This window comes from Chromobacterium phragmitis, assembly GCF_003325475.1.
Taxonomy (GTDB): domain Bacteria; phylum Pseudomonadota; class Gammaproteobacteria; order Burkholderiales; family Chromobacteriaceae; genus Chromobacterium; species Chromobacterium phragmitis.
The window spans coordinates 1010536-1066469 of sequence record NZ_CP029495.1; the positions used below are offsets into that span (position 1 = coordinate 1010536).

Here is a 55934-nt window from a genome sequence, read left to right on the forward strand (position 1 = left end):
AACACCGTCAGCGCGGTGAGGTTGATCTCCTTGATCGCGCCCTTGCCGTCTATCACCACCACGCCCACCGGCGCGCCGGCGATGATGGACTGGGACAGCTTCTCGCTCTGCCGCAGCGCCTCGGTGCGGCGCACGATCTCGGCCTCCAACCCGGCCTGGTAGCGCGACAGCGCCGCATTGCTGGCCACCACCTCGGCCAGCAGCTCCTCGCGGCTTTTTTCGTCCAGGATGGCGCGTATCGTCTCGGGATCGGTCTCGCCCATGCCGGGCGCGTCTATCGCCACGCAGCAACGCCGGTCGCGCCGCTCCAGCCGCCAGCGCGGATCGTCCAGTTCGATGTCCACGCCCTGCGGCTCGTCCAGGCACAGGTACAGCGTGTCCCACTCCACCTCCAGCACGCAGCCGGAGTAGCCCTTTTCCTGCAAGCGCCGCAGCAGGCTGTACAGCGTCACCGCGTGGCGCTCCAGCGCGCCACCGCCCAGCCAGGAACGCTCCATCAGCTTCAGCATCTTGCTCCTGGCCCGGTAGAGGCTTTCCTCGCCCAGCAAGGACAGGTTCAGCTTCTCGCTCATGTGCCCCATCTCGCGACGATGCAAGCGGCGTCGTCGTGCCGCTTGGCGTGGTTGCTCATCAACAGACTCCCCAGCTTGCGCGCCGGCAGCCCGGCGTTGTCCTCCAGCCAGCCGGCCGGCAGATGCTCGCGCACGCCGTCGGTGGTCAGCAGCAACAGCGCGCCGGCCCGCAGCGCCAGCCGCCGCTCCCGCACCCGGGGCATGATCTGCCCCACCGTGCCGGGCTGGCCCGGCAGCTGGCTCTGCTCCGGCTGCAGCACCCGCAGCAATACATTGCCCACGCTGGCGCATGCCAGCGCGCCGTCTGCCTCCAGCCGCACCAGGCACACCGCGGCGCCCAAACTGCCCAGAAAGCGGCGATGCAGCGCCTCCAGCCGCGAGGCCGGCGCTTGCGCCGGCGCCTGCGCGAGCCAGGCTTCCATCTCGCGCGCCAGCCGGTGCGCCTCCGCGCCGTGGCCCAGCGCGTCCAGCATGGCCAGCGACACCGAGCCGTCCTCCTCCGCCCGCACCAGCATGCCGTCGCCGCAGACCCGCTCGCCGAAAAACGGCCGCGAAGCCTGGGCCAGCTCGCTCAGTCCAGGCGGCAACTGGAAATCGACCGGCGCCATTTGCGCACGCACACCCGCGTGCCCTTGCCCGGCTCGCTGTCTATCCAGAATTCGTCCATCAGCCGGCGCGTGCCCGGCAGGCCCAGCCCCAGCGTTCCCCGGCTGCTGAAATGCTCGCGCATCGCCAGCTCCAGATCGGCGATGCCAGGCCCCCGGTCCCGCGCCAGGATTTCCATGCCCACCTCGGCTCCCGTCGCCACCGGATACCAGCGCATGCTGCCGCCGCCGGCGTACTTGAGCATGTTCATCGCCAGCTCGGACGCCGCCGTCGCCAATTGCGTGCCGTCCACTACGGAAAAACCCATCCGCTCCGCCTGCGCCCGCACCCGGCACACCAGCCGCTGGACATCGCCGGCGCCGCGGATGTCCAGGCCGTCCCCGCCGCCCTCCCGCCGCGCCGGACGCAGCCGCTCGCTCGCCTGGCTCACGGCTTCAGCTCCAACGCCTGCTCCAGCGAGATCGCGCCGCGGAAGGCGCCCAGATCGGCCCCCACCTGCGACAAGCCCTGGATCACGCCGGGCCGCAGCCCCACCAGCACCGTGGACGCGCCCATCAGCGAGACGGTGCGCTTCAGATCCACCAGCGCCTGATAGGATTCCAGATCCAAAAACCGCACCTCGGACACATCCAGCATCACCCGCCGCACCGCCTTGCCGCTGATGCGCTCCAGCAGCCGATGCTGCATCTGCCGCACCAACGGCGGCCTCAGCTCGCCCTGCACGCAGGCCAGCAGCGCGTCGCCTATCTGGGACAGCGTGATTCTGGCTTCGGAAACGTCGTCGCTCATGCCTATCGCCTCATCCCAGCTGGCGTATCGCCAGTCCGCAGCTGCGGAACGCCTCTTCCAGCGCGTCGCGCAAGGTGGAGAAAGTGGAAATCTGCTCGGTGTCTATGCCCAGGTGGACGACCGTCTGCGCGATGGCCGGCGACAGCCCGGACACCAGGCTTTCGCAGCCCATCAGCCGAGTGGCCTTGGTGATCTTGATCAGGTGGTTGGCCACCGCCGAATCCACCACCGCCACGCCGGAGATGTCCATGATGAACACCCGCGCCCGCGTCGTCGCGATCTTGTTGAGCACGCCTTCCATGATGCTTTGCGAACGCTGGGAGTCGATGATGCCGACGATGGGCAGCAGCAGGATGTCCTGCCAGATCATGGAAACCGGCGTCGACATCTCCATCAATGCGCGGCTTTGCTCCATTTCGCGCTCGTTCAGCAGGTGGCCGTAGGTTTCCACCACCAGCGCGGTGTCCATGTGCAGCAGCTTGCCGCAGGACAGGATCATCTGCGACACCGCTTCGCGGCTGCCGGTTTTCAAGTAGCCGCAGAACACGTGGAAGATGTAGCTGACGCCGGCGAAGTAGGTGGACAGCGGCAGCCCGATGCGGGCATGGGTGGCGCCGGCGGCGGCGCGCTCGGCCAGATAGCCGGCATCCACGACGCCGGAGAAGAAGTTCTTCCAATAAACGGTTTGCGCTTCCCGCGCATGGACCAGCGCCGCCGAGCGGGCGAATAGCCCCGCGTAGTCGGGCTGGGCCAGCAGCCAGTCGTAGAAGCGGTCCATCGCCTCGTCCAGATGGGGCAGCACTGTTTCGCCCATCTCCCTGACGCGGCGGAAATCCTCGTCGGTCACCGCGAATGTCTTCAGGAACGCTCCCGCATCGGCCAAACTGGTCGGATCCATCCGCGCATGCCCCCATCGCCTTGTTATCAATTACATCGTGCCTATTGCTATCTATAGGACATCGCCGGCATCGCTACCGGTTGGCGCAAGGCGAAGCGGCCCGCGCCGGGAAGGCGCGGGCCGCGGGGGAAAGGCGGTCTGGCTCAGTCGGCCAGCGTCAGCACCACCGGGGTGTGGTCGGACGGGCGCTCCCACTTGCGCGGCGCCTTGTCGATCTCGCAGGCCTGGGCGCGGGGCTTGAGCGCGTCGCTGACCAGGATGTGGTCGATGCGCACGCCCTTGTTGCGGCGGAACATCATCTGACGGTAATCCCACCAGCTGTACTGCTTCTCCTCCTGGTTGAACAGGCGGAAGCTGTCGGACAGGCCCAGCGCGATCAGGCGGCGGAAGGCGTCCCGCTCCGGCGTGCTGCACAGCACCTGCTCGCGCCAGCCTTCCGGATCGTAGACATCGCGGTCTTCCGGCGCGATGTTGTAGTCGCCCAGGAGCAGCAGGTTCGGATGCTTGGCCAGCTCGGCGGCGACATAGCCTTCCAGCTTGGACAGCCATTCCAGCTTGTACGGGTACTTGGGCGAATCCACCGCCTCGCCGTTGACGAAGTAGCCGCAGATCACCCGCACGCCGTCCACGGTGGCGGCGATCACCCGGCGCTGCTCGTCGCCGTAGCCGGGAATGCCGGCGACCACATCGGTCATCTCCAGCGGCGCGCGAACCAGGATGGCGACGCCGTTGTAGGTCTTCTGGCCGAACCAGGCCGCGCGGTAGCCGGCCGCCTCGATCTCCGCCAGCGGGAAGACGTCCTGGTCCATCTTCAGTTCCTGCAGGCACAGCACTTCGACGCCGGTGTCGGCCAGCCACTGCAGCACCTGCGGCAGGCGGACTTTCAGGGAATTGACGTTCCAGGTGGCAAAACGCATCGGCGAGAACTCCAGAATGGGAAAGGATGAAGGCCGACACCATAGCAGCAGCCGGCCCTGCTGTTGAGGGATTTTCGCGCCTCGCCGCCGGCAAGGCAAAAAAAAGCGCCTCCGCAGTCGGCGGAGGCGTCAATAGACACTATATCACTACCCCTGATACGCGTCTGGCTCGCTTGCTGCTCCGGAAGACAACCCTGAGCAAAAGATTAGAGCCGGACGATTCCAGGCGAGTTCCTAAAGTTTCAATTTTTTTTACGCCGCCTCCGGCGCCATGCCGGAATGGCGCAGCAACGCGTCGATTTCGGGGTCGCGGCCGCGGAAGGCGCGGAACGATTCCAGCGCCGGGCGGCTGCCGCCGACGGCCAGGATCTCGTCCCAGAACTGGCGGCCCACCTGCGGATTGGCGCCGCCGGCCTCCTCGAACGCGGCGTAGGCGTCAGCCGACAGCACTTCCGCCCACTTGTAGCTGTAATAGCCGGCCGCGTAGCCGCCGCCGAAAATGTGGCTGAAGCTGTTGGGGAAACGGTTGTACGCCGGCGGACGGTTGACCGCCACCTCGTCGCGCACCTGCTCCAGCAGCGCCAGCCAGTCCACACTGTCGGGATTGTCGGCGGTATACAGCTGCATGTCGAACAAGGAAAACTCCAGCTGGCGCACCATCTGCATGCCGGACTGGAAGTTCTTGGCGGCGATCATCTTGTCGTACAGCTCGCGCGGCAGCGGCTGGCCGGTTTCGCTGTGCGCGGTCATGCCCTGCAGCACGTCCCACTCCCAGCAGAAGTTTTCCATGAACTGGCTGGGCAACTCGACCGCGTCCCACTCCACGCCGCTGATGCCGGCCACGCCGGCCACCTCGATGCGGGTCAGCAGATGGTGCAGGCCGTGGCCGCACTCGTGGAACAGGGTAATCACCTCGTCGTGGGTGAAGTAGGCGGGCTTGTCGCCGACCGGGCGGCTGAAGTTGCACACTAGGTAGGCCACCGGGGTCTGCACCTCTCCGCCCTTGCGGCGGCGGCCGCGCACATCGTCCATCCACGCGCCGGGGCGCTTGCCGTCACGGGCGTACAGGTCTAGGTAGAAACCGCCCAGCAGGGTATCGCCCTGGAAGATCTCGAAGTAGCGCACGTCCGGATGCCAGGCGGCGACCCGGCGCTCGGCGAAGCGCACGCCGTACAGGGTGCCGACCACGCCGAACAGGCCCTGCAGCACCTTGGGCTCGGGGAAGTACTGCTTCACTTCGTGCTCGGAGAAGGCGTAACGGGCGACGCGCAGCTTTTCGCTGGCGTAGCTGATATCCCAGGCCTGCAGCGCGTCCAGGCCCAGCTCGTCGCGGGCGAAGGCCTCCAGCTCGGCGCGGTCCTGCTCGGCGTAGGGTTTGGCGCGGCGGGCCAGATCGCGCAGGAAGTCGATCACCTGCTTCGGGCTTTCCGCCATCTTGGTGTACAGCGACAGTTCGGCGTAGTCGGCGAAGCCCAGCAGCTGCGCCTCTTCGGCGGCCAGCTTCAGCTTTTCGCGGATCAGCGGGCCGTTGTCCTGCTCGGCCGGGCCGAATTCCGACGCGCGCTTGGCGTTGGCCTCGTACAGTTTTTCGCGCAAGGCGCGGTTGTCCGCGTATTGCAACACCGGAAACAGCAGCGGGAACTGCAGCCCCAACTTGTATTTGCCCGGCTGGCCGTCAGCTTCGGCCATCGCGGCGTACATGGCCAGCGTGTCCTCGGGAATGCCGGCCAGCTCGGCTACGTCTTCGATGTAGAGGCTGAAGCCGTCGGTGGCGTCCATCACGTGCTGCGAGAACTGGTTGGACAGCTCGGCCAGGCGGCTGGACAGCTCGGCGAAGCGCGCCTTCTGCGCGTCCGGCAGCTCGGCGCCGGCCAGGCGGAAGTCGCGCAGGTCGTTTTCGATCACTTTCTTCTGCGCGGCGCTGGCTGCGGCGAAGGCGGGATTGGCCGCCACCGCCTTGAAGCGGGCGAACAGGTCCAGGTTCTGCCCCAGCTCGGTGAAGAAGGCGGAGATGCGCGGGATTTCGGCGTTGTACGCCTCGCGCAGGCCCTCGGTGTTGCCCACCACGCCGTTCAGATGGCCGACCACGCCCCAGGCGCGGCCCAGTTTCTCGGTGGCGTCGGTCAGCGGCTCCACCACCGCGTCCCAGTTGTCGCCGCCGGCGGCGACCACCGCGTCTATCGCAGCGCGGGCGTCGGCCAGCAATACGTCTAGGGCCGGGGTGATGTGCTCCGGCTGGATGGCGTCGAAGCGCGGCAGGTCGGAGAAATCAAGTAAGGGGTTCTGGCTCATGGCTTCAACATCCTGTCGGGGCGGGTCGATTATGATAAGGGAATTTGCGCGCCGGCGCGCGTGGCCGGCACAATGCACTACCGCTGAGATAAGGACGAAACGATGAAAAGCAATATCCGCCAGTACGACGGCCATCACCCGGAGATCGCCGACGGCTGTTACATCGACCCGGCGGCCGTCGTCATCGGCGAGGTGAAGCTGGACGCCGGCGCCTCGGTCTGGCCTTGCGCGGTGGTGCGCGGCGACGTCAACCGCATCCACATCGGCGAAAACAGCAATGTGCAGGACCACGCCATGCTGCACGTCAGCCACAGAAGCGCCGCCGATCCGGAAGGAGCGCCGCTGATCATCGGCCGCCACGTCACCATCGGCCATCACGTGACGCTGCACGGCTGCACCATAGGCGACGAGGTGCTGATCGGCATCGGCAGCATCGTGCTGGACCGCGTGGTGATCGAGGACCGGGTGCTGGTCGGCGCCGGCAGCCTGGTGCCGCCGGGCAAGCGGCTGGAGTCCGGCTACCTGTACCTGGGCAACCCGGTGAAGCAGGCGCGGCCGCTGACCGACAAGGAGCTGGCCTACTTCAAGTATTCGGCCGAGCATTACCTGCGCGTGGCCGACAAGCACAAGGTCAATCTGGAGGATTGAATGATGGCGGATTCGCCGCAAATCCATGAAGAAGCGCTGGAGTACGTCGGCTTCTGGGCCAGGGTGCTGGCCAGCCTGGCCGACACCGTGCTGATTCTGATCGCCTCGGCTCCGCTGTGGTGGTGGCTGGACAAGCCGTCCGCCGCAACGGCAGACTTGAGCCTGGCCGGCATATTGGGCGCCGGCACCTTCGCCGAACTGCTGGTCAACTACCTGCTGCCGGCTGTCGTCGTGATCCTGTTCTGGGTCCACAAGAGCTCGACGCCGGGCAAAATGATGCTGGGCGCCCGGGTGGTGGACGCGGAAAGCGGCCTTCCGCCCACGCCGGGCCAGGCCACGCTGCGTTATCTGGGCTATTTCGCCGCCATGCTGCCGGCCTTCGTCGGCATCCTGTGGGTGGGGCTGGACGCCCGCAAGCAGGGCTGGCACGACAAGCTGGCCGGCACCGTGGTGGTCAGGCGCAAGGCGCCGCCGGTCTCCTTCCCGCGCCAGCCATGATCCCGTTCAGGCCGGCGCCAGCCTCGGCCGGCCCTGCCCTGTCTGCGCGCGCGGCGGCGCGTTTTCGAACACGCCGTCCAGCCGGAACCAGGCCAGAGACTGATTGAGGCCGCCGGCCGACTCCGCCAGCTGTTCCATCAAGGGCTCCGCTTCCCGCATCTGCTCCTCGATATGCAACGCCAGACTGGCCAGCTCGTGGCCATGCTGGCGTATGCTTGCGCCGGCTTCGGTTTGCCGCTGCCGGGCGGCGCCGATGTCGGCCATCAATGCGCCCAATCCCGCCAGCGCGCCATCCACCGCCGCCAGCGCGCCGTCCAATGCCCGCTGGGCGTCCACGCCTTCCCGGCCGGCTTCGCCCGCGGCGTCGATGGCCTCGCCCAAGCTGCCCTTGGCCTGCTCCATCTGCCGCAGGCTGTCGAAAATGCCGCTGGTGGCCAAGGCGGTGCGCTCGGACAGCTTCCTCACCTCGTCGGCCACCACCGAGAAACCGCGGCCGGCCTCGCCGGCCCGCGCCGCCTCGATCGCCGCGTTCAGGGCCAACAGATTGGTCTGCTCGGCCACATCGCGGATCAGCGCGCTGATCTGCCCGATCGCCGACAACGCCTGGCCCAGCGTCCGCATTTCCTGATTGGCGGCGGCGATGCGCCCGGCCAGCAGGCCCATCGTCGCGGCGTTGTGCTCGCCCTGGCGGCGCGCCTGGCCGGTGGCTGACGCCGCGCCGCGGGCGCAGTCCAGCGCCGCTTCGATGTGCATCCCCACTTGCTCGGCATGGCCGGCGATCTCGGCCGCCGCCTCGTTGCTGAGCTGGCTCTTTCTCGCCTGCTGCCGGCTGGCGTCGGCGCTCTGCCGGGTCAGCAGCTGCAGTCGATGGCTATCGTCCCGGTTGGCGCCGGCATGGCGGCGCACCTCGTCCAGCAGGCCGGCCAGATGATCCAGGAAGCGGTTGATCCGCGACGCCGCGTGCGCCAGCTCGTCGCCGCCGCGGTCGGGCAGCCGCGCGGCCAGATTGCCTTCGCCCAGCGCGTCGGCGGCCTGGGCCATCGCCGCCAGCTGGCGGCGCAGCCGGCGCGCCAGCGTCAGCTGGATCAGCACCACCAGCGCGCTGGCCAAGGCCAGCGGCCCAAGGATCAGCGGCGCCAGCCGCGACAGCGCCGCGGCCAGGCCGGCTTTTTCCCAGGCCAGCTCGCCGTCGCGCTTCTTCAATTGGGCGTCGATCTGCGAAACCAATGGCGCCAGATCGTTCTGGTAGGCCTGCTCCGGAATCGACAGCGCGTCCTGCGGCGCGGTCTCGGCGATGCGGATGGCGCTGCCCAGGTTGGCGGCGTAAGCCTGCCAATGGCCGCGCAGCGCGCCGTCGAACGCGCCGGCGTCGGCCGCTGGCAAGGCGTCATGGATGTCGCGCCGGAGGCCGGCCACCTGCCGCTCGGCCTGTTTCAGGCGTTCGGCGGTTTCCGGCAGCAAGGGGTCGGCGCGGGAAAACGACAGCGACACGGCCTTCAGCTGTTGCAGATTGGCCGCCAGCTGCTGCAGGCGGTTGTAGTTGTCGACGTGGCGGGTGAAGGCATACAGCTGCTGGCCGGTCAGCGCCATCGCCAGCGCCAGGCTGGCGAGGGTGAAGGCGATGGTCAGCCACAGGCGTTTGATCAGGGACATGGCGGGCGCTGCGCGAAGCTAGGGGCCATCATGCTATCCGACCGACATGACAATAAGATTTCAAGACATATAAGTAAGTAGCAAAAGTTGTTCACATTACGTTACAATCCCGCCCACCCTAAAAAAGGGAGGCGAGTGTCGGACAGGATTTCGCCTCGCGGCGGCCACTTCTTCCCGATCAGGCACATCCTGAAATACGAATGAACGGCCCCGCCGCGCCGGAAAAGAGCATGGACAGACTCTTGGCGCACTCCCCAGGCTCCATTGCGTTCGCGCGCAGGAGTCCCGCCTGCCCCGCAGGCGCGATTTACATAAGACCGGGCCCACCCGGCTATGTGGGCAACCTCCCCCGGACCCGTCCGGCGCGCGCCGCTCCGGGAGCGATGTTGCCCGTCATCGTTCAAATGACAGGAGATTCGCCCTTGCAACAACAACATTCCCGCCACATCGGTCCGATCTCACTGATGCTGACCGGCCTTGGCTCCATCATCGGTTCCGGCTGGCTGTTCGGCGCCGCCCACGCCGCGCAGATCGCCGGCCCGGCCGCCATCGTCGCCTGGATCGTCGGCATGGTGATCATTCTTTCCATCGCGCTGAGCTACGCCGAACTGGGCGCCATGTTCCCGGAATCCGGCGGCATGGTGCGCTACGCCCGCTATTCGCACGGCTCGCTGCTCGGCTTCATCGCCGCCTGGGCCAACTGGATCGCCATCGTGTCGGTGATTCCGATCGAGGCCGAAGCCTCGGTGCAATACATGAGCACCTGGCCCTATCCGTGGGCGCAGAACCTGTACCATAACGGCGAATTGAGCACCGTCGGCCTGTCCTTCGCCGCCGTGCTGGTGGTCGCCTACTTCCTGCTCAACTACTGGGGCGTGAAGCTGTTCGCCAAGGCCAACAGCGCCATCACCATCTTCAAGGTGATCGTGCCGGCGGTGACGGTGGGCGCGCTGGTCTATAGCGGCTTCCACTCGGAAAACCTGAACAACCCGGCGCTGGGCGGCTTCGCGCCGTTCGGCTGGGCCAGCGTGATGACGGCGGTGGCCACCAGCGGCATCGTGTTCAGCTTCAACGGCTTCCAGAGCCCGATCAACCTGGCCGGCGAGGCCCGCAATCCGGGCAAGAGCGTGCCCTTCGGCGTGGTCGGCTCCATCCTGCTGGCCGCGGTGATCTACGTCGCGCTGCAGGTGGCCTTCCTCGGCGCGCTGTCGCCGTCCGAACTGGCCCACGGCTGGAAGGGCCTGGACTTCAGCTCGCCGTTCGCCCAGCTGGCGATGGCGCTGGGCCTGAACTGGCTGATGATGACCCTGTATTTCGACGCCTTCGTCAGCCCCAGCGGCACCGGCGCCACCTATATGGCGTCCACCTCGCGGATGATCTACGGCATGCAGCGCAACGGCACCATGCCGGCCATCTTCGGCCGCATCCACCCGCTGTACCGCATTCCGCGTCCGGCGATGTGGTTCAACCTGGCGGTGTCCTTCGTGTTCCTGTTCTTCTTCCGCGGCTGGGGCACGCTGGCGGCGGTGATCTCGGTGGCGACCGTGATCTCCTACCTGACCGGCCCGATCAGCGCCGCCGCGCTGCGCCGCTGCGCGCCGGACCTGCCGCGCCCGCTGCGCCTGGCCGGCCTGAACATCGTCGCGCCGTTCGCCTTCGTCTGCGCCTCGCTGGTGCTGTATTGGGCGCGCTGGCCGCTGACCGGCCAGATCCTGTTCCTGATCGTGGCCGCGCTGCCGGTCTACATCTGGTACCAGGCCAAGGCCGGCTGGCCCGACTTCAAGCGCGAATTCAAAGGCGCGCTGTGGATGGTGCTCTACCTGCCGACGATGGCGCTGCTGTCCTGGATCGGCAGCACCGACTTCGGCGGCCTCGGCATCCTGCCCTACGGCATCGACATGGCGGTGGTGGCCGCGGCTTCGCTGGGCTTCTACTTCTGGGGCGTCAACAGCGGCTGGTACACCCGCTACCTGCGCGACGAGCACGACCCGAAGCTGGTGGAAGCCATGCAGCAGGACGGCGAGCCCGCCGGCAAGCTGGCCGGCCAGCGCGGCTGATTCCCCGGCCCGAGCAAGACAAAGCCGACTGCCCAGGCAGTCGGCTTTTTTACGTCCTGGCTATCCGACAACGCTCAGTAGCGCCATTCCACGGTGGCCGAATAGGCGCGGCCGCGGCCGGTGGCGTTGGGCGACCAGTCGGCGGACTGCAGCGGCATCGCGTTCATCACGTTCAGCGGCGCCGAGTAGCTGCGGTTGGTCAGATTGCTGACGCCGGCGCGCAAAGTCAGCTGCTTGTTCAGCTTGTAGTTGGCGTACAGGTCGATCAGCGTCGGCGTCGCGTTCTGCTGCTCCTTCTCCACGTCGCCGGTGATGTCGTCCGCGTTGCGGTCGGCGTTGATGCGGTAGCTCTCGCCGTCCTTGCGGAAGATCGCCCCCAGCTCCAGCTTGCGCTCCAGCAGCCGCGCGCCGACGTCCAGCGAGTAATAGCTGGACGGCAGCTCGGTGATGTCGCCGAAGTTGAAGTTGGCGGCGGCGATGGACGGCGGCTGGCTGGTGCGCTCGCGGCTGTACGACAGGCGTGCGTAGACGAAGCCGGCGTCGTAGTTGGCCTCCAGCTCCCAGCCGCGGGTGCGCACCGGCGATACCGAGTTGGTGTAGACGTACATGGTGTCGCTGACGTCCGCCTCCTCCGCCTTGCCGGTGTTGACGTCGGCATAGCTGCAGCGCGCGCCGCCCTTGCAGATGCGGAACATCGTGCTGCTGATGTAGTTGTCGATCCTGGAGCGGTAGCCCAGCAGCTTCAGCCGCAGCGTGTCGTCGCGGCTCAGCAAGCCATGGAACATCGAATTGAAGCCCAGCTGCACGGTATCGGCGCGCTCGCCCTTGAGGAAGGGGTTCATCGAGTCGGCGCCGGAGTTGGCGAAGAACACCTCTTGCGGATTCGGCCCGCGCGAGGTGCGCGCCGCGCTGGCGAAGGGCTGGAACCACGGCGCCACCTCGGCCGAAATCAGCAGCGACGGATCGAAATAGCTTTCCTTCAGGCTGATGTCGGCCGCGCCCTGCGGGAAGCAGCGCAGATCGTCGCGGCAGGCGGGCTTGTGGCCGCCCAGCTCGAAGCGGGTGTAATTGAAGCCGCCGACCACGTTGAAAATGCCGTAGCGGTAGTCCAGGCTGGCGAACAGCGAGCGCATCTCCTGCTTGCCGGCCGGCGCGAACGGGTTGTTCTCTATCGCCTGCTGCGCGGTTTCCGGGTCGTCGATGTCGCTGAACACATTGCGCACGAAGCGGTTGCGCTGCCATTTGGCGCCGGTCCGCAGCGTGGCGTCGCCGCCCCACAGGTCGAAGCGGCTGGCGTTGTCCACGCTCAGGCTGTCGTTGACGTTCTCGGTGCTGGTATTGGTGAAATTGATCAGCGCGCCCGGCATATAGATCTGCTTGCCCTTGCCGTGGCTGGCCAGCGCCGTCAGATCCACCCATTCCGACAGCGGCGTGTAGCGGTACTTCAGCGCGTAGTCGTCGCTCTGGATGTCGCGCTTGGTGAAGTGGTTGCGATAACGCCGCGCCGACAGCTCGGCGAAGTGGCGGGCGTTGGGACGCCATTCGGCCTTGAACAGCTGTGATTGCGGATTCTGGCTGAAGCTCTGGTCGCCGCCGAAGCCGAACTCGGTGCTGTCGACGCCGGAGCCGTTGCGGTAGGTGCCGCTGCTGGCGCTGCTGCTGATCGCGCCGACCAGGCCGAATTCGCCCCAGTCGCCCAGTTGCTGGCGCGTCGCGCCGGCCACCATGCCGCTGCGGCCCAGGCCGTTGTTGCCGCTCATGTACTTGGCGCGCGCGCCGTAGCGCTTGCCTTCGCGCAGCACGTCGTCCACGCCCAGGGTGCGGAAGTTGGCGCTGCCGGCCAGCGCGTTGATGCCGTTGCCGCCGGCCGAGCCGCCGCGCTCCACATCCACGCCGACGATGAAGTTGGGATCGATCAGCGCGCCGAAGGCGCTGGTCGGCACCGCGCCGTGGGCCAGTTCCGACGGCGCGCTGCCGAAGTAGTTCTGGCTGACGCCGTCTATCATGGTGTTGACCCGGCCCAGGCCGCTCATGCCGCGGATATTGACGCTGACCGCGCCCTGGTTAGGGTCGATCTGGGTGTACACGCCGGGCATGCCGCGCAGCACGGCGTCCAAAGACTCGGAACGGGTGTTCTCGCCGCGGCTGCTGAACGCGCCCGGCTTCTCCAGCGCGCGCTTCTCGGCGCGGTCGCCGTCAGCTTCCGCGCCGCCCGCCGCGCTGCCGCTGACCACCAGCGGCCGGAACTCCACCTTGCCGTCGGCCTGCGCCGCGTCGGCCGCCAGCGCCGATTGCCCGCATACCGCCATCGCGGCGCCCGCCCAATGCGCCATCATTTTCTTGTTCACTGTCTGACTCTCCAAAGTGATCGCCGTCCGAACCGCCCTGCCAGGGGCGCGCGCGTTCGGACAGCAAGAAACAGGAGAGCGACGTGGAGATCAGGGCCGCGCGGGGCTGATCGCCCCGCCGGCGGCGGGATAAGGCCAGGCTCACGGTTCGCGCCAGCCGGACAGGGTCAGCAAAAAGGCGTATTCGCGGGCATTGGCCGCCAGCCGGGACACGCGGCCGGACTGGCCGCGGTGGCCGGCCTCCATCTCGGTGATCAGCGCCAGCAGCTGGCCCGGCCATTGCCGCTCGCGCAGCCGCGCCACCCACTTGGCCGGCTCCCAGTACGGCACCTGGCGATCGTTGAGGCCGGCGGTCACCAACAAATGCGGATACGGCCCGGCGCCGACGTTGTCGACCGGGCTGTAGCCGCGCAAGCGGCGGTAGGCGTCGGCGTCGGCCGGATTGCCCCATTCGCCGTACTCGCCCACAGTCAGCGGCAGGGACGGGTCCTGCATGCTGGACAAGGCGTCGACGAAGGGCACCTGGGCCACCGCGCCGCGGAACAGGCCCGGCGCCTGGTTCAAGGCCGCGCCGATCAGCAGACCGCCGGCGCTGCCGCCCATCGCATACAGCTGGTCCGGCCGGGCGTAGCCCCGCCGCGCCAGTTCGCGGGCGGCGTCGACGAAGTCATTGAAGCTGTTCTGCTTGTTGGCCAAGCGGCCGGCCTCGTGCCAGCGCCGGCCCAGCTCGCCGCCGCCGCGCACGTGGGCGATGGCGAATACGAAGCCGCGGTCCAGCAGGCTGACGCGCGGCGCGCTGAATGCGGCGTCCATGCTCATGCCGTAAGCGCCGTAGCCGTACAGCAGCAGCGGATTGCCGCCCTTGGCCAGCTTGTCGCGGCGGTAAACCAGCGACACCGGCACCCGCTCGCCGTCGCGGGCGCGTATCCACAGCCGCTCGCTGCGGTAGTCGGCGGCGCGGTAGCCGGCCAGCTTGGGCTGCCACAACGCTCGGGTCTCGCCGTTGGACAGATTCCATTCCCAGGTCGAGGTCGGCGTGGTCAGCGACGAGTAGCGGTAGCGCAGCCGCCCGCTGTCCGGGTCCGGATTGCGGTCGAACCAGACGCGGTAGCTCGGGTCCGGCAGCGCCAGCGTCCGGCTCGCGCCGCCGCGCCAGGCGATGGCGCGCACCCGGCTCAGGCCGTCGCCACGTTCCTTGACGATCAGATGCCGCTTCAGCAGCAAGAAACTCTCCACCTCGCGGTTCGCCGTAGGCGCGATCAGCGTTCGCCACTCGCCGCCGGACGCGGCGCTGCGGTAAAGGCCGAAACCCGCCGGATCCGGATTGGCGCGCAGGTAGAACGCGCCGCGGTAATGGTCCAGATAGTATTCGCGGCCCGGCCGGCGCGCGGCGAAGCGCTTGGCCGGCGCGGCCGGATCTTGCGCGTCCAGCAGCCAGGCCTCGCTGCTGTCGCTGCCGGCGACGGCGATCAGCGCGTAGCGGCGCGAGGCGCTGGCGGACAGGCTGACGGTGTAGCCCTCGTCCTTTTCCTCAAACACCAACGCATCCTTCTTGCCGTCCAGCGCATGGCGGTAGACGCGGCTGGGGCGATAGGTGTCCGTGTCCGGGTCCGCGGCCACGTACCACAGCGCGCGGCCGTCGGCGGACCAGACCATATCGGTTCCCGTCCCGCCTTCGGCGACCGGCAGCCATTGGCCGCTGGCCAGATCGCGCAGCGCCAGCCGCTGCGCGCCATCGCCTCTCACATCCTCGGCCACCGCCAGATAGCGGCCGTCCGGCGACAGCTGCCAGCCGCCCAGCCGGTAATAGCGCTTGCCCTTGGCCCGCTCGGCGGCGTCCAGCACCATCCGCCATTCGCCGCCGGCAGCCGGCCGGCGCTCGTACACCGGCTGCTGCGCGCCCTCAGGATAGCGTTCACGGTATTCCCAGCCATTTTCTGTATAAGGAAGCGAGGCCTCGCCGCCGGCGCCGCGCGCCCGCATCTCCGCCAGCAGCGTGTCGCGCAGCGGCTGCTGGCCGGCCAGCAGCGTGTCGGCGTAGCGGTTCTCCGCCTGCAGATGGGCCAGCACCTCCGGCCGGCTGCGGCTGTCGTCGCGCAGCCAGGCGTAGGGATCGACGCGCGCGTCGCCGTGGGCGCTCAAGGTCTGCGGCCGGGTTTCGGCCCCGGGCGGCGCGTCGGCGCGCGCCAGCGCGGCGCACAGGCAGAAGCCCGCCAATGCGGCAAAGGAAAGAATAGGGTTCATCGTCGCTCGCGGCGGCCGGTCAGCCGGCCTGGTTCAGGTCAAAATGGATGGGCAATACGATGCGGATCTGGCCGGCGACCAAGCGCTCCGGCGGCGGCGCGGGCAACGGTTGCGCGCGGCGCAGCACCGCCAGCGCCTCGCGGTCCAGCGACAGGGTGCCGCTGCCGGCCGCCAGGCTGGCGCTCTTCACCCATCCCCCCGCGTCCAGCGTCACGTCGACTTTGGCGACGCCGCCGCGGCGGCGGCTGATCGCGTCTTCCGGATAGCGTTTGTGGGCAGCCAGGTGGCCTAGCACCCGCCCCTCCCAATCGACGTTGCGGGCGTTGCCGTCGCTGTTCTGTGCGGCGGCGGTGTCGTCGGCGCGTTGCGGCGCCTTGGCCGACGACGCCGATTCGGCGCTCCTGGCCGGCCGGCTGGCGCTGTCGGCATCGGCCTCGCTCGGCGCGCCGTCGCGCCGAGCCTGCAAAGCCACGCTCTGCCTGGCCTCGTCATTTCGCGCCAGCTTCACCGGCGCGCGTTCGCCGGCGCGGGCGCGGGACGCGGCGCTGGCCATCTGACGTTGCTGCGCCACCGGCTGGTCCGCCTCCGGCGTCGGCGCGCGCGCCTGCAGAGCCACCAACTGCACCACCGCGGGCTGGGCGCTCGGCGGCTCGGCCTCGCTCGCGGCGGGCAAGCAGATCCACACCCACAGCAACGGCGCGAGAGCCAGCAGCAAGGCGCCGCCGCCCCAGCCGACGACGGGCCTCGGCTTGCGCTCGGCGGCGGCCATCAGCCCGCCTCCCGGCCCACCAGGCCCACTTGCAGGTAGCCGGCGGCGCGCAGGGCGTCCATCACCGCCATCACGTCTTCGTAAGCGGCGGCGCGGTCGGCCTGGAAAAACAACGGGGTGTCGCGGCGGCCGCCGGTGGCGGCGTCGAGGACTTCGCCCAAACTCGCCAGCGGCGCCGGCTTGTCGCCCAGCAGCAGGCTGCGGTCCGGCTGCAAGGTGATGATCAGCGGCTTGTCCGGCCGCGGCGCCGGCTTGGCGCGAGAGGCCGGCAGCTCGATGCGCTGATCGACGCTGGACAAGGGCGCGGCCACCATGAAGATGATCAGCAGCACCAGCATCACGTCGATGAAGGGCGTGACGTTGATTTCGGACAGCTCGGCCAGCTCGTCGCCGCCGCCGGAAGGAAAGCCGCCCATCGCTCAGCGCCTCGCCGCGCGCGCGTCCAGCTCGCGGCTGAGCAACAGCAGCAACTGGCCAGCCACCTGCTGCTGCTGGCTCTTGTGGCCTTGCAGCCAGCGGCTGAACAGGTTGTAGATCACCACCGCCGGAATCGCGGCCACCAGGCCGACCGCGGTGGCCAGCAACGCCTCGGCGATGCCGGGCGCGACGCTGGCCAGGCTGGTGTTGCCGCTGGCGGCGATGCCGGCGAAGCTGCGCATGATGCCCCATACGGTGCCGAACAGGCCGACGAAGGGCGCCACCGCGCCGATGGTGGCCAGCAAGCCGACGCCGCGCGCCAGCGACCGGGCGCGCGCGCTCTGCGACTGCTCCAGCCGGAACGCGGCGCGCGCCTGCAAGGCGTCGCGCGGCGCGTCGGCGGCCGACAGGGCGATCTCGGCATCCACCTCGCGCAGCAGGCTGCGCGCCAGGCCGTGGGCCGGCAGCGGCCGCACCCGCTCGCCGGCATCGGCCAGCGTCACGGCTTCGGCCAGCGCCGCATGGCCGCGGCGGCCTTCGCCGGCGGCCAGCCACAGCGCCGCGCCCTTCACCAGCAACACCAGCCAGCAGGCGAAGGCGGCAGCCAGCAAGGCCAGCATCACGCCCTTCACCACCGGATCGGCGGCGACGAACATCGCCAGCGGCGACAAACCGGCGTCGGCGGCCGGCTGGGCCGCCAATGCCTGGACGGAATAAAGCGAAAGGCCGCTGCCTGCGATGCCGGGCAACGGCCTGATGGGAGTGCTGGGCTTCATCAATGATTATGAGTTTGGGTGGAGACGCCCCACTCTATCATTAATGATTATCATTATCAATTAATGAAATGGAAACCATTCCGCCCAACTCATTCACCGGCTTTGGCGGTGTGCCAGACGTAGTCCGCCTGCTCTCGGCCCAGCTCCACGCCCTCCTCCGCCAGCACCAGCACCGTCGCCGGCCGCCCCGGCGCCAGATCCGCCAGATGCAGCGGAACGCCGACATCGCGCAGCACATGGTAGGCGCCGGCGATCAGCATCGCCGGCTTGGGCGCGGCCAGCAGCCGTTCCGCCATCCGCCGGTCGCGCTGCTGCTGCGCGGCCAGCATGGAGGCCATCATGCCCTCATCCATCTTGCCCCCGTGCTCGCCGCGGATCACCTCCTCCAGCCGGCTCGACGCCCGCGGATCGCGCGACGCCCGCCCCTGCGGCCGCTCGCGGCTGGCGTAGTAGGCGCGCATCTGCTCGCGGTCCAGATTGGCCGCCAGCAGCGGGTACGGCGCGCGCAGCAGCGTCATCGCCAGTTCGCCGTAAAGCGCCCACGGCCAGCCGCTCTGCCAGGCCACCAGTTCCCGCACCCGCGACGGCCGCACGCTGGGATCGCCCTGCAGCCAGGCTTTCACCTCGTCCACCTTGGGCTGCTGGCTGGGCATCAGCATCTCCAGCAAAACGCTGCCCTGCGGACGAGCCGCAGCCAGCCTGCGCGCAAGCCAGACTTCTATTTGATGATGCTGGCGGTTGTCGTGCTTTTCGCCCACCAGCAGCATTTCCGCCGACCCCAGCCTGGCCAGCAGCGCATCCGGACTCAGCTCGCGGCCGCTGGCCGTATCCACGATCCGTCCCGGCGGCGGGCCGGCCGGCTTCTCCGCCGGAGCCGCCGCGCATGCGGCCAGCCCTGCCGCCAGCAGCGCCGCGGCCATCCCTCTTTTCACGCGCATTGCGTCCTCCGCTCTATCTTATCGAGCCGGATATTAATTGATAATAATTATCAATATCAACCATGCGACGCCAAGGGCGGAAAACGGACGCAAAAAAGCCGGCAGCGAGCGCGGCCGGCCTGGCTTGCCTAAAACGGACGCTTACAGCGTGGCCAGCGCGGCCTCGTAGTCCGGCTCGTCGGCGATCTCGGCCACCAGCTGGCTATGCAGCACCTTGTCGTCGGCATCCACCACCACCACGGCGCGGGCGGTCAGGCCGGCCAGCGGGCCGGAGGCCAGCTTGACGCCGTAAGCCTCGGCGAAGGCCGGATTGCGGAAGGTGGACAGGGTCACCACGTTCTCGATGCCCTCGGCGCCGCAGAAGCGCTTCTGCGCGAACGGCAGGTCGGCGGACACGCACAGCACCACGGTGTCGGCCAGCGCGGCGGCCTTCTCGTTGAACTTGCGCACCGACATCGCGCAGGTCGGGGTATCCACGCTGGGGAAGATGTTGAGGATCTTGCGCTTGCCGGCGAAGCTTGCCAGCGTCGCCTCTGCCAGGTCGCCGCCGGTCAGTTGCAGCGCCGGAGCCTGTTCGCCCTTGGCCGGCAGCTTGCCCGCCACTTCCACCGGATTGCCGCGCAGGGTTACGATTGCCATGTCTTGATTCCTCGTCTGGGTTGGGGATGGCGCTAGTGTGGCGCAAAGCCCGCGGAATGCAACCCTGCCGGGCGCATGGTTGTCGTCGCTACCAACTGCCGCTCTACCGTCCCCATGCGCACCAAATTCCATACTGTTCTAAATGACGGCGATTTTTATTTTTATTCGTTATATAAAGTGCGGGTGACGCCGCCACCGTGGCGTCGCAAGCGGCAATTCGGGACGCGCTTACCGGCGTCGTCAACTGTCATCCGATTTCGTAGGAGTCACTCATGGCCAACCAAGCAGATCGCGATCAGAAGTCCGGACTGTTCATCGTCAATTACAACGTATTCAAATCGAACCAGGTCGGCGGCTATAACCTGCAGCTGCGCCTGTCGGTTTACCCGCCGGCCCGCCGCGTCACCGGCGAAGCCATCATCACCCACGCCACCGCCCAGCCGCTGGTTTTCGAAAACCAGGTGCAAGGCCACTACGAGGAAAACGGCGGCAACGTCGAACTGATCCTGCAAGGCGTGCGCCAGCATCACGCCCAAGACCAGCAAGGCCAACAGCAGCAGGCTCACGCCCACCTGCGCGAAGATTTCTTCTTCGACGGCCTGCTGAAGGGAGGATGGCGCGCGGAGCACGGCTCCCACGGCCGCTACGCCTTCCGCCTGAACGGCCGCTGGATCGAGGAGATCGGCCAGGAAATCCAGCAGAGCGAGGAACAGCACAACGCCCATAAGGCGCTGCGCCTGCTCTAAGCGCTGACCGCCCCGCAAGCCGCCAGCGCCCCGGCCTGGCGGCTTGCGCGTTTTCGCCTGTCCCTAAAGACGGCTCCTCCGGCCCGCGACGCTGATCCGTGCTTGGATGCTGGATTCGTCCCACCATGCGGCTCACGCCGCTTTCTGGAGGCTGTCATGTCCCATCCGCAACCCGAATCCGGCCGCCGCGATTTCCTGCTCGCCGCCGCCGGCGCGCTGGCCGCCCTGGCGCTGCCCGCTCTGCCCGCCGTCGCCCGCGCCTCGTCGGCCCACGCGCTGCCGCCGCTGCCCTATCCGGAAAACGCGCTGGAGCCGGTGATCTCCGCCCGCACCATGGGCTTCCACTACGGCAAGCACCACAAGGCCTATCTGGACAACCTGGCCAAACTCACCGCCGGCCGCGACTACGCCGATCTGTCGCTGGAAGACATCATCGCCCGCTCCGCCAAGCAGGCCGGCGACGCCGCCATCTTCAACAACGCCGCCCAGCTGTGGAACCACTCGTTTTATTGGAGCAGCCTGCGTCCCAAAGGCGGCGGCATGCCGCCGCAGAAGCTGCGCGAGATGATGGACGCGTCCTTCGGCGGCGTGGACGCCTGTAAGCAGCAGCTGGCCGGCGCCGCCATTTCCCAGTTCGGCAGCGGCTGGGCCTGGCTGGTTCAGGACGGCGACAAACTGAGGGTGGTGAAAACCGGCAACGCCGACAATCCGATCACCGCCGGCCTGACGCCGCTGTTGAACGTGGACGTGTGGGAACACGCCTACTATCTGGACTACCAGAACCGCCGCGCCGACTACGTCAACGCGGCGCTGGACAAGCTGATCAACTGGGAATTCGCCCAGCAGAACCTCAAAGCCTGAGCAGCGGGACTCACAATCGGTCGTAGACGCCGCCCAAGGCCCGCAATACGGCGGCGGCGTCGTCCAGGGCCGCGTCATCCATCTCCCGCAGCGCGCTATCCAGCACTTCCGCCAGCAGGCGTTCGCGCTCGCGATGGCGCGCCAGGCCCAGTTCAGTCAGTTGCACCAGCACCGAACGCTTGTCGGCCAGCGACTTCGCCTTCTCCACATAACCCTGCTCGCTCAAGCCATTCACGAGTTGGGTGACCCCTGCGCCGGTAGTCTCGGTCAGTTCAGCCAGCCGCGCTACAGGCAGCGCGCCCTCCTCGGCCAGTATCCGCAGCACCCTGGCGTGCGATAGGGAAAGCGCGCCGGCCTGGCGCGTGGCGCGGCCGCGCAGCCGCGCGTCGGCGGCGCTCAGGCTGTAGGCGGCGCGGCTCAGCCTCGCCAGCGCCTGCCGGCGCGGGCTTTCTTCCATTTCTGCGGGCGAGGCGTCTTCTCGCGGCATTGTTGACATGCGTTCCAGCTCCACAATAATATAACTAAGTACTTAGTTATTTTTCGGCACGATCAATTTACGAGGTGAAAATTATGTCACGTTCAGAAGCGCAAAGCTGGTCGCTGGACATCGCGCTGGCGCAGGGCGGTTTCGACGCCCTGCATCCGGAAGGCAAGAACACCCTGCTGCAGCTGGGGCACGATCCGGCCGATTTCGACGCCGTGTTCGAACAGGTGAAAAGCGGCGCGATGCTGCCCAAGGCCTGGGCCGAGGTGGCGGCCCGCGCCGAGCGCCGCGCCGCCCACTACGAGCGCGACGGCTATCGCCGCACCGCCGCCGATCTCTACCTGCGCGCCGCGGTGATGTGGGGCCGCGCGCAGTATTCGATCTTCGACACCGCCGATCCGCGCAAGGCGGTGCTGCGCGCGCGCTGCAACCACTGCGTCGAACGCATCGGCCAACTGCGCGACGGCCGGGTGCGGCGAGTGGAGATTCCGTTCGAGGGCGGCGCCATCCACGCGCTGCTGCACCTGCCGGACGGCGAAGTCCGCCAGGCGCCGGCGGTGATCCTCGGCCCCGGCATGGACATGATCAAGGAAGACTACCTGTACGCCGCCGAGCGCTACTACACCTCGCGCGGCATGGCGGCGCTGTCGATAGAGGGTCCCGGCCAGGGCGAAAGCCGCGCCGGCGGCCTGGCGGTGACGCTGGACAACTACGAGCGGGCGCTGGAAGCCTACGCCGGCTACCTGGCCGGGCTGCCCGAAGTGGACGCCGGCCGCATCGGCATGTTCGGCATCAGCATGAGCGGCTACTGGGGCATGCGCGCCGCCGCAGGCGAAACCCGGCTGGCCGCGCTGGCCGCCTACGAGCCGGTATGCGGCGACTTTCTCACCATCTTCGAGCGCGCCCAGCCCAGCTTCAAGAAAAACTACATGTATATGAGCGGCTACCGTGACGAGGCCCTTTTCGACCGAGAGATGCGCGACCGCATGCCGCTGGACGCGCTGGCCGCCGACATCCGCATACCCGTGCTGCTGGGCATAGGCGAGTTCGACGAGCTGACGCCGCTGGAACAGGCGCAGGCCTGCTACCGGCGCATCCGCGCGCCCAAGGAAATGCGCGTCTACGAGAACGAGTTCCATCCGCTGGGCGGCGTGGCGGCCGAGATCTTCCGTTACGGCGCGGAATGGCTGGAACGGGCGCTGGCCGGCGATCCGGCATTGCGCGAGCCGGGCCGGGACGTCCGCCACTACCTGCGCCGCGACGGCCATATCGGCGACGGCAGCGCCGCGCCGGACTGGTGGCAGGGCGCGGACCCGACGGCAGAGTAAGCGCCCCGCCGGCGCCAGACCGCCATAATGCCAAAAGCATGGTAGCAATCATGAGTCAGCCTGTTCAGGCTCTGATATTCGACGTATTTGGCACCGTGGTGGATTGCGCGAGGGCGAGGCCCGCGAACCATCCCGGCGCCAGACAGGACGCTTACGCCTTCGCTGACGCCTGGCGCAGCCGCTATTCGCCGGCGATATACACCGGCTTGCCGTGGGACGTCATCATGGGCGCGGATTCGGCTCGAACCAGAAAACCGACTTGGCCGCCGGGCAGAATGGGGGGTAGATGACGAGAGATATGGTTAAGTTGGATGGGACGCTAGGGAGCTGAAATGTAGAGTGGGCAAGCGACTTGGCTTGCCCACGCAAAACACTCACGAATCCCAAAGCCCAGCTATTCAAGAAATAGAATCTCCTGTTCCAGTTTGTACCCGGTTCTCTCCATGGCTTCTAGCAGCCTCTTTAACTCATCAGGCAATGATTGTTTGAACAGGCTCTGAATATGGCGTCTATCAGAGCCTTCCAGCGGCCAGTTGTATTCCCGCAGTTTCTCGTCATCAACGTGCATACGCCAAGGCTGCCATGCCTGGCCCTGCTCCTGAACCAGCTGCCCTACCTGCAACGCTATGGCGACACCGGCAGGATCCAAGTCGCACGCGACGTAGACCGGCGCATCGCACAGACTGACCAGATGGCTGAACGCCTTGCGCCAGCGGCTGTGCGGCTGCCCCGGCACCCAGACGACAAGGACGTCAGCCACCTCAGCCACAAGCTGCCGGGTCAAGGTCTGGAATACGCTAAAGTTTTCCACCACCTGTATTTCTCGGACGAGGCCCGATACCTGCTTGATATCCCGCACGGTCTCAGCTGGCAAAGCATTGCCTTGCCGCAACAAGCTGGAGCGAAGCAACAAGCCCTCATCGTCATAGCAATCCAAGCAGGCTGCCAGATAAAAGTAGGGGGTATGCGGAGAGATGCCGCAGGCCTCCAGATCCAGGCCGGTCTCGGCCAACCATTCTTTATCGGCTTTGGCCAAGGCCTTGGTATGCTGGAAAACGACTTGAGAAAACTGGCGCTCGGTGCCGAAGCGCTCCTCGCCAAGCCAATCATCCAGCCCCTGCAGCAAACGCAGCCTTCGACGAGACGTATCCACTTGCATCGACATCTGTCGACAAGTGGCTGCGATCTCCTGCAACCAGGGATGTCTGGGCTGCCACAGCGACCACTGCCTTTTCAAGTCCTCTTTCTCTGGCTGATTGGACCAACCCAAAGCACGCCGCAGTCCTTCCTTATCGCGCCAAACCACTTTGTAAGGAAGGTAGTGGTTCTGAGCCGCGCCCTTTCCGGCATGGCGAATCAGCTCGCACCAACCCGCCTGCAACAGTCGGCACAGCAGGCTCTCGCAATGCAGCCACTCATTCACTTGGCTGTTCTCAATCAACCACGTCCATTTGGATGATTCGCCAGTCGGCTTGAGCCAAGACCGTAAAGTCTGCCACTGCAACTCATCCAACCCCAATAATGGCTGCGCGCCCGCAGGCAGGCGTGGTGCCAGCCTATCCCCGCGTGTGCTCTTTTCGCGCACAAAAGCACCCATATCGAGATCAGATAACAGCATTAGAGCCCCTCCACTCTCCGCCGCGTCTGCAATATCGGCGGCGCCCAGGTTTCGCCGGGGCGCTTCTTGCGCGTGGCCAGCGTCAGCTCGGACGGGGCGAAGATGTTGATGTTGTGGGTGTTGGGCGTGGTGATCAGATACTGCGCCTCGGTGGCTTTCAGGAAGCCGGCCACGCGGTCGATGTTGAAGATGTCGAGGTGGGCGAACGGTTCGTCGATGAAGACGAAGCCGGACGGATTGGCCTCGTCCATCATCAGGCCGATCAGCAGGATCAGCGACTTCATCACCTGCTGGCCGCCGGAAGCCTCGCCGTCGTTCATGCCCATCATGCCCTTCTGGTCGAAGTTGAACTTCAACACCAGCCCGGCCTGGGCCAGCACCGCGTCGTCGTTCTCCAGCTTGGGCAGCTCCACTTCCACCTGGATGCCGGCCAGCTCGCCCAGCCGCCTCACGTTCTGGCCGTAAGCGCGCACGGTGGCGCGCAGCTTGCCGATATAGGCGGCGCGCGCCTCATCGGTCAGCTCGCGCGAGCGGTCCACCTCGCCCTGGCGGCGCTGCCGCTCCTTATCCAGCGAGCTCAGGTCCTCCACCAGCTTGTCCTTCAGCGCCAGCACGGAATCATCCTGCTCCCAGTCGCCGCTTTGCAGCTTTTCTTCCAGGTAGTTCAGCTGGTGCTTGGCGTCGGCGGCGGTGTCGAATTCGTCTTCCAGCTGCGCCACGTGCTCCGGCGCCAGCGCATCGGCCGGCAGCCGCTGCGCCCACTCGCGCAGTTCAGCCATCAGCCGCCGCAGCTGGCGGCGCGCCTGCTCCACGTCCTGCAGCTTCTGATTGTATTTGGACAGGCTTTCCATCTCGCGCTGGCAGACGCGGTCGTGCGCCAGCCGCGCGTCGCCGTAGCGCTGGTCGGCGGCGTCCTTGTCGGCGCCGGCGGCGGCCAGGGCCGCGCCCTGGCGGGCGATCTCGGCCTCCAGCTCGGCCTTGCGCGACTCCAGCGCGGCGAATTCGTCGGCGCGGCTGTCGAGTTGACGGATGGCGTCCATGCCGCCCAGGTACTCGGCCAGGCCAGCCGCCTCGCGGGTGGCGACCACCAGCCGCTCCTCGTCGGCCAGGATGCGCACATTGAGCGATTTCAGCTCATCGCGCACCGCCAGCAGGCGCGATTGCCGCGCCGCTTCGCCAAACGCGTATTCATGCATGGGCACGCCGATGTGGCGCGCGCCGCGGCGCTCGCGGAAATAGCCGTCGCGGGTGATCCAGTCGCCGTCGACATTGGCGCCCTCGCTCGCGCTTTCCACTCGCGTCACGTTGTTCATCTGCCGGTACAGCCAGTCCGGCGCGTCGGCGGAGAAGCGCACCACCTCCAGCAGGCTGCCCTTGGCGGCGCGCGGCGGCGCGGCGCGCTCCGGCACCACGAAATGGCGGTAACGCAGCTTCTCGCCTATTGTCCAGGCCTCGCGGCGGTCGGATTCCTGGTCCAGCAGCACCACGTGGCGGTAGCCGCGCAGCAAGGCCTCCACCGCGGCCTGCCAGTTGGAGTCAAGCACCTCGACGATGTCGGACAGCATGGCGTGGCCGATGCCGGCTTCGTCCAGCGCCGCCTTGAACTGGCGCACGTCCTCCGGCGAGCGGCCTCGGCCGATTTCCAGCGCCTGCAGATGCTCGGAGCTTTCCTGGCGCTGCTGTTTCAGCGCGCGCAGGCCGTCTTTCAGCTGGTCCGACTCGGCGCGCAAGCCGGCCAGCTTGTCGGCCAGCTGCGCGGCGTCCGCGCCGTACTCCTTGCCCGCCAGGGCCTGCAGCCGGTCGCGCTCCTTCAGTTGGCCGGCCACGCCGGCGTGCTCGCCTTTGGCCTTCATGAAGGCTTCCTGCACCGCCTGGCGCACGGTTTCCGCCGCGGCGCGCGCTTCGCCGGCGCTGACTTCCGCCGCCTTCAGCTTGGCCACCAGATCCAGCGTGTCCGCGTGCTCGGCGCGCGCCTGGTTCAGCACATGGTAGCCGGCGCGGTAATCGTTCCACTGCTTGCCGAACGACGCCTTGCCGTCCAGATAGGCCAGCACCGGCAGCGCCTCTTCGCGCAGCCGCTTGATGCCGGTTTGCAGCTGCTTCCATTCCAGGTAGCGGTTGGCGCGGTTCTTCATCGCCTCCACCCGCCCCTCCAGCGCCTCTTCCTGGCGGCTCAGCGCCTCCAGCTCCAGCTCGGTGGCGCGCTGCTCGTCGCGCGCGCGCTGGTAGTTGTCCAGCACGTCCTTGTCGCCGAACACCTGGAACACCAGGTCCAGCAATTGGCGCGGGCTGTACTCGGTCAGCTTGTCGGTGTCGCCCTGCTCCAGCGCCAGCACCTCGCCCACCGCCGCGGTCAGGCCGGCTGCCTCCAGCCGGCGGCGGTATTCCTGCACGCCCAGCCATTGCGCCTGGCCCTCGGCGTGCTCCAGCGCGATGTCGCCGTCCAGGATCGCGTAATGGCGCACCCAGTCGCCGCCCTGCTTCTTGATGCGGCACAGCAGCGTGACGGACTCCGACACGATGGGAAAGAACGGCGTCGGGTACAGGCCGCCGCTAGGCCGGCGCGGGTTGTCCACCACGCCGCGCAGGTAGGCGAAAGCTTCCTTGTTGTTGCGCACGTAGCGCTTGTAGTCGCGCTTGCCGGAGCATTTGATCGCCAGCAAGGTGCGCAGCGCGTCCAGCAAGGTGGTCTTGCCGGAGCCGTTGGGCCCGATGATGGTGACGATCTGCGCGTCCAGCGGCACGGTCAGCCGCTGCCAGAAATCCCAGTGCACCATTTCCACCGATTTCATCTGGAACATCAGCGAACCTCCCCATCCGCCGCATCGTCCGGCGGCAAGTCAAACAACGGGCCGGCCGACGCGATGCCGTCCTCGCCGTTTTCGTCTTCGATGTCTTGCTGGATAGCTTCCGGCGCGCGCTTGTCGGCCAGCGCCTCGCGGCCCTCGCGCCGCAGCAATACGTCGGCCAGCGCGCCTTCGATGATGCGCGGCGCCAGCTGGGCGTAATCTATCATCAGGTCCAGCATCGGCCCCTCGTCCAGCCAGCGGTTGCGGCGGACGACGAAGCCCAGGTTGACCAGCCGGCCCAGGTTGGCGTTGAAGCGGGTGCGGCCGCCCAAGGCCTTGCCGAAGTCCGCGTACAGCGCGTCCTCGGAAAGGCCGGTGGACACCATCTCGCCGGTTTCCAACGGTTTTTGCGCGCCGAACATGTCGCTCTGGCTCTCCTTGCCGGCCTCGACGCGGGCGATCTGCCGCTCGCGCTTGGGCAGGATGATCAGCGCCCACAGAATGACCAGCAGCGCCACGCCGTCGCGCGGCAGGCCCAGGTTGTTGTTGAGCCAGGCGTCGCCGGAGCCGAACACCGGCTCGGTCATTTCCGGCAGCAAGGCCGCGGCGATGTGCTCGGCGTACGGGTTCTCCACCAGGCGCAGGCCGACGGCGGCCAGGCTCTTGTCCAGCTCGGCGCGGAAGATGTCGTCCAGCAGCGCCTTCTTCGCCAGCGCGTCGGCGCGCGGCACCACGCGGTGCGCCAGCAGGCGGGCGGTGAGGGTTTTGATTTCGTGTTCCACTATTTTCAGTCTTCGCTCAATTGAGCCGTTATATCTTGCACCGCAGGGTCATCCAGCAAGTCATCGCGCAGAATCAGCACATGACCATTTACGCGCGCTCGACATATTGAATGCTCCATCACCACGCTCCAGTGCAGTTTCATTGCCCGAATCACTTTCCAGTTCTCATCGAATATCACCGCGATCAGCCAGTCGAACGGCTGGTCCTCTAGCTGCCGGATAACGCTCAGTTGACGAGACGTGTTCCGCGGCGTGATTCTGCGTCCCTTGATCTGGATACGCGTCCCATCGACGTCGACCGCGTCAAACCCTTTTCTCGAATTGGGCTCCCGCCTCAAGCCAAGCTTTTGGGTTAACAACCACTCCGTGTAATCGCCAGTGGGATTGTTCTCCGAGCGCAAAACTTTGGATTCACGCAATCGAGCGAGAATCTGCCCATGCAAATTCAACAAGTCACCAACGGACAAACCATCCAGTAGATCTTTCATCCCGCGAGCCTCCGTTATGGTTTTGCTACCGTGTTGGCCACCAGCCGGGCATCGGACAGCGTCGCCACCTCCGGGTGATCCGTCTCGATAACCGCGTCGCCGCCCTGCAGGCGAAACGGCAGCTTGGCCAAGGCGGCGACGATGCTCTGGTCGTTGCTGGTTTCCGGGTCGCCGATCAGGGACAGCAAGGACAGCCGGTAGGCGGTTTCGTTGTAGCTGCCCGCCAGCACCGCCTGGCTGATGTGGGCGTCGGCTTCGCCGCTCATGCCGAGCGTGAGCAACAGGTCGTACATTTCCTCGGCCTCCAACAGCCGCTCCATCTCCGGCGCGTCGGCCAGCGGCGCGGCCTCGCCGCCGGGCAGCACATGCGCGCCGGCCTTGGCGCGCTCGCGCGCCAGCAGTTCGAACTCGGCCACGTCGGCCAGCTCGGGCGTGGACAGGAAAGCCGGCTCCGGACAGATGGACCAAGCGTCGGCCAGCTTGCCGGCCAGCATGGCCGCGCCCTGGCGGCGCAGCCAGTCGGCGATGTCGGTGGAGGTGAGGCCGGAATTGCCCAGGTGCACGCGCTGCGCGGCCAGCTGGGCCAAGCGGCGCTCGAAGGTGCCGGCCAGCGCCAGCATGCGGCTTTGCGCCAGCGCGATGGCCTGGGCCTGGTTCAGCACCGCCAGGCTCAAGCTGTCGTCGCCGGTCAGGCTCTTCACCACCTCGGTGGACTTGGCCACCCAGCGCCATACGGCCTCCAGCCGGTGCTGGGCGGCGCGGATGCGGAATTCGGACTGCGACTCCAGCGCCTCCTCGAACTCGACGTACAGCTCGTTGAGCCGCGCCAGTAGATGCTTGAGCGCCTCGTCCGATACCTGGCCCACGGCCTGGCCGGCCGCCACCTGGCTGGTGAGGTAGCCCAGCTCCACGTCGTCGCCGGCGAAATCCACCATGGTGGCCAGGGCCGCCAGCGCCACGCGCGCGCCCTCGGACAGCTGGTAGACGCCGCCGTCGCTGTCGTAGACCAGCAAATCGCCTTCGCGCAAGCGCCCCAGAATAGTGGCCAGTTTGGTATCGTTAAGGTAGGAAAAGCGCTGGGCGATTTCCTGCGGCGTCCATAGGGGCGCCTCGGCGCGGCCGCCCAGCTCGCGCAGCACCAGGAGGCGCATCAGCACTTCCTCGTCGCCGCCGCGGAACAGCGTGACGAAAACGGACAAATAGCCCCAGGCGCCCTGCAGCCGCGACACGGCCTGCAGCGAGCCGGGCTCGATGCCGGGCTGGAAGAAATCGGACAGAGAATCCAAGCGCGCTCCGCAGTGGCGTGAATCAAAGCGCAGATTGTCCCGGCGGCCCGGCGCTTCGTCAACGCGGCCGCGCGTTTTATCCTGGCAGCCAGTCATAACAATCGCATAGAGGAGACGCCATGCTCACCCATCACCACGCCCTGCTGTCGCCCAGCCTGGGCAGCCAGCGCACGCTGACCAGCTTTCACTTCGGCCAGGCCGGCCGCGGCGAGAAAGTCCATATCCAGGCCAGCCTGCACGCCGACGAGCTGCCTGGCATGCTGGTAGCCTGGCACCTGAAGCAGCGGCTGCGCCAATTGGAGGAGGATGGCGCCATACTGGGCGAAATCGCGGTGCTGCCGGCGGTCAATCCCATCGGCCTGAACCAGAACCAGAGCAGCAGGCTGCTGGGCCGCTTCGAGCTGATGAGCGGGCAGAACTTCAACCGCCACTACCAGCCGCTGGCGGAGGCGGTGTTCGCCGCCGTGCGCGGCCAGCTGGGGCCTGACGCCAAGGCCAATACCCGGCTGATCCGCGCGGCGATGCGCGCCGAGCTGGCCCGCCAGCGGCCGCAAACCGAGCTGCAATCGCTGCGCCACGCGCTGCACAGCATGGCCTGCGACGCCGACATCATGCTGGACCTGCACTGCGACAGCCGCGCCGACCTGCACCTGTACACCGGCACCCCGCTATGGGACCAATGCGAGCCGCTGGCCCGTTATCTGGGCGCCTGCGCCACCCTGCTGGCCGAGGATTCCGGCGACTACCCCTTCGATGAAGCCTGCAGCCAGCCGTGGTGGCAGCTGCGCGAGCTGGCCGCCCGCGCCGGGCTGGCCGCGCCGATCGAAATGGCCTGTCTGGCGGTGACGGTGGAGCTGCGCGGCGAATGCGACGTAGACCACGAATACGCGGCCAAGGATGCCGAGGCCATCATCGATTTCCTGCAACATCGCGGCGTGATCGCAGGCGACGCGCCGGAGGCGCCGCCGCTGCGCCATCCTGCCACGCCGCTGGCCGGGTCGGAAGATCTGCTGGCGCCGCACGCCGGCGTAGTGGTGTACCGCGCGGCCGCCGGCAGCCTGCTCAGCCCGGGCGACCTGGTGGCCGACGTGATCGACCCCCTGACCGACGCCGTCAGCCAGGTGTGCACCGAACGCGGCGGCGTGCTGTACGCCACCAGCGACCGTCCCTACGCCACCGCCGGCCTGGGCATCGCCCGCGTGGCCGGCGACACCGCGTTCAAGAGCGGCAAACTGCTCACTGCCTGATGGAATTTTCGTCCCTTACGGCGATCCAAACCCTTTTGCATCGCCGTCGAGCCGCCCCATGAAAACCCTGGCCCCCCTGCTGTTGTCCCTATCCATCCTGCTGCCGTCCGCGCCGGTTCAGGCCGCTTCCGCGGCCTCCGCGCCGGCGGCCAAATCGGCCGAGGCGGTGTTCGCCGAGCTGGCCCGCCAGCCCGATCGCCAGGCGGCCTGGATGAGCATGCTGGCCGGCGCCAAGGACGCGCCGGAATGGCTGCGCGAGGCCCGCGCCACCAGCGCTCCCTACCATTCGGCCACCATCGCCGGCAAACGCTACCTGGCCGGCGAAATGTGCAAGCCGCACGATTGCGCCTACAACCGCTTCTACGGCCTGTTCAGCGCCGACAAGCGCCGCGCCGCGGGCCTCTTGGTGACGGTGGCCGACGTGCCGGAAGCGATGGAGCAGCCGGCCAAACACGCCAGCTATCGCTGGCTGGGCAAGCCGGACAAGAGCCAGCGCGCCTATCTGATGAAACAACTGAAACAGGATCCGAACTGGAAATGAAAACGCTGAAACCCCTTCTCGCCGCGCTGCCGGCGCTGCTGCTGGCCGCCTGCGCGCAAAACCCGGCCCCGCAGCCGCAAGCTGTCGGCATGGCCAACCCCGCCTCGGTCAACTGCGTGAATCAGGGCGGCAAGCTGCTGCCGCAGAAAGACGCCGCCGGCAACGAATACGCCTTGTGCCGGCTGCCCGATGGCCGCGAAGTGGAGGAATGGGCGCTGTTCCGCTCGCAGCGGCCGGCCCAGTAAGCGCCGACGGCAGGCTTATCCACAGCATTTCTCGAAATCGGAATTTATCCACAGCGGCCGACGCCGCCTGAAAAAGCAAACCCGCCGGCTAACCGCTCCGGCGGGCTTTCCTCCCCCTTTGCAGGGATGATCCTATTTTAGACTACCGGACAGGAATGCCTTCAGGCGTTCGCTCCTGGTGTTGCCGAACACCTCGTCCGGGTGGCCCTCTTCCTCCACGCGCCCCTGGTGCAGGAACATCACGTGGTTGGACACGTTGCGGGCGAAGCCCATCTCGTGGGTGACCACGATCATGGTGCGGCCTTCTTCGGCCAGCGCCTGCATCACCTTCAGCACTTCGCCCACCAGCTCCGGGTCCAGCGCCGAGGTCGGCTCGTCGAACAGCATCACCTCCGGCTCCATCGTCAGCGCGCGGGCTATCGCCACGCGTTGCTGCTGGCCGCCGGACAAGTGGGCCGGGTACTTGGCTTGGGCGCGTTCGTCCAGCCCGACCTTGGCCAGGTATTTCTTGGCGCGGGCGATGGCTTCGTCGCGCGGAATGCCCAACACGTGCACCGGCGCCTCGATGACGTTTTCCAGCACCGTCATGTGGCCCCACAGATTGAAGTGCTGGAACACCATGGCCAGTTTGGTTCGCATGGCCTGCAGCTGCTTCTGGTCGGCCGGCACCAGTTCGCCCTGCTTGTTGCGCGACAGGCGGATTTCCTCGCCGTTGAGCGCGATGCTGCCTTCGTTGGGCTTTTCCAAGAAGTTGATGCAGCGTAGGAAGGTGCTCTTGCCGGAGCCGGACGAGCCGATGATGCTGATCACGTCGCCGGCCTTGGCTTGCAGCGAGATGCCCTTCAAGACTTCGTGTTCGCCGTAGCTCTTGTGAATATTGCTGATGTTCAGCTTGTCCATCTAAATCATTCCCCAGTATTTCTCAGCTCTTGGTCGGACGCAGGTAAGCGAGCCAGCGGGCTTCAGCCTTGCGGAACAGGCCGACCAGAATAAAGGTGATGCACAGATACAGCAAGGCGGCCAGGCCGAACGCGTTGAAGGAGTCGTATGTGGCGGCATTGACGTCGCGCGCGACCTTCAGGATGTCCGGCACCGTGGCGGTGAAGGCCACAGTGGTTGCGTGCAGCATCAGGATCACCTCGTTGCTGTACGCCGGCAGCGCCCGCCGCAGCGCCGACGGGATGATCACCCGGCGGTACAACGTGAACTTGCTCATGCCGTAAGCGCGCCCGGCCTCGATCTCGCCGTAGGGCGTCGCCTTGATCGCGCCGGCGAAAATCTCGGTGGTGTAGGCGCAGGTATTGAGCGCGAACGCCAGGATGGTGCAGTTGTAACCTTCGCGGAAGAAGTGGTTGAGAAACCCCACTTCCCTCACCACGTCCAGGCTGTACATGCCGCTGTAGAAGAAGATCAGCTGCACGTAAAGCGGGGTGCCGCGGAACACATAGGTGTACAACCACACCGCGCGCGCCAGCCACTTGACCTTGGACACGCGCGCCACCGCCAGCGGAATGGACACCACGAAGCCGAAAGCTATCGATAGCACCAACAGCCACATGGTAACAGCCAGGCCGGACAGGTGGTAGCCGTCGCTCCACAGGAAGGCCCGCCAGTATTGCTGGATGATGTCCATCATAGCTCCGCCTCCCGCACGCCTGACGAATAGCGGCGCTCCAGCCAGGCCAGCACGAAGTTGGACAGCGTGGTGAGCAGCAAGTAGATGGCGCCGGCCACCAGCGTGAAGAAGAACACCTTGTACGTGCTCTTGCCGGCGTCCACCGAGGCCTTCACCACATCGGCCAGGCCGATGATGGACACCAGGGCGGTGGCCTTCAGCATCACCTGCCAGTTGTTGGAAATGCCCGGCAGCGCGAAGCGCATCATTTGCGGAAACTGCACGCGGTGGAAGACCTGCCAGCCGTTCATGCCGTAGGCGATGCCGGCCTCGATCTGCCCCTTGGGCACCGACAGGAAGGCGCCGCGCAGCGTCTCGGTGAAATAGGCGCCGTAGATGAAGCCCAGCGTGACGATGCCGGACACGAAGGGATCGAGGTCGATCTGCTCGAGGTGCAGCGACTCGGTGATTTTGTTCATGCCTATCTGCAGGCTGTAGAAGATCAGCAGCATCAGCACCAGGTCGGGCACGCCGCGCACCAGCGTGGTGTAGACCGTGGAAATCCCGCCCAGCACGGGATTGTGCGAGAGCTTGGCGCCGGCGCCGAAGAGGCCGATGACGAAGGCGAGCAGCAGCGACAGCACCGACAGCTCCAGCGTCACCAGGGTCCCCTGCCAAATGATGGGACCGAATCCATCCAGAAACATCTTGTTCCCCTTGTCGAGCGGCCGCCGCCTTCGGCTTATATTGCCGAATGGCGTCCGGCCCTCCAGATCAATACGCCCCGCCAAGCGGGGCGCATCACGACTTCAAACGGGCGGCGGGCCGCCCGTCCGCAAGGCGGCGTCAGCCGCCGTACACGTCGAAGGAGAAATATTTCTTCTCGAGCTTCTTGTAGGTGCCGTCCTTCAGCATGTCGGCGATGGCCTTGTCGATGGCGGCCTTCAGATCCTTGTCCTCCTTGCGCATGCCGATGCCGGCGCCTTCGCCCAGAGTTTGCGGATCCACCAGGTCCTTGCCGGCGAAGGCGAAGCCCTTGCCCTCAGGTTTTTTCAGGAAGCCGATGTCGGCTTGCACCGCGTCCTGCAAGGACGCGTCCAGGCGGCCAGCGGCCAGGTCGGCCAGCACCAGGGTCTGGTTCTGGTACGGCACCACTTCCACGCCGGCCGGCGCCCAGTGCTTCTTGGCGTAGGCTTCCTGGATGGTGCCCTGCTCCACGCCCACGCGCTTGCCCTTCAGCGAAGCCGGGGTCGGCATCAGGCCCGAGCCGGCCTTGGCCACCATGCGGGTCGGAGTGTTGAACAGCTTGGCGGAGAAGGCGATCTCCTTCATCCGGGCCTCGGTCATCGACATCGACGACAACACGCCGTCGAACTTCTTGGCTTTCAGCGCCGGGATCATGCCGTCGAAATCGTTCTCCACCCAGACGCACTTGGCCTTCAGGCGCTTGCAAATCTCATTGCCCAGGTCCACGTCGAAGCCGACGACCTGGCCATTCGGCGCCTTGTATTCAAACGGCGCGTAACTCGCGTCCACGCCGAAACGGACTTCCTTCCAATCCTTGGCGTAAACCCCCAGGGACGTAGCCATCAGGCCGACAGCCAGCGCAGCAAGTGCCTTCTTCATTTGCTTCTCCTCATCAATGCGTACTGCCTTGTTGGTATCCGGCCCCCAGCCGGACCTTTTTCTCCGGACCAAACGCTCACGGACCGGCGCCGCCTGGCGCGGCCCTGCCCGTGGGCGGCGGCTGCACCAGTTATATAGTTAGAGTATTTCGTCTAGCAAGCCGGATTTCGCCGCTCCGCCGGCCAGGCCCCTGGCTGGCAGATGACAAAACCTGGGAGCCGGGTCCCGAACCGGCCCTGCTCCGCCCGCCGGAAAAACGGCGGGCGAGGTCAGAATCGGCGCGGCCCCCATGGCCTTGTCTGCGGCTCTTCCCGGCTTCGGCTACGACAAGCAGAAATCATGCCATTGCGCTTGCGCGGCGGCGGGTCCCTTAGCGGCTGCCTGAGGACAAAATACAACATCCAATCGACTTGGGAAGTAACGACACGTGAAGAGATCGGTGCACAGCATACCGGCAAGAAGGCAGAAAATTGAGCCCCCTCCCCGCACATTGCCCGGATGGAATGCAAAAACGGGCGGGATATGCATCCCGCCCGTTTTCCATAACACGAAAAGACTGCGTTTTCGTTACGCGTCGCCGCCTTCGCTCACCGCCGGCGCTTCCGGCGCGATCAGCTTCTGCTTGGCTGCAGCCGCTTGCTGCTGCAGCGCCTCGGCCTCCTTGCGCGCCTCGGCGCGCACCACGTCCAGGTAGGACATGATGGCGAAGGTCAGCTCGCGGGTGCCTTCGTGGTTCAGCGCGGAGATGCTGAACACGCGCGGCGCCTTGATGTCGAAACCGAAGGAGTCATCCGGCTGCGTTTGCGGCCAACCGTAAGCGTTGAGGAAAGCGGACACAGTCAGCTCGCGCTCGTCTTCCGGCAGCATGTCCACCTTGTTCAGCACCAGCCAACGCGGCTTGTTGTGCAGCTCCTCGTCGTACTTCTTCAGTTCTTCGACGATGGCGCGCGCCTCGCGCACCGGGTCCACGTCCGGATCGAACGGAGCGATGTCCACCACGTGCAGCAGCAAACCGGTGCGCTGCAAATGCTTCAGGAAGCGGTGGCCCAGGCCGGCGCCTTCGGCCGCGCCCTCGATCAGGCCCGGGATGTCGGCGACGACAAAGCTCCGGATATCGTCCATCCGCACCACGCCCAGATTGGGGTGCAGCGTGGTGAACGGGTAATCCGCCACCTTGGGGCGCGCGGCGGACACCGAGCGGATGAAGGTGGACTTGCCGGCGTTGGGCATGCCCAACAGGCCGACATCGGCCAGCACCTTCAGCTCCAGGCGCAGCGTGCGCTGTTCGCCCTGCTCGCCCGGCGTGCACTGGCGCGGCGCGCGGTTGGTGGACGACTTGAAGTGGATATTGCCCAGGCCGCCCTTGCCGCCCTTGGCGATCATGATGCGCTGGCCGTGATGGGTGAGGTCCGCCACCAGTTCGCCGGTGTCGTGGTCGTGGATCACGGTGCCCACCGGCATCTTCAGCTCGATGTCGTCGCCGCCCTTGCCGTAGCAATCGGCGCCGCGGCCGCGCTCGCCGTGCTGCGCCAGATACTTCTTGACGAAGCGGTATTCAACCAGCGTATTGACGTTCTCGTCGGCCACCGCGTACACGCTGCCGCCCTTGCCGCCGTCGCCGCCGTCCGGACCGCCGAAGGGCACGAATTTTTCGCGGCGGAAGCTGGCCACGCCATTGCCGCCGCGCCCGGCCATCACTTCAATCCGGGCTTCATCGATGAATTTCATTGCACTCAACCTCTGTCTTGCGAGGAGTCAGGCGTCAGGGTTGGCCATGCCAGCCCTCACGCCTTGCCCCTCGGGTATGAAAAAAGCCCTATCGCAAGGATAGGGCTTTCTCGGATGTCAGAAAGCGAATTATTCGCCGTCTACACCAGTGTACGGAACCACGTTAACGGTCTTGCGCTTTTGCGCGCCCTTAACGGTGAATTCAACGTAGCCGTCAACCTTGGCGAACAGGGTGTGGTCCTTGCCCTGGCCGACGTTTTCGCCAGCATGGAACTTGGTGCCGCGCTGACGCACGATGATGGAACCAGCCGGAATCAGTTCGCTGCCGTAAACCTTAACGCCCAGGCGTTTGGCTTCGGAGTCACGACCGTTGCGGGAGCTGCCGCCTGCTTTTTTGTGTGCCATGACTGTTTATCCTTACTTCGAAATCGCGTCGATGCGGATTTCGGTGTAGTTCTGACGATGACCCTGATGTTTCTGGTAGTGCTTGCGACGACGCATCTTGAAGATGCGGATCTTTTCGCCACGACCGTGGGAAACAACGGTGGCCTTCACGGTGGCGCCGGAAACCAGCGGGGCGCCAACAACAACCTGTTCACCGTCAGCAATCATCAGCACTTCTTCAAGTACGATCTGGCTGTCGACGTCTGCAGGTATCTGTTCTACTTTGAGTTTTTCACCGATGGCAACTTTGTATTGCTTGCCGCCGGTTTTTATGACCGCATACATTCGCATGAGCTCCTGATAAATAAATCCCCACGCCTGATGCGCAGGGAACGCAAGACTATACAGAACAACCCGTCAAGTTGTCAATGATTTCATCGACTTAAGCGACAAGCACGGCGGCATGGCGGCTGCGGCGGCTTTTCTGGTAACATCCCATGCTTTGGCGTACCCCCATCGCAACGAAATAAAACTGGTTGAAAACGTGTCCACCCCGCTTTTCCGAACCCTGATAGCCGACGACATGCAGACGGTAGACCGCGTGATCCGCGCCCGCCTGCACTCCGACGTGGTCCTGATCCGCCAGGTGGCGGAGTACATCATCTCCGCCGGAGGCAAACGCCTGCGCCCCGTCCTGACCCTGCTGTCGGGCCGCGCGCTGGGCTACCGGGGCGAACACCTGTTTGAACTCGCCGCGATGATAGAGTTCATCCACACCGCCACGCTGCTGCACGACGACGTGGTGGATGAATCCGATCTGCGCCGCGGCCGCAAAACCGCCAACGCGTTGTTCGGCAACGCCGCCAGCGTGCTGGTGGGCGACTTCCTCTACACCCGCGCTTTCCAGATGATGGTCACCACCCGCAACATGACCATTCTGGAAGTGATGGCCGAAGCGACCAACATCATCGCCGAAGGCGAGGTGCTGCAACTCTTGAACATCGGCAACACCGACGTCAGCGAAGACGAATATCTGAAGGTCATTCAGTACAAAACCGCCAAGCTGTTCGAAGCCGCCGCCCGCGTCGGCGCGCTGATCGCCGACGCCTCCGCCGAACAGGTGCAAGCGATGGCAGACTACGGCATGTATCTGGGCACCGCCTTCCAGATCATCGACGACGTGCTGGACTACAGCGGCGACGCCGACACAATAGGCAAGAGCCTGGGCGACGATCTGGCCGAAGGCAAGCCCACCCTGCCCTTGATCTACACCATGCGCAACGGCAGTCCGGAAGCCTCCGCCCTGGTGCGCGGCGCGCTGGAAAACGCCAACCGCGACCGTTTCCACGATGTGCTGAATGCGGTACAATCCTGCGGCGCGCTGGAATATGCCAAGAATGAAGCCGTGAAAATGGCCGAACAGGCCATCGCCTCCTTGCAGAACATTCCCGATTCGGAAGTCCGCCAGGCCCTGATCGAACTGGCCCGCCTGTCGGTGGACCGCAGCGCCTGACCGCACCAGTTTTCCGTAGCGTCTCCGTAGTTAAATGGATATAACGGCCCCCTCCTAAGGGGCAGTTACAGGTTCGATTCCTGTCGGGGGCACCACCCACACTTCCAAAGCAGTCCGAGAAAGTCCACAAACCCGCGCCAAATAAGGCTTTGCGGGTTTTTTTACGTCCAAATCTGTCCGAAAGCATCCACGCAAAGCCGGGGGTACGTGGGGGTATGTTTGGTGGCATCTTGTGTACCTCCACATTTCGATACCCCCAGAGCGAGGAGTATCCCCATGCCCCTTACCGACGCCGCCATCAAAAGCGCCAAGCCCCGCGAGGATGGCAAACACCTCAAGCTCACGGATGGACAGGGGCTGTCGCTATGGGTCATGCCTACCGGCGCTAAGTATTGGCGGCTGAAGTATCGGATCAATGGCAAAGAGAAACTGCTGGCGCTAGGCGTATACCCGGAAGTGAGCCTGAAGGCAGCCAGACTGAAGCGCGATGACGCCCGCAAGCAGATCGCCGATGGCGAAGACCCAGTTGCGATGCGCAAGATGGATAAGGTGATCAAGCTGGCCGCCGCCGCCAATACCTTTGAAGCCATCGCACTAGAGTGGCATGAAAGGGAAAGCCACGAATGGTCCGCCGCCCACAGCGAGCGCGTCCTGTCAGCCATGAAAACCCACATCTTCCCCTACATTGGCGACAGGCCAATCCACGACATCCGCCCGCTGGAGCGGCTGGAAGTGCTGCGCAAGGTGGAAAGCGCCGGCAACATCGACACCACCAAGCGCCTGCGGCAACGCTGCTCAGCCGTCTTCCGCCTGGCCATCCTGACCGGCCGCTGCGACAGCGACCCGGCCGCGCCTCTAACCGACGCCCTCAAGAGCCAGCAATCCACCCCGCGCAAGGCGCTGATGCGCGAGGACATCCCCGCCTTCCTTGATGCGCTGGAGAAGTACGATGGCAACGTGCAAACCAAGCTGATGATGAAGCTGATGCTGCTGACCTTCACCCGCGTCGGAGAAATGGCCATAGCCAGATGGGAAGAGATCGACTTCGACAAGGCGCTGTGGACCATCCCGCCGGAGCATCGCAAACTGCCGGAGAAATCCAAGAAAACCGCGCCTCCCCATCTCGTCCCGCTATCAAAGCAAGCACAGGACGTGCTGCGACAGCTCCATGCCATCAGCGGCGGCCGCGAACACATCTTCCCCAACCGCAACAGCCCACGCCGGCCGATGTCGCCAGAAACCCTACGCCGCGCCCTTCACAGTATGGGCTTCCGAGGCAAAGCCGATGTCCACGGTTTCCGCTCTACAGCATCAACCATCTTGAACGAAGAAGGATTCAATCCTGATGCGATTGAGCGCCAGCTATCCCGCATAGAAGGCAACAAAGTACGCGCAGCTTACAATCGGGCTGAGTATATGGAGGAACGGAAGAAGATGATGCAGTGGTGGTCTAGCTTTATTGAGCATCAAAAAACGCAGAAATGAAATACTAAAAATAAAATATTTGTTGATGTTTTATTTCAATAAACTATTAATTTTAGATATATTACACCGGCAACTCACTCCATCGGAAAACCCATTTGCATTACTCATAGGCAAAGACTAGGATATCAGTTGCATAAGCGAATCGCTTACTTGCTGCGGTCAATAGATAGATAACATTGCTAGTTCGTGCTCGTAATGAGCGTTAGCTAGGCTTGCCTAGCTAACTTGTCGGGAGAGGGCTTGCACCCTCCTCTCCTCCGGACCCGGAGGAGAGAGTGACGGTAGATTTAGCCACGAGAAAGAGTGGCAGCTACTAGCAATGTATTGACCTGAAGCATCACTCTTTCTCTATGTTCTATAGTATGAACTGGCTAAATCTATACTTACTCATTCAAGTGAGTCCGTCTTGATTATCTTACGCCCCTACAAAAAAATCCCATCATCTATCGCCAATATTGATAATCTTTGTTCTGCGCTAGACATTTCCACCACAGAACTAGATGAAGCAATCTCACTAGCTGAAACTGATCGATACCAAGTCAGGGAAATTGCCAAAAAAGATGGTTCACCAAGAAGAATTTACAATCCGCACTATTTGATCAGAAAAATTCAAAGAAGAATAAATCATAGAATCTTTACAGATCAGAATTTTCTTGGCTGGCCTGATTATATTTTTGGAACAATTCCCAACCAAAAAAAATCTGATGGTCGCATAGTCCAAAGAGACTACATATCTTGTGCAAAAATTCATTGCAAATCTAAAAGTATTGCCTCAATAGACATACAAGACTTCTTTGACAACATTCATATTGACCATGTAGAAAATATTTTCTCAAAGTTTTTTAAGTATCCCGATGAGGTATCGGAAGTACTTGCTAATATTTGCTGCCTAAATTCCCACGTAATTCAAGGGGCACTAACTTCAAGCTATATTGCAAGCCTTTGCCTGTTCGATGTTGAAGGCGACGCCGTAGAAAGACTAATCAGGAAAAACTTGCGATATACAAGGCTGGTTGATGACATCACAATATCATCAACAGTATCTAATTATAATTTCGACTACGCTCTTTCAATTATTAGGAAAATGCTAGAATCAAAAGATCTTCCTATTAATGAAAACAAAACAAAAATACAATATGCATCGACTGTACCCTTAACTGTCCACGGACTAAGAGTAGCATTTTCAGAGCCTAGATTTCCTTCAGATGAGGTAAGACGTCTACGCGCTGCAGTAAAGAATATCGAGACTCTATCTCAAGAGAAAAACTACAGAACCTCACATGCATATCGGCATGACTTCAACCGATGTATGGGTAGAGTAAACAAATTAAGCAGAATCGGCCACAAGCAACACGCTGCCTTAGTTAAAAGACTACAAAAAGTAATGCCACTACCATCCCAAAAGGATATTGAAAGAGCATTCATGATAATTGAACGACTAGAAAAAGACTACTCAACCCATAACTCAAGCTATTGGTATTCCAGGCGGTACTACTTAGCCCACGAACGATTAAATGTACTTCAAAGAACCTATACAAGAATAGCTAGTGATTTACGCAGCAAATTAAGATATTTAAGGCCATCATATGAAAAATAATTCAAAAGACATAAGCGAGCCGTTTGAAAAATATTTCACCCCTGAACTCTTCATAAGAATCATAGTAGGTATTCTAATTACTGGATTCGTTATAGCTCTCATTTTCTTCATAGGAAATTTTTCCGACTCAAAAATAAAAAACTCCTCAATATGCCTCACTGATCAGTGCTACGGAAACTGGATCGAGTACTTTAAAAATTCGCTATCAACAATAAAGCTAACAATAGACATTGCTGTAGCAGTAGCCACTTCAGGCGGCATCCTAATAGCACTACAAAGTTATTTAAGCGGATTAAAAAATGCTGCACTCTCCAATCATATCTCACACTTCTCAATATTCAACAATTATGTAAATAATGAAGTATCTAAAAGAAGTCGAATTCACAAAACTTCCGTTGACATCATGATTTGGTACAATTTGATTTTTTCAAAGTCAAGACTAGGAAATATGTATATATCAAAGGAGTACATTGAATTCATCAACAGCCTAAACAAAGAAATAAAAACATCAAACGAACAAGCTTCAAATGCAAAATCTGGATCATTTCGATATAAGCCACATCAAGAGCGCATAAAATCCTCTTTGGCAAAGGTTGGGTTTGAAATTGCCTATCAGCCAAGAAATGATTTCTTTGATGCGGAGGGCGAGCTACTCGATCTTATTTCAAGCGTAAATAATTCATTTTGTTTCTCAAGCGAGGTTCCATCCTTGCTAGAAAGGTCTTATCTTTAGAAAATCATCGCTAGCCAAATTTATAAAATCAATATGATTAGCAACCACCTCCCCCTTACAATTGCTTAGAGCCGCTAGCAAAAAACCTGATCCGGCATTGCGTCTCTTTGCCGTACTCCTTGTACTGTCTGCGTCGGCGCGGCTTAGATCAGCTACTCTTCAGCGGCTATTAGTTCTCCCCCAGCGCGCGCTATCGAAGCCCCGCCTCGCCCCCGCGCTTCATGTGCCGCTAATCATGCACCTGCATGAACCCCTGCCAGGCCCTTGCAGTATGGCCTGGCGCGTAGACTTTCCCCTGCCCTAATTCATGCGTTTTCATGCGCCCTATGCATGCATTCGTGCTTTTCTCTGACTGACGTTTCCGCCCTTCCCTCTCGCTTCCCGCTTAAATCTGCCACCGATTATGTCCGGTGTCGTCCGTATGGGTCCGATACGGCCCTGTGATTCACATTTATCCCTGCTCACTTCGGTTTTCTCTCCCGTCGTCAATAGCCGAATCCGCGTTTTTTCGCCTTTTCAAGTTTCGTTGTTGTGTGGTGATTCCACACAACAAGCCCGCCAAACTCGATTTGAAATTTCTGAAATACTGCGTTCACTGATCGGCGTATCCGATCGCATCCACAGCTATTCAGCCAAAACGATAAGGATAAATCCAATGACCGCCATTGCCCCTTCGCTCACCGCCCAGCCGCTGCGCTTTCTGCGCTTGCCGGAAGTCATCTCTACGTGCGGCCTGTCCCGCTCGTCGGTATACGACGCCATCAAGCGCGGCAGCTTTCCGGCCCCGGTGCCGCTGGGCGGTAAAAGCGTGGCCTGGCTATCGTCTGAAATCGACGCCTGGATGGTGGATCGCATCGCCGCCCGCCACGCCTAACCCCCCAACAAACGCACCCGGACTCAGAACATGCATATCCAGCCCCCCCACACCCAAGAAACCGTCGCTTTCGCCGTCGCCGGCCTGACGGAGCGCCTGGCCGCCTTCGAGCAAGACCTCAACGCCTGGCAGACACTGGCCGACAACGCCGCCCGCCGCGTCCAGACCGCCAAAGCGCTGCGCAGCGAAGCCGAGCAGACGCGCAAGGACTGCCGCCAGGCGATGCGCACCTCCTTGGGCATTCCCACCAAGGCGGTGCGCGAGCTGAAGAGCAAGGAGATGGCCAATCTGGAATTGGCCGAGGAAATGCTGAAGATCGCCGAAGAAGAAAAGATTCAAGCCGAGATGCAGCAGGAAACGCTGTTCGAGCAGCGCCAAACCCTGCTCAAAGAGCGCGACGCGCTGCACCGCCAGTATTGGGACGCGGTGCTGGATTCGTGCATACATCCCAAACCCCCGATAAAATCTATGCACATCGCCCCTCGCACCGTTTGCCATCCATGCAGGACGAGCCATCGCGACGCATTGGGAGAGGCGCGCCGAGAGGCCATTCCGTTCGCTTCAAGCAAGGGCCATCATTGAAAAATGTCTTCGCAATGCCCCTTCAGTCACAGGCTTATCGCTTTGGCGCCGTTGCTGGCATGGATCGGCGTATCGGCAGCCGCCGCGCCATCACCTCATCGAATTTCAGAAATCATCCAAAGCAATCCAGGGCTGAGCTCAGCCGATGCCGGCCTGAACCAGCTCTACCGCGCGCTGCGCACCGCTGGCGCCGGCTCTGCAAAGCTATTGGCGGAGAAGCGCAGCTGGCTGCGACTGCGTGACCGCTGCGACAACAGCGATTGCCTGCGGGAGCAATACCAGATGCGCAATGCGCAACTGGCGCGGCAACTGGCGGCGCTGCCTTGCTCCGTGCAAGCGAGCCGATTGACCCATGGCTGGGATAGCATGGATGGCGGAGGATTTTTCCAGCAATTTGAACTAGAAGCGGATGGCGCCTTCAACAGTTGGCGGCATCAGCATCCCGAATTGAGCAACGCCCGCTGGTCGTTCGATGCCCGCCACTGCCGACTGCGAATCCGCGCCTCCCGCCACGAGGGCATGGATTTCGATTACGCAGTGGTGATGACACGCCCTAACCGGCTGTGGTTGCTGGACATGCGCGACCATGCGGCAGGAAATTATGCGCCAATACAATAAAGCCGTGATGCTGGCCTTGCTGGCCGGACTCGCCTGTCAATCTGCCACAGGCGATGGAGTACGCTTCGGCCGGGTGCCGGTAAAAGACGCTGATGTTATCGCATTGACGAACAAACGCTGGGATAAACGAGTGTATCTGCGTGAAAACGGCAAACAATACGACCTGTTTGCCGCCTACGAAAACTACGATATCGAAACCATCATCCGCCGCGGCCGCTATCTGGCGCTGTTTCTTTTCAGCTATGGCATTGCCGAGGACATGGAGGAAGGCAAGCGTTATCACGAAGTGCCCCATTGCATGTTTGTCGAACGCCGCACTGGCTGCGTGCTGGGAGAGGGCAGCCAATTCACCTGCGATGGAGAATGGGTCCAAGCCGCCGTTTGGCAACCTCGCGATCGGGAGGCGTGGAACATGAGAGCGCTGCGCAAGCAGGTGCTGGCGGGAACCGACAAAGAAGGGGCGGAAAATCGGCGCCGCTGCGGCATGCGCTGAACTATCCTGTTTCAGGCGGCGCCATCCGGACAATGCCAAGGGAATGCGAATTGGCGTTATAATCCGGTCCCGGCCTATATCACTTGCCATTTCCGATGAAACGACTCTTATCCGCCGCATCGCTAGCCGCTTTCCTTGCCAGCGCCGCGATGGCATCCCCTCCTCCTGACGCGTTGCAAACCGGCACGCTGGCCAATCAAAAACTGATCCGCGACGCGATGATGGGCGTAGCCGCCGAGATGGGCACCCGCGGCTGCGCCAAGCCGGAAGGCGTTCAACCCTATGTCCTGGCCCAGCCGCAGGGCGAGCCCGGTTCCCGATTTTGGCGAGAGGCTTGGGTGGTGACAGGGTGCGGCAAGGAATACCCTGTCCGGATCGAGTTCCGCGAGGACGGCCAGGAGTCTGCCTACTGGACCATACTCAAATAAGCACTGTCCCGCCGCCCGGATAAAAAAACCGCGCCCTCTCGCGCGGTTTTTATTTTCCCAAGCAAGGAACGCTTAACGCCACACGCCCCAGAACAGCCACAGCATGATGGGGCCGCCCAGGATCAGCCACTTAAGCAGATAGTAGGTAAAGCGGCTTTGCGCCTTGATCTTCTTGCCGAACAGGCGCACCTGCTGGATGTAGCGGAAGGCGCGATTGAGGCCGCCGACGCGGTCGCCGGCTTCGTTGGGCGAATTGGCGGCGCCCACCAGCACCCGGCTGACGATGCGGTTGATCACCCGCGCCGGCCAGAACCACATCGGCCGCTCCACGTCGCAGAACAGGATGATGCGGTTCTGGTCGGTGGTGTTTTCCGCGTAATGCAGGTAGGTCTCGTCGAAGATCACCGCCTCGCCGTCGCGCCAGCTGTACGGCTGGCCGTCCACGTCGATGAAGCAGCCGTCGTCGTTGGGCGTGATCAGGCCCAGGTGGTAGCGCACCGAGCCGGCGAACGGATCGCGGTGGCGCACCAGGCGGCTGCCTGGCGGCAGCGCGGCGAACATCGCCGCCTTGATGTTGGGAAACTGCCTCAACAATTCGGTGGTGTACGGACACAGCGCCTGGGCGGACGCGTGATCCTGGCCGTACCATTTCAGGTAGAAGCGCTTCCAGCCGGTCTTGAAGAAGCTATTGAAGCCCAAGTCGTCGTACTTGTCCGAGGCCTTGATATTGCCGCGGTCGTACAGCGCCACCGCCTCCTCCCGGATCTTCTCCCAGTTGGCGGTCAATGCCTGCAGTTCCGGGAAACGCTCCACCGGCAGATAGGGCTTGGCCGGCACCCTGGAAAACAAATACATGAAGCAGTTGATCGGCGCCATGATGGTGGAGTGATCGCTCAGCTGGCGCCAGAATCCCAGCCGCACACGGCCGCGGAAATGCACGTAAAGGGTGGACAACACGAAAACGGCGACCACCAGAATCTTGAAATAAGGCATCGGCAACTCCAGACAATCAAGCTGCTATTGTAAAACGACAAGATGGTTAACGCAGGCCGACTCGACCAAAACCAGCGGAGAAACATTGAAAACTGTCCGATTCGCCTGACTTTAGCCGATATCAGACAAATACCGTGCGTACCGAATAGCCGTCGGCGGCAAAGTCGAACAGCCGGTAACCATGCCGGTCGTCTATCTCGATATCGCACGCCCCCTGCCGCCATTGGAAACAGGTGGCCGGCCCCGCCTCCAGCGCCTTGCCGCGGTAGGCGAGGCTGTAATCGCCGTGCGCATGGCCGCAGATCGCCAGCTTCAGCGCAGGCGATGCCGCCGCGATCCGCCAGAACGGCGCGGCCGGGGACAGCATGCAGTCATCCAGCAATGGCGTGCCCACCGCCAGCGGATGGTGGTGCAGCACCACGGCCGCCGGTCCATCCGCCTCGCCCAACAGCCGTCGCATCCGCTCCAGCTCGGCGTCGGCTATTCGGCCGCCATCCTGTCCGGCCACGCAGCTGTCCACGCCGATGAAGGTCCAGCCCCCCAGCTCCGTCCGCTCCAGCGGATGCAGGAAGCCATGCTCGTCGAACACCCGCGCCATGGTCTGCCGCTTGTCGTGGTTGCCGGCTATCCAGTGCACCGGCAAGCCTAATCCGGCCAGGGCCTCAGCCGCCAGGCGGTAAGAAGCCTCCGACTCGTCCTGCGACACGTCCCCGGTCAGCAATACGGCCGCCACGCCCTCTTCTTTCCCCAGGCCCGCCAGCACGCGCGCCAGCGCGGCGTGGGTGTCGCGTCCCAGCAAGCAGCCATTTTTGTCTGCGAACAGATGCAGATCCGTCAATTGCGCAATTTTCACCGTCGCCCCATTGCATGTCGGAAGCATTGATTATCTCCCAGCCGGCGCGCGGCCACAGCCATAAAAAAACCGGCGGGCCACGCCGCCGGTTTCTCGCGCCCTTTACAGGCGGGATCAGAACAACTGATCCTTGACGTTCTCCACCGCGTCCTGGGCGGCGGGCTTGGCGCCGTCCGCGTCCGATTGCGGCGCGCTGGCGTCGCCCTCTCCGCCCGGCACCGAGCCCTGGTTGTCGATGTGCAGCTCCGGATTGGTCTTCTGGAACTCTTCGTAGTAGTACTCGTCGCCGCCGCGCTGGCCGGCGCCCGGCTTCACCGCGATGCCCTGCGGCATCGGCAGGTCCACTTCCGGCTGGCCCTTGAGCGCGTTGCCCATGTAGTTGATCCAGATCGGCAGCGCCGCGGTGCCGCCGTAGCCGTAGCGGCCCAGCGAGCGCGGCTGATCGAAGCCCACCCAGGTAGCGGCCACCAGATTGGGGTTGAAGCCGACGAACCAGGCATCCTTCCAGTCCGAGGTGGTGCCGGTCTTGCCGGCCAGATCGGTGCGGCCCAGGCTCATCGCGCGGTAGCCGGTGCCGTAACGGACCACGTCGCGCAACATCGACGTCATGATGAAGGCGTTGCGCGGATCGATCGCCTGCTGGGCGTTCTGGCCGGCCACAGTGGGCACGGTCTTGGCCAGCACGCGGCCAGACTGGTCTTCGATGCGATCGATGAAGAAGGCCTTGGTGCGGTAGCCGCCGTTGGCGAACACCGAATAGCCCTCCACCATCTGCAGCGGCGTCACCGAGCCCGCGCCCAGCGCCATCGGCAGGTAGGCCGGGTGCTGTTTGGCGGAGAAGCCGAAGCGCTGGATGTACTGCTGGGCGTAATCGGTTCCCACCGCCATCAGCACGCGCACCGACACCAGGTTCTTGGAGCGGGTCAGGCCCTGGCGCAAGGTGATCATGCCGGCGAACTTGCCGTCGTCGTTCTTGGGCGTCCAGCTTTGGCCGTTGACGCCAGGCACCGACAGCGGCGCGTCGTTGATCAGCGTGGACGGCGTGATGCCGCGCTCGATGCCCGACGAGTAGATGAAGGGCTTGAACGAGGAGCCGGGCTGACGCCAGGCCTGGGTCACGTGGTTGAAGCTGCGGCGGTTGAAGTCGAACCCGCCGATCAGCGACTTGACCGCCCCGGTGCGGGTGTCCAGCGACACGAAGGCGCCTTCCACTTCCGGCATTTCCACGATCTCCCAATATCCCTTGGGGTTGGCCTGGACGCGGATCACCGCGCCGCGGCGGATCTGCAGTTGGGACGATGCCTTGCTGCTGAGCCCGCGGCGGGCGAAGTCGAGGCCGGCGCCCTTGATGGACGCAGTCTTGCCGCCGCGCATGTAGGCGCGCACTTCGGACGGGCTGGCCGACAGCACGATGGCTGGCAGCATGTCGCCGCTGTCGCGCAGATCGCCCATTGCCTCGTCCAGCGCCTCGGTCACATCCTCGCCGTCGCCGCTGGGCAGATCGAGGAAGCTTTCCGGGCCGCGGTAGCCGGTTTTGCGGTCGTAATCGATCAGGCCGGCGCGCAGCGCGTCATACGCCCATTTCTGGTGGCGGCTGTCCACGGTGGTGTAGACCTTGAAGCCCTCGGTATACGCAGCCTCTTTATAACGCTCGTACATCGCCTGGCGTACCATTTCCGCAACATACTGGCCGGGCTGGCTGGTTTCAGCCACCTGGCTGGCCAGGTGCAAAGGCTCGTTCAGCGCCTGCTCGTACTGGTCCTGAGTGATGAAGTTCAGCTCTCGCATCCGGCGCAGCACATATTGCTGGCGCAACTTGGCACGGTCCGGATTGACGATGGGGTTGTAGGCCGACGGCGCCTTGGGCAGTCCGGCCAGCATCGCCATCTGGGCGACGCTCAACTCGCCCAATGGCTTGCCGTAGTAAGTTTGCGCGGCCGCGCCGAAACCGTAGGCCCGCTGCCCCAGATAGATCTGGTTGAAATACAGTTCCAGAATCTGGTCCTTGCTCAGCGTATGCTCGATCTTGAACGCCAGCAGCGCCTCATTGAACTTGCGGGTGAAGGTTTTCTCGCTGGACAGGAAGAAATTCTTCGCCACCTGCATGGTGATGGTGCTGGCGCCTGAGCGCGCGTGGCCGGACACCAGGTTGCCGACCGCGGCGCGCAGGATGCCGAGGTAGTCGATGCCGCTATGCTGATAAAAGCGTTCGTCTTCCGCCGCCAGCACCGCCTGCTTCATCAGCTGCGGCACTTCGTGGATGCGGGAGAATGAGCGCCGCTCCTCGCCGAACTCGCCCAACAACTGGTTGTCGGCGGAGTAGACCCGGAGCGGGATTTTCGGACGGTAGTCCGTGATTACATCAAGGCTTTGCAGGCGCGGGTAGGTTATGATGATGGCAATTGCGGCGGCTCCCGCCACCAGCACCACACCACCTAGGAAAACGCCTGCCAAGATGGCAAGAAATCGTCTTAGCATGTTTACGATGGGCTTTCACTGGAAACCGGATTATAACGTCTTGTGAAAGCCAACAAGACAAACAATGGCGGCAACAGTTCGAATTTCTGTTGCGAGAGACCGGATCGAGGCACGGATGCTAGTCGATAAACTGAGGCTCGGGCGGCCCTTGCTCGAGCAATTGGGGCTGGGGAAATCCCATAATTCGCCGCTGCTGGGGCTGGACATCAGCAGCACCGCGATCAAGCTGGTCGAGCTCTCGCGCAACGGCCGCAACATCCAGGTGGAACGCTACGCGATCGAATCCCTGCCCAAGGACGCGGTCAACGACGGCAATCTGGTCGACATAGACGGCATCGCCGAGGCGCTGCGGCGCTGCTGGAAGCGTCTGGGCAGCCCGATACGCAGCGTCGCCATCGCCATTCCCACGCCGATGGCCATCTACAAGAAACTGCTGGTGCCGGCCAGCCAGGCCGAGGACATGGACGACATGATCGAGTCCGAGGCCAATCAGATCATTCCCTTCCCGCTGGACGAAGTGAACCTAGACCATCAGGTGCTGGGTCCGTCGCCCTCCAGCATAGACGACCTGGAGGTGCTGCTCTGCGCCGCGCGCAAGGAGAAGGTGGAAGAGCGGGTCGCAGTGGTGGAGATGGCGGGCCTGCGCCCCCAGGTGGTGGATGTCGAGTCGTTCGCGATGATGACCGCCTTCGAGCAGATCCAGCAGCAGCTGCCGGAGGAGGGCATGAACCAGACCTTCGCGCTGTTCGACATCGGCGCCACCCGCATCCACTGCAACATCATCCGCAACAACCAGCAAATCTACTATCGCGAACAGATGTTCGGCGGCCACCAGCTGACGCGCGACATTCAGCGGCGCTATAACATCAGCTTCGAAGAGGCGGAAATCGGCAAGCGCAGCCTGGGCCTGCCCGACGGCTACGAATCCGAACTGATGCATCCCTTCACCGACGCGCTGGCACAAGAGATCCAGCGCGCGCTGCAGTTCTTCTACACCACGGTCAGCGTGTCGCAATACCTGCGCGTCGACTACATCCTGCTGGCAGGGGGCTGCAGCATGCTGCCCGGCCTGGACGACGCAGTGGCCGGCCGCACCCAGATCAGCACCATGATCGCCAACCCGTTCACTACCCTGGTGCAGGCGCCCGGCATCCGCCTGAAAGAACTGCTGATGGACGCGCCGTCGCTGCTGATCGCCTGCGGTCTGGCGCTCAGGAGGTTCGACTGAATGATACGCATCAACCTCCTTCCCCACCGCGAACAGAAAAAAGCCGCGCACCGGCTGCGTTTTCAGCTGCTGCTCGGCGCCACCGCGGTCTTGTCGTTGCTGTTGCTCGGCGCCGGCTACCTGGCGCTGCAGCATCAGATCGGCGGACAAGAAACGCGCAACCGCTTCCTGCAGGATGAAATCGGCAGGCTGGACCGGCAGATCAAGGACATCGGCAAGCTGAAGAGACAGCGAGACGACCTGCTGGCGCGCAAGCAACTAGTGGAAAGGCTGCAGGAAGGGCGCAATTCGGCGGTGCACCTGTTCGACCAACTGCTGCGCCAAACGCCGGACGGCGTGTATCTGAAAAGCTTCAAGCAGAACGGCAACCAGGTGGTGCTTGTCGGCTACGCCCAGTCCGGCGCGCGCGTGTCCAACTACATGCGCCAGCTGGGGCAATCCGAAACCTTCGACGCTCCGGTGCTGGTGGAAGTCAGCTCTTCCGTCGTCAACAACCAGCGCGTCAGCGCGTTTACGCTTAATGCCACCATGCGGCAAAGTCCGCCCGCCGCCAACAAACCTGCCGGAGCCACGCCATGACGCTGGACGAACTGCGCGCGCTCGACCCCAAGGACATGCCCAACTGGCCATTCCAGGCTCAAGTGCTGATGTTCATTCTGTTGATGGCGCTGGCGGTGGGGCTGGGCTACTTCTTCGTGCTTGGCGACCAGTTGGACAAGCTGAACCAGTCCCGTCAGCAAGAAGCCACGCTGAAGCAAACCTTCATCGACAAGAAACGCCAGGCAGTCAATCTGGATGCGCTGCAACAACAGCTGAAGGAAATCGACGCGTCCTTCGGCGCCCTGCTCAAACAGCTGCCCACCAAGTCCGACATGGACACCCTGCTGACGGAAATCAACCAGGCCGGCATCGGCCGCGGATTGCAATTCGACCTGTTCAAGCCCGGGACAGAAACCCGCACCGCAGAGATGGCCGAAGTGCCGATCACCATCCGTCTGACCGGCTCGTACAACGACCTGGCGGCCTTCGTCAATGACGTTGCCCAATTGTCGCGCATCGTCACCATCAGCGACATCAGCCTCTCTCCCGCCAGCAACAACCGCCTGACCATGGATGCCACCGCCCGTACCTACCGGGCGCTGGAGCCCGGCGAGCGCATGAACGCGGCGGCGGCCAAGTGATGGAAGGCCGCGCGATGACAAGAATCGGCATCGGCCTGCTCTGCCTGCTGTTGAGCGCCTGCGGCGGCGGCGGCAATGAAGACCTGAAGCAGTGGATGGCCAGCAGCAGCCAGGGATTGCGCGGCCAGATCGAGCCTCTGCCCCAGGTACAGACTTACAAACCGTTCGACTATCAGGCCTACGACCTGACCGACCCGTTCAACCCTCAAAAACTGCAGGCCGGCAAGCAGCGGAACGCGGCCAACGCGCCGGATATGCAGCGGCCACGCGAAGCGCTGGAAAGCTATGATCTGGACAAGCTGGCGATGGTGGGCACCATACGCCGCGGCGGCGCCACCTACGCGCTGATCCGCACGCCTGAAGGCGCGATCTACCGGGTGCAGCCCGGCAATTACATGGGACTGAATTTCGGGAAAATCACCAGCATCAACGACGCGGAGGTGCAGTTGTCCGAATCGACGGAAGATCTGAATGGAGAATGGGTGCAGCGCGGCAGCAGCCTCCATCTTGAAGAACAAGGGCAGAGCAAATGACAAGACTCGGCAAAGCATTATGGACGGGGTGGATCCTGGGCCTGGCCGCCGGCGCGGCAAACGCCGCGCCGGCCATCACCGCCCTGGATGCCGGCAAGGTGGACGGCAATCGCCAGACGCTGCAGATCACGTTCGACGGTCCCGCGGTCAAACCCAACAGTTTCGCCATGTCCAACCCGCCGCGCATCGCGCTGGACTTCGCCGGCACTACGGTCAAGATGAACAAGCCCTCGCTCGCCGTGGACAGCCCGCTGCTGCGCTCCGCCGTCGCGGTGGAGGCCAGCGGCCGCTCACGGCTGGTGCTGAGCCTGGCGCGCAACGCCAGCTACCGCAGCGAGATCAGCGGCAACCGCCTGCTGCTGACGCTTGACGGCTCGATGGCGCCCGGACTCGCGGCGACGCCGCAAGAGATCGCCCCCTCCTCCCGTGCCGATGAGCAGGCCATGGCCCAAGTCGCCTCCGGCGACGCCGTGGGGCTGGATTTCCGCCGCGGCCGCAACGGCGAAGGACGGGTGGAGCTGGCCCTGCCCAGCGCCAACACGCCGGCGGACATTCGCCGCGACGGCCTCAACCTGGTGGTCGATATCGCCGGAGCCTCGCTGCCGCGGCAACTGGTGCGCCGCGTCGACGTCACCGACTTCGGCACGCCGGTAGCCAAGGTGGATGCCGTCAACCTGGGGCGGAACATACGCGTCACCATCATCCCCCAGGGCGACTGGGAGTATTCGTCCTACCAGACCGACGGCAAGCTGGTAGTGGAAATCCGGCGCCCGGCGCCGGAGCTGGCCGGCGGCGGAGACGCCGCCAAGCCGCAGTACAAGGGCGACAAGCTGTCGCTCAACTTCCAGAACATAGAAGTCCGCACCGTGCTGCAAGTGATCGCCGAATTCACCGGCCTCAACATCGTCACCAGCGACTCAGTCAGCGGCAACATCACCCTCAGGTTGAAAGACGTGCCCTGGGACCAGGCGCTGGACTTGATCCTGCAAAGCAAGGGCCTGGATCAGCGCCGCAACGGCAACATCATCCAGATCGCGCCCCGCGACGAACTGCTGGCCCGCGACAAGCAGATCCAGGAAGGACGCCAGCAATTGGCTACGCTGGAGCCGTTGCGATCGGAAACCTTCGTGCTGCGTTACCGCTCGGCGGAGGAGTTCAAGAAGGTGCTGGATGGCGACAGCGGCGCCGGCAAGAAGGAAAGCCTGCTGTCCGAACGCGGCAGCGTGCTGATCGACCCCAAGACCAACACCTTGATCGTCAACGATATCGGCACCGCGATAGACAAGATCCGCGACATCATCGCCAAGACCGACATTCCGGTGAAGCAGGTGCTGATCGAGGCCCGCATCGTAGAAGCCACCGACAACTGGGAGCGCGATCTGGGCATCAAGCTCACCTACGACAGGATGGACCCCAAGGGCATCATCTCCGGCAACCCGCTGGGCACCAACGTCAACAACGTCACCAACTTGAACACCAGCCAGCCCTATGTGATCCAGACTACGCCGGCCGGGGTCAACCTGCCGATCGCCAACCCGTCCGGCACGCTGTCCGCGCTGTACAACGTCGGCCACTCCGTGATCCTGGGCCTGGAACTGCAAGCGATGCAGGCCGAGGACAAGGGACGCATCATCTCCAGCCCGCGAGTGATGACCGCCGACCGCCAGGAGGCCACCATCGAACAGGGCACGGAAATCCCCTACCAGGAGGCCAGCTCCAGCGGCGCCACCTCGGTGTCGTTCAAGAAGGCGGTTCTCCGCCTCAACGTCAAACCTCAGATCACGCCGGACAACCACGTGATGATGGACATCACCGTCAACAAGGATTCGGCCAACTTCACCCAGACGGTGAACGGCACGCCGTCGCTATCCACCGAGAAGATCACCACCCAGGTGCTGGTTGAAAACGGCGGCACCGTGGTGTTGGGCGGCATTTATCAACAACAGCTGAACGACGTAGTCAACAAGGTACCTTTCCTCGGCGACATTCCCTTGCTGGGCGCGCTGTTTCGCAGCTCGCAGAAAATAGACAAGCGCAGCGAATTGCTGATTTTCATCACCCCCAAAGTCATCAACGACCTGACCGCCTCATCCCGCTGAAGCGGCCAAGACAGATTCGTTAACGATCGGCTACAATGCCTGCCATGGAGAAACTGGCAGGCAACTTTTTTCTGGTCGGTCTGATGGGCGCGGGCAAGACCACGGTGGGCAGGGCGCTGGCGCGCCGCACCGGCAAAACGTTCTACGACTCCGACCAGGAGATCGAGGCGCGCACCGGCGTGCGCGTGGCCACCATCTTCGACATCGAAGGCGAGCTGCGCTTCCGCAACCGCGAAACCTGCGTGATACGCGACCTGGCCCAGCAGCGCGACATTGTGCTCGCCACCGGCGGCGGCGCCGTGCTGCGCGAGGAAAACCGCAAGGTGCTGGCCAGTTACGGCACCGTGATCTACCTGCGCGCGGCCATCGACGACCTGCTCGCCCGCACCCTGCACGACAAAAACCGCCCGCTGCTGCAAATCGCCGATCCGCGCGCCAAACTGGAAAGCCTGTTCAACGAACGCGATCCGCTTTATCGCGAAATCGCCGACATCGTCATCGACACCTCCCAGCAAAACGTCAATCTACTGGTCAACCGCCTGATCGACCAGCTATTGGAATCACCCGAACACCGCAAGGAAACCGACTAGTGATCACCCTCGACCTGATCCTTCCCGACACCCGCTATCCGATACACATTGGCCACGGACTCCTGGAACAGGTCGATCTGCTGTTGCCCCATCTGCCGCTGCCCAAGGCTGCCATCGTCAGCAACGCCACCGTCGCCCCGCTTTATCTGCAACGCCTGAGGCAAGCGCTCGAGGCGCGCGGCGTAGCCTGCGCCAGCGTGGTGCTGCCCGACGGCGAGGCGCACAAGGACTGGCCAACCCTGAACCTGATCTTCGACGCCCTGCTGGCGGACAACGCCGAGCGCAAAACCACGTTGATCGCTCTGGGCGGCGGCGTGATCGGCGACATGACCGGCTTCGCCGCCGCATGCTACCAGCGCGGCGCTCCCTTTATCCAGATCCCCACCACCCTGCTGGCCCAGGTGGACTCATCGGTCGGCGGCAAGACAGCGATCAACCACCCTCTGGGCAAGAACATGATCGGCGCCTTCTACCAGCCCCGCGCGGTGATCGCCGACATGGACCTGCTATCCACCCTTCCCGACCGCGAGCTGTCCGCGGGCCTCGCCGAGGTGATCAAATACGGCCTGCTGGGCGACGCCGACTTCCTCGCCTGGCTGGAAGACAATATGGCCGCGTTGCGCGCGCGCGACAGCGCCGCGCTGCAATACGCGGTGAAGCGCAGTTGCGAGATGAAGGCCGCCATCGTCGCCGAGGATGAGAAGGAAAACGGCGTGCGCGCGCTCCTGAATCTGGGCCATACCTTCGGCCACGCCATCGAGGCCGGCCTGGGCTACGGCGCCTGGCTGCACGGCGAAGCCGTGGCCGCCGGCATGGTGCTGGCCGCG

56 protein-coding genes and 1 tRNA gene (2 of these 57 only partly in view) are annotated in these 55934 nt (G+C 64.0%); 26 read left to right on the forward strand and 31 right to left on the reverse strand.

Translation table 11 applies throughout. The annotated features are described in order from the left end of the window. From DK842_RS04955 to DK842_RS04985, 7 genes are all read right to left on the reverse strand, one after another. Positions 1-572 carry the start of a response regulator gene (locus DK842_RS04955; protein ID WP_232538595.1) on the reverse strand. The gene continues 2539 nt to the left of window position 1, outside the view, so the window shows 572 of its 3111 coding nt (coding positions 1-572); its start codon is at positions 570-572; the stop codon falls past the left edge of the window. Next, positions 569-1180 carry a SpoIIE family protein phosphatase gene (locus tag DK842_RS04960; protein ID WP_114060362.1) on the reverse strand — a complete coding sequence of 204 codons (612 nt, stop codon included), beginning with the start codon at positions 1178-1180 and terminating at the stop codon, positions 569-571. Before DK842_RS04960 ends, DK842_RS04955 begins: the two co-directional genes overlap by 4 nt. Continuing rightward, a complete protein-coding gene (locus DK842_RS04965; protein WP_198414631.1) occupies positions 1144-1608 on the reverse strand; it encodes an anti-sigma regulatory factor in 465 nt (154 codons plus the stop codon). The genes DK842_RS04960 and DK842_RS04965 overlap by 37 nt, the downstream gene beginning before the upstream one ends. Then, positions 1605-1967: an STAS domain-containing protein gene (locus DK842_RS04970; protein WP_114060363.1), complete on the reverse strand. Its 363-nt coding sequence runs from the start codon at positions 1965-1967 to the stop codon at positions 1605-1607. The genes DK842_RS04965 and DK842_RS04970 overlap by 4 nt, the downstream gene beginning before the upstream one ends. A gap of 10 nt (positions 1968-1977) precedes the next feature. Further along, positions 1978-2865, reverse strand: a complete 888-nt coding sequence (locus DK842_RS04975) for a protoglobin domain-containing protein (protein WP_114060364.1) — start codon at positions 2863-2865, stop codon at positions 1978-1980. Positions 2866-3008: 143 nt separating this feature from the next. Next, a complete protein-coding gene (gene xth, locus DK842_RS04980; protein ID WP_114060365.1) occupies positions 3009-3782 on the reverse strand; it encodes an exodeoxyribonuclease III in 774 nt (257 codons plus the stop codon). A gap of 252 nt (positions 3783-4034) precedes the next feature. Next, on the reverse strand, positions 4035-6074 hold the full coding sequence (locus tag DK842_RS04985) for a M3 family metallopeptidase (RefSeq protein ID WP_114060366.1): 2040 nt from the start codon (positions 6072-6074) through the stop codon (positions 4035-4037). A 102-nt stretch (positions 6075-6176) separates the two neighbouring features. Here DK842_RS04985 and DK842_RS04990 point away from each other — a divergent pair, with 102 nt between their 5' ends. Together DK842_RS04990 and DK842_RS04995 are read left to right on the forward strand one after the other, a co-directional pair. After that, positions 6177-6722 (forward strand): gamma carbonic anhydrase family protein, encoded by a 546-nt coding sequence (locus DK842_RS04990; protein ID WP_114060367.1) that lies wholly within the window; start codon positions 6177-6179, stop codon positions 6720-6722. Continuing rightward, the gene (locus DK842_RS04995; RefSeq protein ID WP_232538596.1) at positions 6723-7220 is read left to right on the forward strand and encodes an RDD family protein; all 498 of its coding nucleotides are present in this window, start codon (positions 6723-6725) and stop codon (positions 7218-7220) included. A 6-nt stretch (positions 7221-7226) separates the two neighbouring features. Here the strand turns inward: DK842_RS04995 and DK842_RS05000 are convergent, their stop codons facing one another. Continuing rightward, a complete protein-coding gene (locus DK842_RS05000) occupies positions 7227-8873 on the reverse strand; it encodes a methyl-accepting chemotaxis protein (RefSeq protein ID WP_114060368.1) in 1647 nt (548 codons plus the stop codon). 422 nt (positions 8874-9295) lie between these two features. Here DK842_RS05000 and DK842_RS05005 point away from each other — a divergent pair, with 422 nt between their 5' ends. Next, positions 9296-10930, forward strand: coding sequence for an APC family permease (locus tag DK842_RS05005; RefSeq protein ID WP_114060369.1), 1635 nt, complete (start codon positions 9296-9298; stop codon positions 10928-10930). Between the two features lie 74 nt (positions 10931-11004). Here DK842_RS05005 and DK842_RS05010 read toward each other — a convergent pair whose 3' ends face one another. The 7 genes from DK842_RS05010 to tpx all read right to left on the reverse strand — a co-directional run bounded on the left by DK842_RS05010 (position 11005) and on the right by tpx (position 19061). After that, complete coding sequence (locus DK842_RS05010) at positions 11005-13278, reverse strand: TonB-dependent receptor domain-containing protein (protein ID WP_198414633.1); 2274 nt, start codon at positions 13276-13278, stop codon at positions 11005-11007. A 141-nt stretch (positions 13279-13419) separates the two neighbouring features. After that, a complete protein-coding gene (locus DK842_RS05015) occupies positions 13420-15522 on the reverse strand; it encodes a S9 family peptidase (protein ID WP_114060370.1) in 2103 nt (700 codons plus the stop codon). 19 nt (positions 15523-15541) lie between these two features. Then, positions 15542-16291, reverse strand: coding sequence for an energy transducer TonB (locus tag DK842_RS05020; protein WP_114060371.1), 750 nt, complete (start codon positions 16289-16291; stop codon positions 15542-15544). Beyond that, on the reverse strand, positions 16291-16707 hold the full coding sequence (exbD, locus tag DK842_RS05025; protein WP_114060372.1) for a TonB system transport protein ExbD: 417 nt from the start codon (positions 16705-16707) through the stop codon (positions 16291-16293). Before exbD ends, DK842_RS05020 begins: the two co-directional genes overlap by 1 nt. Positions 16708-16710: 3 nt before the next feature. Then, entirely contained in the window at positions 16711-17484 is a 774-nt protein-coding gene (gene exbB / locus DK842_RS05030) for a tonB-system energizer ExbB (protein ID WP_114063617.1), read from the reverse strand. 89 nt (positions 17485-17573) lie between these two features. Then, the gene (locus tag DK842_RS05035; RefSeq protein WP_198414634.1) at positions 17574-18422 is read right to left on the reverse strand and encodes a ChaN family lipoprotein; all 849 of its coding nucleotides are present in this window, start codon (positions 18420-18422) and stop codon (positions 17574-17576) included. A gap of 141 nt (positions 18423-18563) precedes the next feature. Beyond that, positions 18564-19061: a thiol peroxidase gene (gene tpx / locus DK842_RS05040; RefSeq protein ID WP_114060374.1), complete on the reverse strand. Its 498-nt coding sequence runs from the start codon at positions 19059-19061 to the stop codon at positions 18564-18566. A 272-nt stretch (positions 19062-19333) separates the two neighbouring features. Between tpx and DK842_RS05045 the strand changes: the two genes are divergently transcribed. Continuing rightward, on the forward strand, positions 19334-19807 hold the full coding sequence (locus tag DK842_RS05045; RefSeq protein ID WP_114060375.1) for a DUF1842 domain-containing protein: 474 nt from the start codon (positions 19334-19336) through the stop codon (positions 19805-19807). Between the two features lie 156 nt (positions 19808-19963). Continuing rightward, complete coding sequence (locus DK842_RS05050; protein ID WP_114060376.1) at positions 19964-20668, forward strand: superoxide dismutase; 705 nt, start codon at positions 19964-19966, stop codon at positions 20666-20668. A gap of 10 nt (positions 20669-20678) precedes the next feature. Here the strand turns inward: DK842_RS05050 and DK842_RS05055 are convergent, their stop codons facing one another. Continuing rightward, positions 20679-21164 carry a MarR family winged helix-turn-helix transcriptional regulator gene (locus DK842_RS05055; RefSeq protein ID WP_198414635.1) on the reverse strand — a complete coding sequence of 162 codons (486 nt, stop codon included), beginning with the start codon at positions 21162-21164 and terminating at the stop codon, positions 20679-20681. Between the two features lie 74 nt (positions 21165-21238). Here DK842_RS05055 and DK842_RS05060 point away from each other — a divergent pair, with 74 nt between their 5' ends. Next, the gene (locus tag DK842_RS05060; protein WP_198414636.1) at positions 21239-22480 is read left to right on the forward strand and encodes an alpha/beta hydrolase; all 1242 of its coding nucleotides are present in this window, start codon (positions 21239-21241) and stop codon (positions 22478-22480) included. 394 nt (positions 22481-22874) lie between these two features. Here DK842_RS05060 and DK842_RS05070 read toward each other — a convergent pair whose 3' ends face one another. The 5 genes from DK842_RS05070 to DK842_RS05090 are packed head-to-tail and all read right to left on the reverse strand — an operon-like array spanning position 22875 to position 29443. Next, positions 22875-24098: a DUF2399 domain-containing protein gene (locus DK842_RS05070; protein ID WP_114060377.1), complete on the reverse strand. Its 1224-nt coding sequence runs from the start codon at positions 24096-24098 to the stop codon at positions 22875-22877. Continuing rightward, positions 24098-26899 carry an AAA family ATPase gene (locus tag DK842_RS05075; protein WP_114060378.1) on the reverse strand — a complete coding sequence of 934 codons (2802 nt, stop codon included), beginning with the start codon at positions 26897-26899 and terminating at the stop codon, positions 24098-24100. The genes DK842_RS05070 and DK842_RS05075 overlap by 1 nt, the downstream gene beginning before the upstream one ends. After that, the gene (locus DK842_RS05080; RefSeq protein WP_114060379.1) at positions 26899-27669 is read right to left on the reverse strand and encodes a hypothetical protein; all 771 of its coding nucleotides are present in this window, start codon (positions 27667-27669) and stop codon (positions 26899-26901) included. Before DK842_RS05080 ends, DK842_RS05075 begins: the two co-directional genes overlap by 1 nt. Before the next feature lie 5 nt (positions 27670-27674). Then, entirely contained in the window at positions 27675-28157 is a 483-nt protein-coding gene (locus DK842_RS05085) for a hypothetical protein (protein ID WP_114060380.1), read from the reverse strand. A gap of 14 nt (positions 28158-28171) precedes the next feature. Then, a complete protein-coding gene (locus DK842_RS05090) occupies positions 28172-29443 on the reverse strand; it encodes a hypothetical protein (RefSeq protein WP_114063620.1) in 1272 nt (423 codons plus the stop codon). A gap of 119 nt (positions 29444-29562) precedes the next feature. On the opposite strand from DK842_RS05090, the gene DK842_RS05095 reads away from it, so the two are divergent. Genes DK842_RS05095 through DK842_RS05105 form a run of 3 tightly spaced genes read left to right on the forward strand, consistent with a single transcriptional unit; the run spans position 29563 to position 31476 of the window. Beyond that, the gene (locus DK842_RS05095; protein WP_114060381.1) at positions 29563-30690 is read left to right on the forward strand and encodes a succinylglutamate desuccinylase/aspartoacylase family protein; all 1128 of its coding nucleotides are present in this window, start codon (positions 29563-29565) and stop codon (positions 30688-30690) included. A gap of 58 nt (positions 30691-30748) precedes the next feature. Next, positions 30749-31231 (forward strand): inhibitor of vertebrate lysozyme family protein, encoded by a 483-nt coding sequence (locus DK842_RS05100; RefSeq protein WP_114060382.1) that lies wholly within the window; start codon positions 30749-30751, stop codon positions 31229-31231. Then, entirely contained in the window at positions 31228-31476 is a 249-nt protein-coding gene (locus DK842_RS05105; RefSeq protein WP_114060383.1) for a putative hemolysin, read from the forward strand. Before DK842_RS05100 ends, DK842_RS05105 begins: the two co-directional genes overlap by 4 nt. A 132-nt stretch (positions 31477-31608) precedes the next feature. Here DK842_RS05105 and DK842_RS05110 read toward each other — a convergent pair whose 3' ends face one another. From DK842_RS05110 to rplU, 7 genes are all read right to left on the reverse strand, one after another. Then, entirely contained in the window at positions 31609-32376 is a 768-nt protein-coding gene (locus DK842_RS05110) for an ABC transporter ATP-binding protein (protein ID WP_114060384.1), read from the reverse strand. Positions 32377-32398: 22 nt separating this feature from the next. Continuing rightward, entirely contained in the window at positions 32399-33112 is a 714-nt protein-coding gene (locus DK842_RS05115; RefSeq protein WP_114060385.1) for an ABC transporter permease, read from the reverse strand. Continuing rightward, positions 33109-33798: an ABC transporter permease gene (locus DK842_RS05120; protein ID WP_114060386.1), complete on the reverse strand. Its 690-nt coding sequence runs from the start codon at positions 33796-33798 to the stop codon at positions 33109-33111. The genes DK842_RS05115 and DK842_RS05120 overlap by 4 nt, the downstream gene beginning before the upstream one ends. A 139-nt stretch (positions 33799-33937) precedes the next feature. Further along, positions 33938-34717, reverse strand: a complete 780-nt coding sequence (locus tag DK842_RS05125) for an ABC transporter substrate-binding protein (protein WP_114060387.1) — start codon at positions 34715-34717, stop codon at positions 33938-33940. Positions 34718-35284: 567 nt separating this feature from the next. Next, positions 35285-36445: a GTPase ObgE gene (obgE, locus tag DK842_RS05130; RefSeq protein WP_114060388.1), complete on the reverse strand. Its 1161-nt coding sequence runs from the start codon at positions 36443-36445 to the stop codon at positions 35285-35287. A gap of 129 nt (positions 36446-36574) precedes the next feature. Beyond that, a complete protein-coding gene (rpmA, locus tag DK842_RS05135) occupies positions 36575-36850 on the reverse strand; it encodes a 50S ribosomal protein L27 (protein WP_114060389.1) in 276 nt (91 codons plus the stop codon). 12 nt (positions 36851-36862) lie between these two features. Beyond that, the gene (rplU, locus tag DK842_RS05140; protein WP_011134403.1) at positions 36863-37174 is read right to left on the reverse strand and encodes a 50S ribosomal protein L21; all 312 of its coding nucleotides are present in this window, start codon (positions 37172-37174) and stop codon (positions 36863-36865) included. A gap of 187 nt (positions 37175-37361) precedes the next feature. Between rplU and ispB the strand changes: the two genes are divergently transcribed. The 10 genes from ispB (at position 37362) to DK842_RS05185 (ending at position 45152) form a co-directional block, all read left to right on the forward strand. Then, on the forward strand, positions 37362-38342 hold the full coding sequence (gene ispB, locus DK842_RS05145) for an octaprenyl diphosphate synthase (protein WP_114063621.1): 981 nt from the start codon (positions 37362-37364) through the stop codon (positions 38340-38342). A 20-nt stretch (positions 38343-38362) separates the two neighbouring features. Further along, positions 38363-38437: transfer RNA gene (locus tag DK842_RS05150), tRNA-Arg, on the forward strand. A gap of 181 nt (positions 38438-38618) precedes the next feature. Continuing rightward, positions 38619-39827: a tyrosine-type recombinase/integrase gene (locus tag DK842_RS05155; protein ID WP_114060390.1), complete on the forward strand. Its 1209-nt coding sequence runs from the start codon at positions 38619-38621 to the stop codon at positions 39825-39827. Between the two features lie 406 nt (positions 39828-40233). Beyond that, positions 40234-41424, forward strand: coding sequence for a reverse transcriptase family protein (locus DK842_RS05160; protein ID WP_114060391.1), 1191 nt, complete (start codon positions 40234-40236; stop codon positions 41422-41424). Further along, entirely contained in the window at positions 41414-42157 is a 744-nt protein-coding gene (locus tag DK842_RS22885; protein ID WP_145963968.1) for a retron Ec48 family effector membrane protein, read from the forward strand. Before DK842_RS05160 ends, DK842_RS22885 begins: the two co-directional genes overlap by 11 nt. Before the next feature lie 655 nt (positions 42158-42812). Beyond that, entirely contained in the window at positions 42813-43031 is a 219-nt protein-coding gene (locus tag DK842_RS05165; protein ID WP_047238683.1) for a helix-turn-helix transcriptional regulator, read from the forward strand. 30 nt (positions 43032-43061) lie between these two features. After that, positions 43062-43613, forward strand: a complete 552-nt coding sequence (locus tag DK842_RS05170) for a hypothetical protein (protein WP_114060392.1) — start codon at positions 43062-43064, stop codon at positions 43611-43613. 42 nt (positions 43614-43655) lie between these two features. After that, entirely contained in the window at positions 43656-44231 is a 576-nt protein-coding gene (locus tag DK842_RS05175; protein WP_114060393.1) for a lysozyme inhibitor LprI family protein, read from the forward strand. After that, on the forward strand, positions 44200-44724 hold the full coding sequence (locus DK842_RS05180; protein ID WP_145963969.1) for a hypothetical protein: 525 nt from the start codon (positions 44200-44202) through the stop codon (positions 44722-44724). Before DK842_RS05175 ends, DK842_RS05180 begins: the two co-directional genes overlap by 32 nt. 95 nt (positions 44725-44819) lie before the next feature. After that, on the forward strand, positions 44820-45152 hold the full coding sequence (locus tag DK842_RS05185) for a hypothetical protein (protein ID WP_198414637.1): 333 nt from the start codon (positions 44820-44822) through the stop codon (positions 45150-45152). A gap of 72 nt (positions 45153-45224) precedes the next feature. On the opposite strand, the gene lpxO is transcribed toward DK842_RS05185, so the two are convergent. The 3 genes from lpxO to DK842_RS05200 form a co-directional block, all read right to left on the reverse strand. Further along, a complete protein-coding gene (lpxO, locus tag DK842_RS05190; protein WP_114060395.1) occupies positions 45225-46145 on the reverse strand; it encodes a lipid A hydroxylase LpxO in 921 nt (306 codons plus the stop codon). A 121-nt stretch (positions 46146-46266) separates the two neighbouring features. Further along, positions 46267-46998 (reverse strand): metallophosphoesterase, encoded by a 732-nt coding sequence (locus DK842_RS05195; protein ID WP_168191814.1) that lies wholly within the window; start codon positions 46996-46998, stop codon positions 46267-46269. A gap of 114 nt (positions 46999-47112) precedes the next feature. Then, a complete protein-coding gene (locus tag DK842_RS05200; RefSeq protein WP_232538597.1) occupies positions 47113-49452 on the reverse strand; it encodes a penicillin-binding protein 1A in 2340 nt (779 codons plus the stop codon). A gap of 139 nt (positions 49453-49591) precedes the next feature. On the opposite strand from DK842_RS05200, the gene DK842_RS05205 reads away from it, so the two are divergent. The 7 genes in view from DK842_RS05205 to aroB are tightly spaced (at most 35 nt apart) and all read left to right on the forward strand, a layout consistent with a single transcriptional unit that may run on beyond the window. Further along, on the forward strand, positions 49592-50704 hold the full coding sequence (locus DK842_RS05205) for a pilus assembly protein PilM (protein ID WP_114060398.1): 1113 nt from the start codon (positions 49592-49594) through the stop codon (positions 50702-50704). After that, complete coding sequence (locus DK842_RS05210) at positions 50705-51283, forward strand: PilN domain-containing protein (RefSeq protein ID WP_114060400.1); 579 nt, start codon at positions 50705-50707, stop codon at positions 51281-51283. Further along, a complete protein-coding gene (locus tag DK842_RS05215) occupies positions 51280-51885 on the forward strand; it encodes a type IV pilus inner membrane component PilO (RefSeq protein ID WP_114060401.1) in 606 nt (201 codons plus the stop codon). The genes DK842_RS05210 and DK842_RS05215 overlap by 4 nt, the downstream gene beginning before the upstream one ends. 14 nt (positions 51886-51899) lie before the next feature. After that, complete coding sequence (locus DK842_RS05220) at positions 51900-52418, forward strand: pilus assembly protein PilP (RefSeq protein WP_114063623.1); 519 nt, start codon at positions 51900-51902, stop codon at positions 52416-52418. Continuing rightward, positions 52415-54517, forward strand: a complete 2103-nt coding sequence (gene pilQ, locus DK842_RS05225) for a type IV pilus secretin PilQ (protein WP_114060403.1) — start codon at positions 52415-52417, stop codon at positions 54515-54517. Before DK842_RS05220 ends, pilQ begins: the two co-directional genes overlap by 4 nt. A 35-nt stretch (positions 54518-54552) precedes the next feature. Continuing rightward, positions 54553-55107 (forward strand): shikimate kinase AroK, encoded by a 555-nt coding sequence (gene aroK, locus DK842_RS05230; RefSeq protein WP_114060404.1) that lies wholly within the window; start codon positions 54553-54555, stop codon positions 55105-55107. After that, a protein-coding gene (gene aroB, locus DK842_RS05235; RefSeq protein WP_114060406.1) for a 3-dehydroquinate synthase crosses the window boundary here: on the forward strand, positions 55107-55934 show its 5' portion. The gene runs 252 nt beyond the window's last position; only the first 828 of its 1080 coding nucleotides appear in the window; its start codon is at positions 55107-55109; its stop codon lies off the right edge, out of view. The genes aroK and aroB overlap by 1 nt, the downstream gene beginning before the upstream one ends.

Excerpts from the sequence above, each read along its gene's own strand:
- DK842_RS05075 (WP_114060378.1), bottom strand. The coding sequence starts at position 26,899 with ATGTTCCAGATGAAATCGGTGGAAATGGTGCACTGGGATTTCTGGCAG.
- DK842_RS05210 (WP_114060400.1), top strand. The coding sequence starts at position 50,705 with ATGATACGCATCAACCTCCTTCCCCACCGCGAACAGAAAAAAGCCGCG.
- DK842_RS05070 (WP_114060377.1), bottom strand. The coding sequence starts at position 24,098 with ATGCTGTTATCTGATCTCGATATGGGTGCTTTTGTGCGCGAAAAGAGC.
- DK842_RS22885 (WP_145963968.1), top strand. The coding sequence starts at position 41,414 with ATGAAAAATAATTCAAAAGACATAAGCGAGCCGTTTGAAAAATATTTC.
- DK842_RS05085 (WP_114060380.1), bottom strand. The coding sequence starts at position 28,157 with ATGAAAGATCTACTGGATGGTTTGTCCGTTGGTGACTTGTTGAATTTG.
- DK842_RS05125 (WP_114060387.1), bottom strand. The coding sequence starts at position 34,717 with ATGAAGAAGGCACTTGCTGCGCTGGCTGTCGGCCTGATGGCTACGTCC.
- DK842_RS05105 (WP_114060383.1), top strand. The coding sequence starts at position 31,228 with ATGAAAACGCTGAAACCCCTTCTCGCCGCGCTGCCGGCGCTGCTGCTG.
- DK842_RS05170 (WP_114060392.1), top strand. The coding sequence starts at position 43,062 with ATGCATATCCAGCCCCCCCACACCCAAGAAACCGTCGCTTTCGCCGTC.
- DK842_RS05165 (WP_047238683.1), top strand. The coding sequence starts at position 42,813 with ATGACCGCCATTGCCCCTTCGCTCACCGCCCAGCCGCTGCGCTTTCTG.
- rpmA (WP_114060389.1), bottom strand. The coding sequence starts at position 36,850 with ATGGCACACAAAAAAGCAGGCGGCAGCTCCCGCAACGGTCGTGACTCC.
- DK842_RS05055 (WP_198414635.1), bottom strand. The coding sequence starts at position 21,164 with ATGTCAACAATGCCGCGAGAAGACGCCTCGCCCGCAGAAATGGAAGAA.
- DK842_RS05205 (WP_114060398.1), top strand. The coding sequence starts at position 49,592 with ATGCTAGTCGATAAACTGAGGCTCGGGCGGCCCTTGCTCGAGCAATTG.
- tpx (WP_114060374.1), bottom strand. The coding sequence starts at position 19,061 with ATGGCAATCGTAACCCTGCGCGGCAATCCGGTGGAAGTGGCGGGCAAG.
- DK842_RS05100 (WP_114060382.1), top strand. The coding sequence starts at position 30,749 with ATGAAAACCCTGGCCCCCCTGCTGTTGTCCCTATCCATCCTGCTGCCG.
- DK842_RS05120 (WP_114060386.1), bottom strand. The coding sequence starts at position 33,798 with ATGTTTCTGGATGGATTCGGTCCCATCATTTGGCAGGGGACCCTGGTG.
- obgE (WP_114060388.1), bottom strand. The coding sequence starts at position 36,445 with ATGAAATTCATCGATGAAGCCCGGATTGAAGTGATGGCCGGGCGCGGC.
- lpxO (WP_114060395.1), bottom strand. The coding sequence starts at position 46,145 with ATGCCTTATTTCAAGATTCTGGTGGTCGCCGTTTTCGTGTTGTCCACC.
- DK842_RS04990 (WP_114060367.1), top strand. The coding sequence starts at position 6,177 with ATGAAAAGCAATATCCGCCAGTACGACGGCCATCACCCGGAGATCGCC.
- DK842_RS05180 (WP_145963969.1), top strand. The coding sequence starts at position 44,200 with ATGCGGCAGGAAATTATGCGCCAATACAATAAAGCCGTGATGCTGGCC.
- DK842_RS05110 (WP_114060384.1), bottom strand. The coding sequence starts at position 32,376 with ATGGACAAGCTGAACATCAGCAATATTCACAAGAGCTACGGCGAACAC.
- exbD (WP_114060372.1), bottom strand. The coding sequence starts at position 16,707 with ATGGGCGGCTTTCCTTCCGGCGGCGGCGACGAGCTGGCCGAGCTGTCC.
- DK842_RS05095 (WP_114060381.1), top strand. The coding sequence starts at position 29,563 with ATGCTCACCCATCACCACGCCCTGCTGTCGCCCAGCCTGGGCAGCCAG.
- DK842_RS05185 (WP_198414637.1), top strand. The coding sequence starts at position 44,820 with ATGAAACGACTCTTATCCGCCGCATCGCTAGCCGCTTTCCTTGCCAGC.
- DK842_RS05020 (WP_114060371.1), bottom strand. The coding sequence starts at position 16,291 with ATGGCCGCCGCCGAGCGCAAGCCGAGGCCCGTCGTCGGCTGGGGCGGC.
- DK842_RS05015 (WP_114060370.1), bottom strand. The coding sequence starts at position 15,522 with ATGAACCCTATTCTTTCCTTTGCCGCATTGGCGGGCTTCTGCCTGTGC.
- pilQ (WP_114060403.1), top strand. The coding sequence starts at position 52,415 with ATGACAAGACTCGGCAAAGCATTATGGACGGGGTGGATCCTGGGCCTG.
- DK842_RS04970 (WP_114060363.1), bottom strand. The coding sequence starts at position 1,967 with ATGAGCGACGACGTTTCCGAAGCCAGAATCACGCTGTCCCAGATAGGC.
- DK842_RS04995 (WP_232538596.1), top strand. The coding sequence starts at position 6,723 with ATGATGGCGGATTCGCCGCAAATCCATGAAGAAGCGCTGGAGTACGTC.
- DK842_RS04975 (WP_114060364.1), bottom strand. The coding sequence starts at position 2,865 with ATGGATCCGACCAGTTTGGCCGATGCGGGAGCGTTCCTGAAGACATTC.
- DK842_RS05115 (WP_114060385.1), bottom strand. The coding sequence starts at position 33,112 with ATGATGGACATCATCCAGCAATACTGGCGGGCCTTCCTGTGGAGCGAC.
- aroK (WP_114060404.1), top strand. The coding sequence starts at position 54,553 with ATGCCTGCCATGGAGAAACTGGCAGGCAACTTTTTTCTGGTCGGTCTG.
- DK842_RS05050 (WP_114060376.1), top strand. The coding sequence starts at position 19,964 with ATGTCCCATCCGCAACCCGAATCCGGCCGCCGCGATTTCCTGCTCGCC.
- DK842_RS05045 (WP_114060375.1), top strand. The coding sequence starts at position 19,334 with ATGGCCAACCAAGCAGATCGCGATCAGAAGTCCGGACTGTTCATCGTC.
- rplU (WP_011134403.1), bottom strand. The coding sequence starts at position 37,174 with ATGTATGCGGTCATAAAAACCGGCGGCAAGCAATACAAAGTTGCCATC.
- DK842_RS05220 (WP_114063623.1), top strand. The coding sequence starts at position 51,900 with ATGACAAGAATCGGCATCGGCCTGCTCTGCCTGCTGTTGAGCGCCTGC.
- DK842_RS04960 (WP_114060362.1), bottom strand. The coding sequence starts at position 1,180 with ATGGCGCCGGTCGATTTCCAGTTGCCGCCTGGACTGAGCGAGCTGGCC.
- DK842_RS05060 (WP_198414636.1), top strand. The coding sequence starts at position 21,239 with ATGTCACGTTCAGAAGCGCAAAGCTGGTCGCTGGACATCGCGCTGGCG.
- DK842_RS05000 (WP_114060368.1), bottom strand. The coding sequence starts at position 8,873 with ATGTCCCTGATCAAACGCCTGTGGCTGACCATCGCCTTCACCCTCGCC.
- DK842_RS05155 (WP_114060390.1), top strand. The coding sequence starts at position 38,619 with ATGCCCCTTACCGACGCCGCCATCAAAAGCGCCAAGCCCCGCGAGGAT.
- DK842_RS05035 (WP_198414634.1), bottom strand. The coding sequence starts at position 18,422 with ATGCGCGTGAAAAGAGGGATGGCCGCGGCGCTGCTGGCGGCAGGGCTG.
- xth (WP_114060365.1), bottom strand. The coding sequence starts at position 3,782 with ATGCGTTTTGCCACCTGGAACGTCAATTCCCTGAAAGTCCGCCTGCCG.
- exbB (WP_114063617.1), bottom strand. The coding sequence starts at position 17,484 with ATGAAGCCCAGCACTCCCATCAGGCCGTTGCCCGGCATCGCAGGCAGC.
- DK842_RS05215 (WP_114060401.1), top strand. The coding sequence starts at position 51,280 with ATGACGCTGGACGAACTGCGCGCGCTCGACCCCAAGGACATGCCCAAC.
- DK842_RS04985 (WP_114060366.1), bottom strand. The coding sequence starts at position 6,074 with ATGAGCCAGAACCCCTTACTTGATTTCTCCGACCTGCCGCGCTTCGAC.